The organism is Frankia torreyi (genome assembly GCF_000948395.1).
GTDB lineage: Bacteria > Actinomycetota > Actinomycetes > Frankiales > Frankiaceae > Frankia > Frankia torreyi.
On record NZ_JYFN01000007.1, the window covers coordinates 173,015 to 215,260 of the forward strand.

The 42,246-nt window shown below is 71.9% G+C and carries 36 protein-coding genes, 5 pseudogenes and 1 riboswitch (1 of these 42 running past the window's edge); of the genes and pseudogenes, 12 read left to right on the forward strand and 29 right to left on the reverse strand.

The genetic code is table 11. The features are described 5' to 3' along the window. Both dnaE and FF36_RS06855 read left to right on the forward strand, forming a co-directional pair. Window positions 1-898, forward strand: the 3' end of a protein-coding gene (gene dnaE / locus FF36_RS06850; RefSeq protein ID WP_044884111.1) for a DNA polymerase III subunit alpha. The gene continues 2,636 nt to the left of window position 1, outside the view; 898 of the gene's 3,534 nt are visible here — the last part of the coding sequence; its start codon lies off the left edge, out of view; its stop codon occupies window positions 896-898. Window positions 899-1,212: 314 nt separating this feature from the next. Further along, the gene (locus FF36_RS06855; RefSeq protein ID WP_044884112.1) at window positions 1,213-2,607 is read left to right on the forward strand and encodes an SAM-dependent methyltransferase; all 1,395 of its coding nucleotides are present in this window, start codon (window positions 1,213-1,215) and stop codon (window positions 2,605-2,607) included. A 194-nt stretch (window positions 2,608-2,801) separates the two neighbouring features. Here the strand turns inward: FF36_RS06855 and FF36_RS06860 are convergent, their stop codons facing one another. From FF36_RS06860 to lat, 7 genes and pseudogenes are all read right to left on the reverse strand, one after another. Continuing rightward, entirely contained in the window at window positions 2,802-3,143 is a 342-nt protein-coding gene (locus tag FF36_RS06860) for a type II toxin-antitoxin system PemK/MazF family toxin (protein WP_277912826.1), read from the reverse strand. Then, entirely contained in the window at window positions 3,140-3,382 is a 243-nt protein-coding gene (locus FF36_RS06865) for a ribbon-helix-helix domain-containing protein (RefSeq protein ID WP_044884114.1), read from the reverse strand. The genes FF36_RS06860 and FF36_RS06865 overlap by 4 nt, the downstream gene beginning before the upstream one ends. 4 nt (window positions 3,383-3,386) lie before the next feature. After that, window positions 3,387-4,328 carry a 1-aminocyclopropane-1-carboxylate deaminase/D-cysteine desulfhydrase gene (locus tag FF36_RS06870; RefSeq protein ID WP_044884115.1) on the reverse strand — a complete coding sequence of 314 codons (942 nt, stop codon included), beginning with the start codon at window positions 4,326-4,328 and terminating at the stop codon, window positions 3,387-3,389. Between the two features lie 37 nt (window positions 4,329-4,365). Further along, window positions 4,366-5,145, reverse strand: coding sequence for a polyphosphate kinase 2 (gene ppk2, locus FF36_RS06875; protein ID WP_277912828.1), 780 nt, complete (start codon window positions 5,143-5,145; stop codon window positions 4,366-4,368). Window positions 5,146-5,739: 594 nt separating this feature from the next. After that, window positions 5,740-6,401 (reverse strand): aldehyde dehydrogenase family protein (locus FF36_RS37310; RefSeq protein WP_242422347.1); only part of this gene is annotated, 662 nt, incomplete at its 5' end. Between the two features lie 6 nt (window positions 6,402-6,407). Continuing rightward, window positions 6,408-7,482 (reverse strand): annotated as a pseudogene (locus tag FF36_RS37315) (aldehyde dehydrogenase family protein); the annotation flags it as partial. Further along, on the reverse strand, window positions 7,479-8,894 hold the full coding sequence (lat, locus tag FF36_RS06885; RefSeq protein WP_082121732.1) for an L-lysine 6-transaminase: 1,416 nt from the start codon (window positions 8,892-8,894) through the stop codon (window positions 7,479-7,481). The gene lat and the pseudogene FF36_RS37315, both read right to left, overlap by 4 nt. Window positions 8,895-9,288: 394 nt before the next feature. On the opposite strand from lat, the gene FF36_RS06890 reads away from it, so the two are divergent. Further along, on the forward strand, window positions 9,289-11,190 hold the full coding sequence (locus FF36_RS06890) for a protein kinase domain-containing protein (RefSeq protein ID WP_044884117.1): 1,902 nt from the start codon (window positions 9,289-9,291) through the stop codon (window positions 11,188-11,190). A 305-nt stretch (window positions 11,191-11,495) separates the two neighbouring features. Then, window positions 11,496-13,361, forward strand: coding sequence for a serine/threonine-protein kinase (locus tag FF36_RS06895; protein ID WP_044884178.1), 1,866 nt, complete (start codon window positions 11,496-11,498; stop codon window positions 13,359-13,361). A gap of 247 nt (window positions 13,362-13,608) precedes the next feature. On the opposite strand, the pseudogene FF36_RS36325 reads toward FF36_RS06895, so the two are convergent. The 4 genes and pseudogenes from FF36_RS36325 to FF36_RS06910 form a co-directional block, all read right to left on the reverse strand. Further along, window positions 13,609-14,334, reverse strand: a pseudogene (locus FF36_RS36325) (hypothetical protein); the annotation flags it as partial. 1 nt (window position 14,335) lies between these two features. After that, window positions 14,336-15,861 (reverse strand): annotated as a pseudogene (locus FF36_RS32015) (serine/threonine-protein kinase); the annotation flags it as partial. A 909-nt stretch (window positions 15,862-16,770) separates the two neighbouring features. Further along, entirely contained in the window at window positions 16,771-17,676 is a 906-nt protein-coding gene (locus FF36_RS06905) for an LLM class F420-dependent oxidoreductase (protein ID WP_044884180.1), read from the reverse strand. Between the two features lie 145 nt (window positions 17,677-17,821). Next, a complete protein-coding gene (locus FF36_RS06910; protein WP_044884118.1) occupies window positions 17,822-18,109 on the reverse strand; it encodes an LLM class oxidoreductase in 288 nt (95 codons plus the stop codon). A gap of 260 nt (window positions 18,110-18,369) precedes the next feature. Between FF36_RS06910 and FF36_RS06915 the strand changes: the two genes are divergently transcribed. Next, on the forward strand, window positions 18,370-18,897 hold the full coding sequence (locus tag FF36_RS06915; RefSeq protein WP_044884119.1) for a TetR/AcrR family transcriptional regulator: 528 nt from the start codon (window positions 18,370-18,372) through the stop codon (window positions 18,895-18,897). Between the two features lie 25 nt (window positions 18,898-18,922). On the opposite strand, the gene bluB is transcribed toward FF36_RS06915, so the two are convergent. Further along, on the reverse strand, window positions 18,923-19,573 hold the full coding sequence (bluB, locus tag FF36_RS06920; RefSeq protein ID WP_236706586.1) for a 5,6-dimethylbenzimidazole synthase: 651 nt from the start codon (window positions 19,571-19,573) through the stop codon (window positions 18,923-18,925). Between bluB and FF36_RS40695 the strand changes: the two are divergent. Then, window positions 19,541-19,654, forward strand: a pseudogene (locus tag FF36_RS40695) (hypothetical protein); the annotation flags it as partial. The gene bluB and the pseudogene FF36_RS40695 overlap by 33 nt on opposite strands. 149 nt (window positions 19,655-19,803) lie before the next feature. Beyond that, window positions 19,804-20,001, reverse strand: a riboswitch (cobalamin riboswitch). Here FF36_RS40695 and FF36_RS37325 read toward each other — a convergent pair. Beyond that, window positions 19,970-20,335 carry an FCD domain-containing protein gene (locus FF36_RS37325; RefSeq protein WP_236706580.1) on the reverse strand — a complete coding sequence of 122 codons (366 nt, stop codon included), beginning with the start codon at window positions 20,333-20,335 and terminating at the stop codon, window positions 19,970-19,972. (Overlaps the previous riboswitch by 32 nt.) Next, on the reverse strand, window positions 20,277-21,056 hold the full coding sequence (locus tag FF36_RS06925; RefSeq protein WP_044884121.1) for an aminoglycoside 3'-phosphotransferase: 780 nt from the start codon (window positions 21,054-21,056) through the stop codon (window positions 20,277-20,279). Before FF36_RS06925 ends, FF36_RS37325 begins: the two co-directional genes overlap by 59 nt. A 148-nt stretch (window positions 21,057-21,204) precedes the next feature. Here FF36_RS06925 and FF36_RS06930 point away from each other — a divergent pair, with 148 nt between their 5' ends. Next, complete coding sequence (locus FF36_RS06930) at window positions 21,205-21,759, forward strand: Uma2 family endonuclease (protein WP_199865343.1); 555 nt, start codon at window positions 21,205-21,207, stop codon at window positions 21,757-21,759. 24 nt (window positions 21,760-21,783) lie between these two features. Here the strand turns inward: FF36_RS06930 and FF36_RS06935 are convergent, their stop codons facing one another. Together FF36_RS06935 and FF36_RS06945 are read right to left on the reverse strand one after the other, a co-directional pair. Beyond that, window positions 21,784-22,608 (reverse strand): LysR family transcriptional regulator, encoded by an 825-nt coding sequence (locus FF36_RS06935; protein WP_044884123.1) that lies wholly within the window; start codon window positions 22,606-22,608, stop codon window positions 21,784-21,786. A 582-nt stretch (window positions 22,609-23,190) separates the two neighbouring features. Next, a complete protein-coding gene (locus tag FF36_RS06945) occupies window positions 23,191-24,156 on the reverse strand; it encodes a LysR family transcriptional regulator (protein WP_044884125.1) in 966 nt (321 codons plus the stop codon). A gap of 86 nt (window positions 24,157-24,242) precedes the next feature. On the opposite strand from FF36_RS06945, the gene FF36_RS06950 reads away from it, so the two are divergent. Next, a complete protein-coding gene (locus FF36_RS06950; RefSeq protein WP_044884126.1) occupies window positions 24,243-25,070 on the forward strand; it encodes an oxidoreductase in 828 nt (275 codons plus the stop codon). A 14-nt stretch (window positions 25,071-25,084) separates the two neighbouring features. Here FF36_RS06950 and FF36_RS06955 read toward each other — a convergent pair whose 3' ends face one another. Beyond that, on the reverse strand, window positions 25,085-26,533 hold the full coding sequence (locus tag FF36_RS06955) for an acyltransferase family protein (RefSeq protein ID WP_082121734.1): 1,449 nt from the start codon (window positions 26,531-26,533) through the stop codon (window positions 25,085-25,087). A 238-nt stretch (window positions 26,534-26,771) separates the two neighbouring features. Between FF36_RS06955 and FF36_RS06960 the strand changes: the two genes are divergently transcribed. Continuing rightward, window positions 26,772-28,082 (forward strand): hypothetical protein, encoded by a 1,311-nt coding sequence (locus tag FF36_RS06960; RefSeq protein WP_199865338.1) that lies wholly within the window; start codon window positions 26,772-26,774, stop codon window positions 28,080-28,082. Between the two features lie 11 nt (window positions 28,083-28,093). Here the strand turns inward: FF36_RS06960 and FF36_RS06965 are convergent, their stop codons facing one another. From FF36_RS06965 to FF36_RS06985, 5 genes are all read right to left on the reverse strand, one after another. Next, on the reverse strand, window positions 28,094-28,474 hold the full coding sequence (locus FF36_RS06965; protein ID WP_044884127.1) for a type II toxin-antitoxin system death-on-curing family toxin: 381 nt from the start codon (window positions 28,472-28,474) through the stop codon (window positions 28,094-28,096). Beyond that, window positions 28,471-28,665 (reverse strand): ribbon-helix-helix domain-containing protein, encoded by a 195-nt coding sequence (locus FF36_RS06970; protein ID WP_242422349.1) that lies wholly within the window; start codon window positions 28,663-28,665, stop codon window positions 28,471-28,473. Before FF36_RS06970 ends, FF36_RS06965 begins: the two co-directional genes overlap by 4 nt. A gap of 84 nt (window positions 28,666-28,749) precedes the next feature. Beyond that, window positions 28,750-29,109 (reverse strand): hypothetical protein, encoded by a 360-nt coding sequence (locus FF36_RS06975; RefSeq protein ID WP_044884129.1) that lies wholly within the window; start codon window positions 29,107-29,109, stop codon window positions 28,750-28,752. 437 nt (window positions 29,110-29,546) lie between these two features. After that, a complete protein-coding gene (locus tag FF36_RS06980; protein WP_082121735.1) occupies window positions 29,547-30,248 on the reverse strand; it encodes a Clp protease N-terminal domain-containing protein in 702 nt (233 codons plus the stop codon). A gap of 136 nt (window positions 30,249-30,384) precedes the next feature. Next, the gene (locus FF36_RS06985; RefSeq protein ID WP_236706581.1) at window positions 30,385-31,149 is read right to left on the reverse strand and encodes an NAD(P)-dependent oxidoreductase; all 765 of its coding nucleotides are present in this window, start codon (window positions 31,147-31,149) and stop codon (window positions 30,385-30,387) included. A 61-nt stretch (window positions 31,150-31,210) separates the two neighbouring features. On the opposite strand from FF36_RS06985, the gene FF36_RS06990 reads away from it, so the two are divergent. Together FF36_RS06990 and FF36_RS32470 are read left to right on the forward strand one after the other, a co-directional pair. After that, window positions 31,211-31,594 carry a winged helix-turn-helix transcriptional regulator gene (locus FF36_RS06990; RefSeq protein WP_082121737.1) on the forward strand — a complete coding sequence of 128 codons (384 nt, stop codon included), beginning with the start codon at window positions 31,211-31,213 and terminating at the stop codon, window positions 31,592-31,594. A gap of 308 nt (window positions 31,595-31,902) precedes the next feature. Then, window positions 31,903-32,106 carry an ice-binding family protein gene (locus FF36_RS32470; RefSeq protein WP_082121746.1) on the forward strand — a complete coding sequence of 68 codons (204 nt, stop codon included), beginning with the start codon at window positions 31,903-31,905 and terminating at the stop codon, window positions 32,104-32,106. 162 nt (window positions 32,107-32,268) lie between these two features. Here FF36_RS32470 and FF36_RS31430 read toward each other — a convergent pair whose 3' ends face one another. The 6 genes from FF36_RS31430 to FF36_RS07025 form a co-directional block, all read right to left on the reverse strand. Next, a complete protein-coding gene (locus tag FF36_RS31430; protein WP_157871705.1) occupies window positions 32,269-33,690 on the reverse strand; it encodes a serine/threonine-protein kinase in 1,422 nt (473 codons plus the stop codon). Beyond that, window positions 33,687-36,443 (reverse strand): FxSxx-COOH system tetratricopeptide repeat protein, encoded by a 2,757-nt coding sequence (fxsT, locus tag FF36_RS07005; RefSeq protein WP_161849185.1) that lies wholly within the window; start codon window positions 36,441-36,443, stop codon window positions 33,687-33,689. The genes FF36_RS31430 and fxsT overlap by 4 nt, the downstream gene beginning before the upstream one ends. Window positions 36,444-37,077: 634 nt before the next feature. After that, complete coding sequence (locus FF36_RS07010) at window positions 37,078-38,151, reverse strand: LLM class flavin-dependent oxidoreductase (RefSeq protein ID WP_044884131.1); 1,074 nt, start codon at window positions 38,149-38,151, stop codon at window positions 37,078-37,080. Then, window positions 38,148-38,921, reverse strand: coding sequence for an OsmC family protein (locus tag FF36_RS07015; protein ID WP_242422350.1), 774 nt, complete (start codon window positions 38,919-38,921; stop codon window positions 38,148-38,150). Before FF36_RS07015 ends, FF36_RS07010 begins: the two co-directional genes overlap by 4 nt. Window positions 38,922-39,300: 379 nt before the next feature. Next, window positions 39,301-40,245, reverse strand: a complete 945-nt coding sequence (locus FF36_RS07020; RefSeq protein ID WP_082121739.1) for an ABC transporter transmembrane domain-containing protein — start codon at window positions 40,243-40,245, stop codon at window positions 39,301-39,303. Between the two features lie 9 nt (window positions 40,246-40,254). Then, on the reverse strand, window positions 40,255-40,869 hold the full coding sequence (locus tag FF36_RS07025) for a TMEM175 family protein (RefSeq protein WP_044884132.1): 615 nt from the start codon (window positions 40,867-40,869) through the stop codon (window positions 40,255-40,257). Window positions 40,870-41,166: 297 nt separating this feature from the next. Between FF36_RS07025 and FF36_RS07030 the strand changes: the two genes are divergently transcribed. Next, a complete protein-coding gene (locus tag FF36_RS07030; RefSeq protein WP_082121740.1) occupies window positions 41,167-41,616 on the forward strand; it encodes a peroxiredoxin in 450 nt (149 codons plus the stop codon). Window positions 41,617-41,900: 284 nt separating this feature from the next. On the opposite strand, the pseudogene FF36_RS07035 reads toward FF36_RS07030, so the two are convergent. Further along, window positions 41,901-42,152, reverse strand: a pseudogene (locus FF36_RS07035) (metal-dependent hydrolase); the annotation flags it as partial. Between the last annotated feature and the right edge of the window lie 94 nt (window positions 42,153-42,246).

Sequence of the window (42,246 nt, forward strand, 5' to 3'; positions counted from 1 at the left end):
CTCCTTCCCGGACTTCCTCGACAAGGTCGACGCGGTGGTCTGCAACAAGCGCACCATCGAGTCGCTGATCAAGGCCGGCGCGTTCGACGCGCTCGGGCACACCCGCCGCGGCCTGGTGGAACGGCACGAGCAGGCCGTCGACGCGGTGATGGGCGTGAAGAAGAAGAACGCCGAGGGCCAGTTCGACCTGTTCGCCCTCGACGCCGACGACGACCCGGGCGCCGCGCCCGTCTTCGGCGTGCAGGAGTTCTCCGACCAGGAGTGGGACAAGACGGTCAAGCTGTCCCACGAGCGGGAGATGCTCGGGCTCTACGTCTCCGACCATCCCCTGCGCGAGGTCGAGCACATCCTCACCGCGAAGGCGGACTGCAGTATCGCCGCGCTGACGGGCGGGGAGTACGCGGACGGGTCCACCGTGACCATCGCCGGGATCATCTCCAGCCTGCAGCGCAAGGTGACCAAGCAGGGCAAGCTCTGGGCGCTGACCACCGTCGAGGACCTCGCCGGCGGACTGGAGGTGATGTTCTTCCCGCAGACGTACGAGGTGTGCTCCACCCAGCTCGCCGAGGACGCCGTCGTCATCGTCCGAGGCCGCCTGGACAAGCGGGAGGACACCCCGCGCCTGATCGCCGCCGAGCTGACCGTGCCGGATCTCAGCGACGCGGCGCTCAGCCCCCCGGTGGTGATCACCATGTCCGCGGCCCGGGTGAACCCGCCGACGGTGGAACGGCTGCGCGAGGTGCTGGGCACCCACCCGGGGACGACCGAGGTGCACCTGCGGCTGCAGACCCCCGGCCAGATCACTCTGCTGCGCCTCGACGACGCCTACAAGGTCCAGCGCACCCCCGCGCTGATGGGCGATCTCAAGGCCCTGCTCGGCGCCGCCGCGGTCGCCTGAGCCCGCCGCTCCCCGACCCTCCCCGACCACCGCCACCTGCAGTTTTCCCTACGTCAACCGGCCGAAATATTCCCGCCGACGGGGATACCACCATGCGACACCGGACACCGTTCGGACACGGCGTTTCTGGGGGACGATGAGAGCCAGGTAACCAGGTGCGACCGCGCCCCGCGGGGCTGGGCCGACCACGGGCCTTCCGCTGATCGACCGGGCCACCGGCGTGGGCGAAGGTCCTGGTCGGGCGGGTGCCGACCGGGCAGTCTCCGGCGACGTCCCAGCCGAAGGGACCGCGCACACGACCCGGAGGATGCGCCTTGACGATCAGTCGAGAACTGGAGGAGCACGAGCCCGCCGCCCAGCCAACCCCTGTTCCGGACCCACGGTGGTCGCCGGAGCTCGTACGGGCGACCCGCACCCTGCTCGAGACCTTCATCGGGACCGCGCCACCGGTGCGGATCGTCCTGTGGGACGGCTCCGCGCTCGGCCCGGACACCCCCACGCAGGTCGTGGTGCGCTCGCCGGAGGCGATGCACCGCGCCCTGTTCCGCCCCGGCGAGCTGGGTTTCGCCCGCGCCTTCGTCGCCGGTGATCTCGACGTCGAGGGCGACATCTTCGCCGCCCTGGAGCTGCGCGACCACCTGTCCGCCCTCCCGCACCGCCCCACCGCCGCCACGGCACCCGCCCTGCTGACCCTGCTGCGCGAGCTCGGCGCCCGACCACCCGCCCCGCCGCCGGAGGAGGCCCGTCTACACGGGCGCCGCCACAGCCGCCACCGCGACGCCGCGGCGATCTCCCACCACTACGACGTGTCCAACGCGTTCTACCGGTTGATCCTCGGCCCGACGATGACCTACTCGTGCGGGGTGTGGGAGTCGCCGGCCAGCGGGCTCGACGCCGCCCAGACCGCCAAGCACGAGCTGGTCTGCCGCAAGCTCGGGCTGCGCCCCGGCGAGCGACTGCTCGACGTCGGCTGCGGGTGGGGCAGCATGCTCATCCACGCCGCCCGCCACCACGGCGTCCACGGCGTCGGGGTGACGATCTCGGTGGAGCAGGCCGCCGAGGCCCGCCGCCGGATCGCCGAGGCCGGGCTCACCGACGCCATCGAGATCCGTCTGCAGGACTACCGGGAGATTCCCGACGGCCCGTTCGACGCGATCAGCTCGGTCGGCATGGTCGAGCACGTCGGGCGGGCGATGCTGCCGACGTACTTCGCCAGCCTCTACGGGCTGCTGCGCCCCGGCGGCCGGCTGCTCAACCACGGGATCTCCTCCCCCGGCGACCCGGCCGGGGCCTACCGCTACCAGCCCCACCTCGGCCCGATCCCGCTGCCGAAGGGCCGCGACTTCCTGCGCCGCTACGTCTTCCCGGACGGGGAGCTGCACGAGATCGGCCTGATGACGTCGCTGACGCAGGCCGCCGGCTTCGAGGTCCGTCACGTCGAGAACCTGCGTGAGCACTACGGCCTGACCCTGCGGGCCTGGGTTCGGGCGCTGGAGGAGAACTGGGACACCGCCGTCGCCCAGGTCGGCGCCGGGCGCGCCCGGGTGTGGCGGCTGTACATGGCCGGCTCGGCGCTCAGCTTCGAGGGCGGCCAGACCCAGATCCACCAGACCCTCGCCGTGCGCCCCGACGCCGGCCGCTCCGGCCAGCCCCTGCGCCCCCGCTACGACTCCCCCGCCCCCCTACCCACCCAGCCCACCACCGGCTGACCTACGACGCCCCGGCCCCCGACCCGGCCCGACACCGCCGGCCGGGCCGGCGTCCGGGGCGATCCCCGTCGCGGTAACCGATCTTGACGATCATTCCTGCGCCAGCGGGCAGTCCTGGCGGTCCCCTCCCGCTTCGACAGCCACGGATGCCGGCGGCTCCACGGTCAGCACGACCCGGCCCGCCACTGTCGCGGTCAGAGCCCGAGTACGTGACGCAGTCCGCGGTCCAGGTCTCGCATGAGGCCCCCCGGGACAGCGCCCACAGCGTGCCCGAGTTCGTCCTTGTTGACGGTGACGATGGCCGCCACGTTGGCGACGGAGTCCCGTGGAAGGCCGGTCACCGCGGCGGGGAGGAAGATGTTGCCGGGCATGGTGGCAAGCACGGTGTTCGAGGTGATGACGACCGCGACGGCTGTGGCCAACCGGCTCGCGTTGTAGGGCGCGGACTGGACGACCACCACCGGGCGGCGCTTCGCGGGGCGACTGCCCTCCGCCTCACCGAGGTCGACCCAGCGAATGTCGCCCCGGCTGATCACCAGTCCTCGCTGTCGCCCAGTGCTCGCCGGCCGGCGCGCGCCGCGGCCTCGAACGAGTCGTCGGGACCCGCGAGCTCCAGTGCGGCGTCGATGCGCTCGGTGAGGGACTGCGCGTCGAGCTCCTCGATGTAGCGGCGCGCGGCTGTCGTGAAGAACTCGGAGCGACTCACACCAAGTGCGGCCGCGCGACGCTCAGCCTCGTTGAACGTCTCGTCCGGGATCGAGATCGCAGTCTTCACACGCTCAGTATAACCGGGTATGACGATCATCCGATGGTCCCGTCCGGGGGTCGGGTCCGAGGCCGTCCGCCACGGCGTTGAGGACGGCGACGACCGTCGTGCCGGGTGCGAAGGCGTCGGCCTCGGCGAGGGCGAACAGGGCGTAGAGCAGCTTCGCCTCGTACACCGGTTCCAGGCCCAGGCCGTGGCGGTCGTGGAAGTCGACGATGAAGCGGCCCAGTTCCGGGGTCGACCTCGCGTAGCCGCCGAAGTGGAAGTCGTAGGCCATGGTCCAGTTGCCGGAGTTCGCGCCGAACGCCGCACGCTGGAGGGCGTCGACGTCGTCGGCGAGGAATCCGGCGCCCCGCAGCACCGGGACGCCGAGGGCGCGCTGGCCCGGCGCGAGGCCCGCGGCGAGGCCGGCGAGGGTGCCGCCGGTGCCGCACGAGCAGCAGAGCACGTCGAAGGGACGGTCGATCTCGGCGGGCAGCGCGGCGCAGCCGCGCACCCCGAGCGCGTTGCTGCCGCCCTCGGGCAGCAGGTAGAACGCCCCGAACTCGGCGCTCAGCCGCTCGACGACCGCGGCCGACGTCTTCGCCCGGTACGAGGTCCGGTCGAGGTAGGCCAGCCGCATCCCGGCGTCGACGGCGAAGCGCAGCGTCGGGTTGAGCGGCAGGTGTTCCTCGCCCCGGATGACCCCGACCGTCCGGAGGCCGAACAACCGGCCGGCCGCCGCCACCGCCCGGATGTGGTTCGAGTAGGCGCCGCCGAAGGTCAGCAGCGTGTCGTGCCCGAGCCGGCGCGCCTCGTCGAGGTTGCCCCGCAGCTTGCGCCACTTGTTGCCGGGGATGTCCCGGTGGATGAGGTCGTCCCGCTTGAGCAGCAGGCGGACGCCCCGCGCACCCAGCCGCGCATCCGCGATCTCCTCCAGCGGCGACGGCAACGCCGGCAGCGGGAAGCCCCCCACAACAGCAAGGTAGCCGAACCCGCGGCGCCGGAAGGGATCAGTGCAGCGTGGGGAAGGTGCGGTCGGCCTTCTCGCCGGTCTCCAGCAGGTTCATCGCGGGGCCGACGATCAGCGGGTCGGGGGTGCCGACGACGTCGGGCTCCTTGCCGGTGTAGGGCAGCGTGTGCAGGACGTGACGCATGGTCTCCAGCCGGGCCCGCTTCTTGTCGTTGCTCTTCACCACCGTCCACGGCGCCTCGACCGTGTCGGTGTAGAAGAACATCGCTTCCTTGGCGTCGGTGTAGTCGTCCCAGCGATCCAGCGCGGCGAGGTCGATCGGGCTGAGCTTCCACTGCCGGACCGGGTCGATCTGCCGGACGATGAACCGGGTCTGCTGCTCGCGGCGCGACACCGAGAACCACAGCTTGATCACTCTGATCCCGCTGCGGGTCCACATCCGTTCCAGCTCCGGGGCCTGGCGCAGGAACTCGCGGTACTGGTCCGGGGAGCAGAAGCCCATGACCCGCTCGACGCCGGCCCGGTTGTACCAGGACCGGTCGAACATGACGATCTCGCCGGCCGTGGGCAGGTGCTCGATGTAGCGCTGGAAGTACCAGGACTGCTGCTCGCGCGGCGACGGCTTCTCCAGGGCGACGACCCGGGCGCCCCGGGGGTTCAGGTGCTCGGTGAACCGCTTGATCGTGCCGCCCTTGCCGGCGGCGTCGCGGCCCTCGAAGACGAGCACGATGCGCTGCCCGGTCTCCTTGGCCCAGTACTGCATCTTCAGCAGCTCGATCTGCAGCAGCCGCTTGTCGCGCTCGTAGTCGGCGCGGGCCAGGCGGGTGTCGTACGGGTAGTTCTCGCGCCAGGTGTCGACGGGGGNTCCGTCGGGCCGCAGCAGCGTCGCCTCGTCGTCGTCCTCGTCGAGGACCCGCAGGCCGGCCAGGCTCTCCGCGTGGACCCCGACCCGCTCGGCGAGGCCGGCCGCGCCGAGCCACCCACCGATACCGTCGGCGATGCCGTGCACCAGCGGCTCCGCCCGGCCGTCGGCCCCCTTGGGGATCACCCGTTCGACGTGGGTCACGCTGATTCCCTCCCGTACGGACAACGAGGCTGCACCGGGGGGCTGTTCCCACCCGACGGCGCCGTACACGGGGCGAATCCGCAGGGCCGGGGGCAGCCGGCCGGCCAACCGTACGGAAGCCGGCCAGCCCATGGTTGACGCGCGCCCGAACACCAGGTGACAGAACAGTCCGCATCCGACAGAACCGGCACATCGGACGCCCACTGAGCGCCCTCTCGGAGCGAGCGGATGCAGGGGAGCGCGCCTACCTGTCTCTTCCACGGGGTTCGGCGCCCGATTTGTCCCTGTGGAAGAGATAGCGGACGCCGTTCCCAGGCACGCAGCAGGTCGGGCCCGGCGGGTGGGAGGTCAGCCGGGCAGGCGGAAGGACAGGTCGGCGGCGGGGACCGCGGTGTCGAGCTGGGCGCGCTGCAGCCGGCCGGAATAGTCCCAGCTCAGCGACTGCCAGCGGGTGACCTGGTCGAGCATCCAGATCCCGGACTGGCGGCTGCCGTTGCCGGACCGGCCGTTACCACCGAAGGGCAGGTGCGCCTCGGCGCCGGTCGTCGACCCGTTGACGCTGACCATCCCGGCGCGCACCCCGCGGCGGAACCGCAGCGCGCTCGCCGCGTCCGCGGTGTAGATCGACGACGACAGGCCGTAGCCGGGCAGGTTCGCCAGCTCGATCGCCTCGTCGAGGTCGCGGTAGGTGGTGACGCCGACGATCGGCCCGAACGTCTCCTCGCGGAACAGCTCGTCGTCGGGGCGCACCCCGTCGACGATCAACGGATGGTAGTAGAGCCCGCGGTCCGGGTCGCCGACGAAGCCGCGTCGCGGCCCGTTGCGGGGCAGGCCGCCGGCTCCGAGCGGTTCCGCGGAACCGGCACCGCCGACAGTTCCCCCGGCCCAGCCGGCCCTGCCGGTTCCCCCGGCCCTGCCGGTTCCCCCAGTTGCGCCGGTTCCCCCGATTGCGCCGGTGATGCGGCCGAGCGCGGTGGAGCCGGACAGGCGGTGATGGTCGCGCAGGAGGGNGAGGNGACGCTCGAAACCGGCGGCGAAGCGGGCGTCGAGCAGCGGTCCGTAGAGCACGTCGCCGGTGGGGTCGCCGATGACCGCGGCGGACACGGCGGCGTCGAGGCGGCGGACGAACGCGGCGTGCACCGACTCGTGCACGATCGCCGTGCCGAGCGAGGTGCAACGCTGCCCGGCGGTACCGAATCCGCCGAACACGGCGGCCTCGACGGCGGCGTCGAGGTCGGCGTCGGGCGCGACCACCATGGGGTTCTTGCCGCCGAGCTCCAGGCACGGCGACTGCAGGTGCCGCCCGCACAGGGCGCCGATGAACCGTCCGACCTCGGTGGACCCGGTGAAGCCGACCTTGTCCACGGCCCCGGCGGCCAACGCCCGTTCCAGCCCCAGCGACGTCGCCCGGCCGTCGGCGGGGACGAGGTTCACCGCGCCCCCGGGCACCCCTGCGGCGGTCAGCAGGTCCAGCATCGCCTGCGCGCAGGCGGCGGCGTACTCGGCCGGCTTCCACACCACCGTGTTCCCGGCGAGCAGCGCCGGCACGAGGTACCAGGACGGGACCGCCACCGGGAAGTTCCCGGCGGTGATCACCATCATCACCCCGAGGGGCTCCCGGAAGGTGAACAGCTGGCGGTCCGGCATCTCGGACGGCACGGTCTGCCCGTAGAGCCGCCGGCCCTCCCCGCGGAAGAACTCGCAGGTGTCGATGATCTCCTGGACCTCGCCGCGGGCCTCGGCGGCGGGCTTGCCGACCTCGCGCGTCACCAGCCGGGCGAGGGCGTCGGCGTTGTCCGCGACGAGCCGGCCGAAGCTGCCGATCACCGACCCGCGCACGGGGGCCGGCACCGCAGCCCACTCGCGCGTCGCCGCCCGGGCGGCGACGGCGGCGGCGAGGATGGTCTCGGGACCGACGAGCTCGACCTCCGCGACGACCTCGTCGAGTCGGGCCGGGTCGGTGGAGGCGACGACGCGGACCGCCGCCGGCTCGACCTCGGCGCCGCCGGCCGGACCCCCGACAGTCGCGCACAGGTCGTGGGCGCGTCCGGCGATACGCGCGCCGACGCGCCGCGGGCGTACCAGGGTCATGCCAGGTTCCCCTCTTCCAGGTCGGCGAGGACTCGGGCGAGTGCGGTGACGCCGGTGCTGAGCTGGTCGGCGCTGACGGTCAGCGCCGGGCGGAACCGCAGGGTGCGGACGCCCGCGGGCAGCGCGAGGACGTGTTCGCGCACCCGCAGCCGGCGCAGCACCTCGTCGCGGATGGTCCGATCGGGCAGGTCCACCGCGCAGAGCAGGCCCCGCCCGCGCGGGTTGGCCAGCAGCCCCGGATGGGCCTCCGCGAGCGCGGACAACTCGGTCAGCAGGCCGGCACCGAGCTCACCGGCCCGCGCGATGAGCCCTCGGGCCTCGATGACCTCCAGGATCCGGGTCGCGCGGACCATGTCGACCAGCCCGCCGCCCCAGGTGGAGCTGATCCGGCCGGGGACGGCGAGGACGTTGGCGGCGACCTCGTCCACCCGCCGCCCGGCCATGATCCCGCCGAGCTGGACCTTCTTGCCGAACGCGACGATGTCGGGACGCAGGCCGAGCTGCTGGTAGGCCCAGGCCGACCCGGTCGCGCCGACCCCGGTCTGGACCTCGTCGAGGACGAACAGCGCGTCGTGGCGCCGGCACAGCGCGGCCATGGCGGCGAGGAACTCGGCGCGCAGGTGGTTGTCACCGCCCTCGCCCTGGATCGGTTCGGCGAGGAAGCAGGCGATGTCGTGCGGGTGGGCGGCGAAGGCCGCCTCGGCCTGCGCCAGCGCGGCGCGCTCGGCGGCGACGACGGCGTCGAGGGCGGCTGGAGTGCAGGGGAAGGTCATCGCCGGGCAGTCGATGCGCGGCCAGTCGAACACGGGAAACCGGTCGGTCTTGACCGGATCGGTGTTGGTGACCGACAGCGTGTAGCCGCTGCGCCCGTGGAAGGCGTGGCGCAGGTGCAGCACGCGGCGGCCGAGTCGGGCCGGGCGGCCGTGCGCGGCGTTGTGCCGGCTCTTCCAGTCGAAGGCGCACTTGAGCGCGTTCTCCACCGCCAGCGCGCCGCCCTCGACGAAGAACAGGTGCGGCAGCTCCGGGTCGCCGAGGACCCGGGCGAAGGTGCGCACGAACTCGGCGTAGGCGGCGGTGGCCACGTCCGGGTTCGCCGGCTTGTTGACCGCGACGCGGCCCAGCCGGTCGAGGAAGCCCGGGTCGCCGGCCAGCTCGGGCGGGTTCACTCCGAGTGGCGCCGAAGCGAAGAAGCTGTAGAGATCGAGGTAGCGCCGGCCGTCGCGGGCGTCGACCAGGACGCTGCCGGCGCTCTCGGCCAGGTCGCAGACCAGGTCCAGGCCGTCGACGAGCACGTGGCGGCGCAGGACGGCCAGCACGTCGCGCGCCGCGACGGGTGGCCCGACCGGCACCCCCTGCGCCACCCGGAGCGCCTCCACCGCCTGCCCCGCGGCCCGTGGAACGCGGACGACCATCCAGGCTCCCTCCGTCACCGGCCGCGGCGAGCGCAACCCGCTCGCGACCCTCACCCCTCACGAATATCTTCCCTCAAGAACTGCATTGAATCTTCAATATTCCCGTATTGCCTCAGATACTCCTCTGATCATCCCGCCAAAGATGGAACCGACCGACGATTCGCCGGATCGGCGATCACGCACCAGATCGAAACGAAGAGCGATCGAATAGCTGCACAGTGCGACGATTCGGTCAGCAGGTGAGGGCAACCACCGCACCGAGAGACAATCGGCCCATTCCCTGCGTTGCCCCGGGGGTGCGCTCCACCAAGGCGTGATCGGATAGCCTCCCCCGACCCTGTCGATCCCCGCACCACCCGCCCGCCGGCGGAGAGCTCGGAGAATAGGAAGCGGTGTGCTGACGCCCCTGACCTCGGACGACCCACGCCGCATCGGACCCTTCCGGTTGGCGAACCGCATCGGCGCCGGTGGCATGGGCGTCGTCTACCTCGGCTTCGGCGACGACGGCAAGCCGGTCGCCGTCAAGGTCCCTTCCGCCGGCCTCGCCGACAACCCCGAGTTCCGCTCCCGGTTCCGGCAGGAGGTCGACGCCGCGCGGCGCGTACGGGGCAGCTCCGTGGCGACGGTGCTCGACGCCGACCTGACCGGCGAGCGCCCCTGGATGGCCACCGAGTACGTCGAGGGCCGCAGCCTCGCCGACGCCGTCGCCACCCGCGGTGAGCTCGACGACCGCCTGGTCCACGGGCTGGCGATCGGGCTCGCCGACGCCCTCGTCGCCATCCACGCAGCGGGTGTGGTGCACCGCGACCTCAAGCCGGCGAACATCCTGCTGGCCTGGGACGGTCCGAAGGTCATCGACTTCGGCATCGCCCGCGCGGGGGACAGCACCAGCCACACCCGCACCGGGATGCTGATCGGCACGCTGGTCTGGATGGCCCCCGAGCAGTTGCGCGGCGAGCGCGCCGGGCCGCCCGCGGACATCTTCGCCTGGGGAGCCTGCGTGGCGTTCGCCGCCGCCGGGCGCCCGCCGTTCCGAGGGGAGCGCGCCGAGGCGGTCGGCATGCAGATCCTCACCGCCGAGCCCGACCTCGACGACCTGCCGCCCGACCTGCTCGGCGTCGTGCGGGCCGCGCTGGAGAAGGAGCCCGCCCGCCGGCCCACGGCGACCGAGCTGCTCGCCCGGCTGGTCGGCCGCGACGTGCGCTCCCCCGCCGACTCGGACGAGGCCAGCGAGACCGCCCTGGCCCAGGTGTGGTCGCTGCCGCCCACCCCGCCGCAGGGCGCCGGCCCGCTCGGGGGAGCGCGCAACGCCGGGTATGGCGCGGCCGGGGGGCGCCCCGAACGCGCCGCCGGCGGCTACCCGGATCCGACGCTGCGCGACCCCCGATCGGCCTACGACGCCCCGCCCGCCTACGGCAGCCGCGCCGGCTATGACAACCAGGCCGGCTATGACAACCAGGCCGGCTACGGCTACGGCGCGGCACCCCCGCGCGCCGGTGGTCCGGGCTACGACGACCGCGTCGCCGGTCCGGGCGGCCGCCGGAGCACCGCCCCCTATGCGGACCAGCACGCCGTGGGCCCCGGCGGCACCGGACGGCGGGCCGACGGCTGGGACGGCTCCGCCGGGGGTGGGCGCGGTTCGGGAGGCGGGCGGAGCGGCCCGGTCATCGCGGTCGCCGTCCTGATCGCGCTGCTGCTCGGCGGCGGGATCGCGGCGGCCGTCGCGCTCAGCGGCGGTGGTGGCGGGGACGACAACGTCGCCACCCCGCCCACCGGAACCACGCAGGATGCCGGTGGCACGGTGGGCGCGACGGCGACCAGCGGCCCGACGCCGGCCACGAGCGCCGCCTCCCCCCCGCCGAGCTCCTCGCCGTCGCCCAGCTCGACGCCGTCGGCGTCCCCGAGTCCCACGACGCTGTCCACCGACGACGCGGCCGCCCTCGTGCGAGGGAAGGGCTACGAGCCGGACATGAGCACCTACCAGGAGGACCGCCAGCTCAGCGTCGTCATCGGTACCGCGCCGGCGACCGGGGACACTCCGCGCCAGCTCGCCTACGTCTTCGCCGACGGCCAGTTCCGCGGCACCGACACCTCGGCGCCGAGCGCCCACATCACCGTCAAGAGCCAGCGCAACGACCACGAGGTGGTGCTGCGCTACGACACCTTCAACCCGCAGGACCCGATCAACTCCCCGTCCGGCCACGCCGACGTACGCTTCCGCTGGAAAGGCAATGCCTTCTCCACCCTCGATCCGATCCCGTCGAACGATCCCAACGCCACCGATAGCCGCCGGTAGCCGGACAATGGCCGGCTGCCGGGGACGACGCGCCCACCCCCGCAACCGGCGACAAACGAACGGCTGGAAGCATTACGGTTCAGGCAGCGCGATCCCGTGGCGGATGGGCGGCCTCGACGGCTGGCCCACGGCCCGGCGGGGACGACGGGCCGGCCGGGGCCCACGATGATCGAAGGAGTGACCATTTCGGCGCAGGTCGGGCAGTCCGGTTGGCGTCACCGGACTCGGCGGCGGACACGGTGCCGGTCGGGACGGCCGGTCGGGATGGCATCGGTCGGGGTGGCATCGGTCGGGATGGCGTCGCGATGTTGACACCGCTCGTCGAGGACGACCCGCGCCGGGTCGGCCCCTTCGCCATCCACAACCGGATCGGCGCGGGCGGCATGGGCACCGTCTACCTGGGGTTCAACGCGGATGGACGGGCCGCGGCGGTGAAGGTGCCCGACGCCAGGTTCGCCGACGACCCCGAGTTCCGGGAACGCTTCCGCCGCGAGGTCGCCGCCGCCCGGCGCGTGCACGGCCGCGCGGTCGCCGCAGTGCTCGACGCCGATCCGGAGGCCGTCGCCCCCTGGCTCGCGACCGAGTACGTGGAGGGAACCAGCCTCGCGGACGCGGTGCTGCGCCACGGGCGGATGGAGGAGCGGCTGCTGCACGGCTTCAGCGTCGGACTGGCCGACGCCCTGATCGCCATCCACGCCGCCGGGGTCGTCCACCGCGACCTCAAGCCGTCGAACATCCTGCTGGCCTGGGACGGCCCGAAGGTCATCGACTTCGGCATCGCCCGGGCCTCCGGGGTGCCCAGCCACACCCGGACCGGGATCCTCATCGGGACGCTGGCCTGGATGGCCCCCGAGCAGCTACGCGGCGAACGGGCCGGGCCGCCCGCGGACATCTTCGCCTGGGGTGCCTGCGTGACCTATGCGGCCACCGGCCACCCGCCGTTCGCCTCGGAGCAGGCCGACGTGCTGACCCGGATGCGCGAGGACCGCCCGCCGGACATCGCCGGGGTGCCCGACGGGCTCGCCCCCCTGGTACGAGCCGCGCTCGCCCGCCGCCCGGAGGATCGACCGAGCGCGGCCGAGCTCGTCCGCCTGCTTGTCGCCGACCCGCGGGTCGCCACGCCCGCGGACGCCGACCGGGCGGCGGCGCTCGCCCTCACCCCCTGGCAGGCCCGCCCACCGCTCGCCGCCCCCGACGACGCCCCCACCGCCCGCGCCAGCGGCCCTGCCCGGGCCGTCGGGGTGGCCGGCGCGGCCGCGGCGCCGGCGGCGCTCGATCCCGATCAGCCCGATCAGCCCACCCACCCGCTGGCGCTGCGTCCCACCCCGCCGCCGGGCGGGGACCGCTCTCTCGGCACCTTCCCCATGCCACGCTGGTCGGACGCCACCGCGGGCGGTGACGGTCTACCGGCCGCCGGCGGCCCGGACCCGGCCGGGCGCGAGCTCGTCGACGTGTCGCGCCTGACCGACCCCCGCCCGTTCTCCGGGCGCCCCACGCCTGTCGCCGCGGGAAGTCCGGGCGCCCCGCGTCCCGGCGCGCCGGGGCCGGGCGTGCTGCGCGCCGGCGCGGCGGGGTCGGGCGCCCTGCGCGTCGGCTCCGCGGGCGCGGGAGGCGCCGGGGGCGACTCTGGGGGCACAGGCCGATCGGGCGGGATGATCCGCCGTAGCAGTCCGCTGGATGTCGCCTTCGGCTGGTTGCCGCCGCCGTGGCGACGGTCGGGCCCGCTGGCCGGCGGTGCGCTGCTGGTCGCCCTGCTCGTCGGCATCCTCGCGGTCCTCGTCGCGGCCGGCGGCTCGGATTCGCAGGTGGAACCGCCGGGGGTACCGCCGCTGGACCATCCGGCGCCGGGCGCGCGCTCCGGTCCGGCGGTGCCCGGCGGCCCGCGGTGGACGTCCGGCGGTGCCCGCGACCCGCTGCCATCGCCGCGGACCGCCGCGCCCCCGTCCGGTGGTGCGCAGCCTCACCCGACGTCCGATCCGCAGGGCCGGGCGACCGCGACCGTCTCGCCGAGCGCCGAACCGACGTCGCCGACCGAGCGGCCGACACCGACCTCGGGTGCCTCCCCGAGCGGCGAGCCGTCGCCGTCGGCGACCGCGTCGGCCCCGGCGTCGCCCACGAGCTGCCCGACAGGGTCGGGCGGCACGGCCACGTCCCCGCCGCCCGCCTGCTAGCCGAGCGCGGCCGAGGTCCAGGCCGGCTGGCGGCTGGCGGCTGGCGGCACGAGTTTCCCGGCCGCCGTGTGATCATCACCGCCGTCGGTGACTGCCTGCATACCAGGAGATGCTGGAGGCTGATGGCCGTTCCGAGGCCCGGGGACCGTCACCAGCCTCCAGCACTTCGACCCCGCCCGGGCCGGAACGCGTCCGGACCGCCGAGGGATCGGGGGGATGCGCGCGAACCGCTACCCGACGTGATCGGTCACGGCGCGGCGCTGGTGTAGAGGCGCAAGCTGCTCGGCGACGGCTGCGCGGTCGGGGAGCTACCGCAGGTGCGCTTGCTGCCCGCGCGCCCACCGGAGTTCTGGCAGGTCTTGGTCGGTTTGGGCGTCGGTTTGGGCGTCGGCTTGGGGGTCGGCGCGCTCGAGGAGGGCTCCGCCGTCGGCGCCGGGGGGGTGGCGGTCGGCGAGCGCGTTGCGGGAGGAGCCGGCGGCGGCGTCGTGACGGTGCCACCCGCGCTGGGCGACGCCCCACCCGGGGATGGCGGCGGACCGGCGGCGCCCGAGGCCGGGACGGGCCCGACGACGCCGCCGGGAGCCGGCGAGCCGGGGACAGGGGCGCCGGGGGCGGCCGGATTGCCGGCGACGCCGCCCGGCGCCGGCACGGAGCCGTACCAGGCACCTGGGCCGCCACCGCGGGCTCCGCCCTGCCCCGACGAGGTGAGGCCGGCCCCCGGGGACGCACCGGCGCTGACGCTCACCCGGGAGACCGGCGCGGGGGCCGGGTCCGAGCCGTCGGAGGGGATCGCCGCGGCGGCGACCGCCGCGGTGGCAACGCCAAGCAGCAGGGCGATGCCGCCGGCCAGGACGCGGGACCGCCGCCGGCCGGCCGCATCGGCGCTCCCGTCGCCCGGCTCGCCGCCGCGCCCCCCGGTCGGGCCGGCCGCCCCCGTCCGATCGGGCCGCCCCGACGACGCCGGGCCGTTCGCNCCCGACGGGGCCGCACCCGCCGAACTGGACGGTGCTGGCTCTCCTGCGCCGGCCAGGCCCGCCCCGACCTGGGCCGGCGTCGGAGGGGGCGCGTGCGCGGACGCCCCGGGCGTCGCCGAGACCGGCTGGGCCTGGATCTGCGTCACCGCCAGGTCGGGCGCCACCGCCGGATCGGCCGCCCCTGCGAGGCTGGCCGCCATCCCCGAACCGACCGCCTTCCCGGACCCGGCCCCAGAACCGGCCGACTTCCCTGGACCAGCCGCCGTCCCCGGACCGGCCGGCTTCCCCGGGTGGGAGTGGCGTTGCACCGGCAGACCAGGCGAAGCCACGCCGGCGGCATCCGGCGACACCGCCCCGCCGGGCAGGTACACGGGAGCCGGCGTCGTCACCGGATCGTCGAACTCCTCGTCCGTCAGTCCGAACGCGCCCGCCCCTGGCGCCACCCCCTGACCGGGCAGGTACATCGGGACCGGCGTGGTCACCGGATCGTCGAACTCCTCGTCCACCGGGTCGATCGGTGCCACGTGGACAGCGGGCTCGCCCGGAGAGGGTGGCCCGGACGGGGTGAACCATCCCACCGGCCCAGGGGAACCCGCCGAGGCGGCGGGTCCCACCTCGGATGACCCGGGCGGGTCACTCGGATGCCCTGCGGACACCCCCCGCGTCGTTGCCGCAACCAGTGAGGACGGCGGGGTGCGCAGCGGCGGCAGCGCGGGCAGCCCCGCCAGGCCGGGCAACAGCTCCTGCAGCCGGTCCGCGCCGGGCCGTTCATCCGGATCCTTGGCGAGCATCGCGGCCACCACGGCCCACAGTTCGTCGGGGACGCCCGTGGGCCGGCCAGGGGCCACATCGGCGTGGGCCCGCAGGATGGACAGCATCTCCCGGCCGGCGAACGGTGCGACGCCACAGAGCATCTCGTACAGCATGGTGCCGGCGGCGTAGATGTCCGCGGCCGGCCCGACCGCGCCGCCATCGACGCTTTCGGGGGCCATGTACAGGGGGGTGCCGAGCATGCCGCCGGGAATGGTCAGCCTCGTCGCCGCGGACGCCATCAGGCCGGCGACACCGAAGTCCGAGATCTTCGGCCGGAACCGTTCCCCGCCGCGGTCGAGCAGCACGTTCTCCGGTTTGAGGTCGCGGTGGACGATCCCGAGCCGATGGGCCGTCCCGAGCCCGGCGAGAATGTCGACGATCAGGCCGACCGCCTCCGCGGGCGGCATCGTGCGGCGCCGCTGCAGCTCCCGACGCAGATCCGAACCCTCGACGAATTCCATGACGATGGCCAGATCGCCGCGTTCGGCCACCAGGTCGTGAACCGCCACCACGAAAGGCGACTGGACCCGGATGAGAATGGCACGCTCACGCATGAACCGGGCGACCACTCCCGGATCCGAGGTGAAGTGGGGCAGCAGGAGTTTGAAGGCGAGAACATTGCCCGCCTCGTCATGGCCGCGCCACACCTCGCCCATGCCACCGCGACCGATGCGGTCTTCCAGGGTGTAGGAACTTCCCAGCTTTCTAACCACTCCGCGCCATCACCACTTCACTGTGGGTTCGAGGTGGACCCGCGGACCCGTGCCTTCCGCGGATCCCGGGGTTGCCACGGCCGACGGACGGGCAGCGGAACGCAGCGCGTCCGTCATCACGGCGCGGCATTCATGCCGCGGGCCACTGCCCGACGGTGTTACCCCGCGTTGCGCGCACAGGTCGTCCTCTCCGCGCCGGCGTCGGCGGGCCGCCCTCATTCCCGGTAAAGGCGTGCCCGCGGGCCGAAGCTGGTACCCGCGGTCTCAGGGTGCGATGTCCCTGGTCAGGATGCAGGACGCCGGAGTGCATGAGGAACATGGCAGATATGGCTTTCATCACCGGGGGAATCAGGGGACTCGGGTTTGTGCCGTCGGGCAGACGGCGCCCCGGCTCGGCCACCGAAGCGCAACGGTCCCGCCCGGTTCCTGCGACGCCCGGCGGGGCGCCGAGGCCATCGGGCGGAGCCCGGCGACGCCCGGCGGCCGTCTGGCGAGCTGACCGGCGGACGCCTGGCCGCTGGCCGGCTCCGGCCGGTGCGCACGACCCGGACGTTCCTGCTGCTGCGACGGCTCGCGGCGTGGCCCCGGCTGCTGGCAATCGTGTCCAGGCCGACATTGACGAGCGCGGTGGCCAGGTTGGCGGGCAACGCGCCGAGCACGACGACGCCGATCGCCCGCCAGACCTCGGCGGTAATCCCAAGCGACCCGGCGGTCGGGGCCGAGCGGGCCCCGCGGACACGTGGTGACCGCTGCCCGGCCCGGTTCCGGCACAGCCGAGAGGGCCTGATCGGGGGGCCCACCATCGAGCTCGGCGCGCCCACTGGTGGCCCGTCCGCTCGATGCTCCGGAGTACCGGGCGGGGTCCTCCAGCGGCGCGACCCGGCGCGGCCCGACGCGGCGGACGAGCGGTCAGCCGGCCGCGCGCAGCGCGGTGGCGACGTCGAGGGTGCGCGCCTGCTCCTGTGGGTCGCCGATCAGGCCCACGAGCAGCTCGGTCGCCCCGGCGTCGGCGTAGCGGCGCAGCGCCCGCTCGACGACCTCCGCCGTGCCGGCGACCACCGTCTCGTGCACCCCGCCGAGGCCCTCGCGATCGAGGATCGCCCGGTAGGAGGGCAGGTCCGAGGCAAAGCCGACCTGCGATGCCACCGCGGCACGGACCCCGTCCGGATCGGCGGTGACGCAGACCATGACCATGCACACCACCCGCGGCGCGGGCCGGCCCGCGTCCGCGGCCGCCTTGGTGATCGTCGGCGCGACGTGATCGCCGATGGTCCTCGGGCCCGTCCACACCGTCACGGTCCCGTCGGCCAGCTCGCCGGCGACCCGGAGCATGACCGGTCCCAGCGCCGAGACGAGCACCGATGGTGCGACGGCGACCGGCGCGTCGACCCGGCCGACCGCCGTCACCGTCTCCCCGTGGACGTCGACCGCCTCCCCGCGCAGCAGGGGCCCCAACGCGGTCAGGTACTCACGGATGTGGCGGGCCGGCCGGTCGTACGGGTAGCCGAACTGCCCCTCGATGATCGACCGGTGGCTGGGCCCGATCCCCAGGGTGAGGCCCGCGGGGGCCACCGCCTGGACGGTGAGTGCCTGCCCGGCCAGCGCGAGCGGATGGCGCGGGTAGGTCGGCACCACCGCGGTACCCAGCTCGATGCCGGGCACCGCTGTGGCCGACAGCGCCGCCAGGGTCAGCGCGTCCCAGGACACAAGCTGGCCGAGGAACGCGCTGTCCAGGCCGGCGCGCGCCGCCGTGCGGACCTGGTCGAGGACGTCGGCCGGGCTCGGGCCCGCGTTCACGTACATTCCGATCTTCATGATCTCCAACCTGAACCGGATCTTCAGTTTCCGCGCCCCGCGCCACCCTAGGCCGAAAGGGCGGCGCCAACGCGCAGGCGCCCCGCCCGTCTGGCCCGGTTGGGCGAGAGACCACTGGTCCGGTCGTCGGGATCAGGATCGGGGCTCAGCCGGCCGAGCGCAGGGCCGTGAGGACGTCGAGGCCGCGCGCCCGCTCCCCCGGGTCGCCGATCAGACTGACGACCAGTTCGGTGGCGCCGGCGTCGGCGTAGCGGCGCAGCGCCCGCTCGACGACCTCCGCCGTGCCGGCGACGACCGTCTCGTGTACTCCGGACAGACCCTGCCGATCCAGGATGGCCCGGTAGGCGGGGAACGCGCTGTCGAGGCCCGCTCGGGCCGCGGTCCGAACCTGATCGACCAGGGCCTGCGGGCCCGGACCGCCGCCGAGATACAACCCGATCTTCGTGATCGCTCCAACCTGAACCGGACCTTCCGGTTCGGCTCAGGACGCTACATTAAGCTGAATGCCATACTCCGGTTGACCGGAGGTCGGCTCCATCCGCCCGGTCCACGGCCGGCGGGTGGGCGAGCGGAAGCCTGAAGTCGGGGGCTGGCGGGCTCCAGACGAGGGGCCCAGACCGGTAGGACCCAGACCGGTAGGACCCAGACCGGGGGCCCAAACCGGTGGGGCGCAGGAGGCGGAGGGAGCGGGCCGTGCGAGCCGACGCGCAGCGCAACCGCGAGCTCATCGCGACCACCGCCCTCGATCTGCTGGCCCGGCGCGGGCCGGCCGTGTCCATGGAGGAGATCGCCCGCGCCGCGGGCCTCGGTGTCGGCACCCTCTACCGGCACTTTCCCGACCGTCAGTCGCTGCTGGACTCGGTCGCGGCCACGACGCTGCGCACGCTGCTCGCCGCGGGCCGGGCCGAGCAGTCCTCCGCCGCGCCGCGCTGGCAGGTCCTGGTCCGGATCGTGGCGCGGTGCACCGGCCTGCCCCTCGCCCTGATCTCGTCGCTGCCCGACGCCACCCGGGTCGACCCGACCGTCGCCGACCTGGTGGCGGAGCTCGACGCACTGTTCCAGGGCCTGGTCGAGGACGCCCAGCGCGAGGGATCGCTGCGGGCCGACCTCACCGGCGCGCAGGTGGTCGGCCTGCTCAACGTGGCAGTCTGCCGCCCCGGCGCGCGCGCCGACGACCCGCTGACGACGGTCCTGCTCGACGGCCTGCGGGCCCGCCCCTGACCCGCGCCCGCCCGATGGGGCGCGTCTAGGCGGAGCGTCGCTCGGGCCGTCCACGCCAGCGTTCGGCGTGGACGGCGTCGGCCAGGGGACGCCGTCGCGCCCAGCCGTGACGTTCCAGGTCGGGGGTGTCCTCGAGGTGGGTCACGGGGCCGACGCACAGCCAGGCGACCGGGCGGATCCCGACGGGGATGCCGAGCAGCTCCCGGACGAACGGCTCCCGGTAGAACGACACCCAGCCGACCCCGAGGCCCTCGGCGGTCGCGGCGAGCCACAGGTTCTCGATGGCCAGGCACACCGAGTACAGGCCCGCGTCGGCGATGGCGTGCCGCCCGAGGACCGCCGGTTCCCCGCGCGCCGGATCGTAGGTGATGACCAGCGACATCGACGCGGCCAGGATGCCGTCGATCCGGATCCCGGCGAAACGCTCGGCCCGCTCCCCGGCCAGGGTCCCGGCGAACACCGCCCGTTCGTGCTGGACGTGCGCGTGGAAGGCCCGACGCGTCCCGTCGTCGGTGACGCGGATGAAGTCCCAGGGCTGGCTGAGCCCGACACTCGGCGCGGCGTGGGCGGCGGCGAGGACACGCCCGAGGACGTCGGCGGGGATCGGCGCCCCGGTGAACTGGCCGCGCACGTCGCGCCGACGGTGGATCGCGTCGTACAGGGCGTCGGCACCCAGGCCGGTCGCGGGGCCCGATCGGGCCATCGGGTCGGCCCAGGCTGCCGGGTCGGCCCAGGCTGCCGGGTCGGGCCGGACTGCCGAGTCGGGCCGGACTGCCGAGTCGGGCCGAGCTGCCGGGTCGGGCCGAGCTGCCGGGTCAGACGAGGTGACGGCGTCCAGCCGGGGAGTGGTTCCGGCGTCACGATGGTGGTGTGGCAAGGCAGGCTCCCGCTGTCGGCCGCCCGGGTGGGCGGCGTGGCGGCGGGGCCGGTCTTCGGACTCCCGGATCGACGCCGGACCGTCCGCCTTCCCAGGCCGGTGGCCCAGTGGCTGCGTGGCACGCGTGGACGGCGACTTCCCGGTTACCGCGGCGGGCCCGTGCCGGACTCGCACCGGCTTCCCGATTCTCCCCGGTCACCCGGGGCACCCCGCAATTGTTGCCATCGCGGACGCTACCAGCCCGGCGCGGGCATCCCCCACCATCGCCGAGCACGGGCGCCACCGGGACCGCCCGCGATCCGGCTCAGACCAGCGCGGCGGGGCATCCCGGACCGAAGCCCGGTGCGGCGGATTGTGCGCCGCCGCGACGATGGCCACGTGCAGGGCGACGTCGGCGTCGACGAAGGCCACATCGTCCCCGCCGGCCGCGGCGGCGCGGCGATCCGCGAGCGCCGCGCGCAGGGCGGCCAGGTCGGCGGTAGCCTCCGCCCCGCCCGGCGGGTCAGGGACCGAGGCGCCACAGGCGGCGGTAGTAGGCGGTGCGGTCGTCGTCCGGGGCAACGCCGTACGCGTCGAGCAGGACCGTCTCCCAGCCGGGGCCGTAGTTCCACACGGTGCTCCAGGTCGCCACGGCGAGGTCGGCCCAACGGTCCGCCACGCCGAGAGCGCCGAGATCCACGTGCCCCGAGCAGGTTCCATCATCGGTGAGCAGGGTGTTGGGCACGCACGCATCGCCATGGCAGACGACGAGCAGGTCGGGCGGCGGCGGATCGCCAAGATCGTCGACGAGGCGCCGCTGCGCCGGCGTGGTCGCCACCGCGGCCGCCGCGGCCCGCCGGTCCGACACCGACCAGGAGAACGGGCAGCCCGCGACGGGCAGCGCGTCGTGCAGCGCGCGCAGCCCCACGCCGACCGCCCGCACGGCGCGCCCCGGGTCGGCCAGCCACCGTGCCTCGACGGCGTTGCGGCCCGGTAGTCCCGCCGTGAGCAGCCAGCTCCCCGCGCCGTCCCCGCCCTGGTCCAGCACCGTGGGCACGGCGGTGAACGGCGCCGCCCACGCCAGGCGGACCGCCTCGGCCGCGAGATCCCGGCCGCTGCCGGCCGGTGCCCACTTGAGGAACCGGCGTTCGGGCGCGCCGACGAGCTCGAACGTCAGCCCACCGAAGGCGTTGCGCCAGACGGGTCGCACCTCGACACCGGCGGCCACGGCCACGACCGCAGCCGGGATCGCCGTCCCCTCCTCGACCGCCCCTCCCAGCACGGGGCCGTCATCGCCGACCATGCACCGCCTCCGCCGCCGAGTAGTGGACCACGGGAACATCACCCTCCGGCCCGAGTGCGAGGAAGGCCCGGGAGGATCCCGGTACGCTGAGGCCGGCGAGACCATGCCTGCCGTGCCGGTTCAGGGGAGGTGCGTCATGTCCGCGGAGATGATTGCGCCCGCGTGGATGCACGAGCAGATCTCGGCGGAGGAGTACGACTCCTGGTCCGAGGAGCAGTGCGCGGGCGTCGAGATCGTGGACGGGATGGTCGTCGTGAGTCCCAGTGCCACGAAGCGGCACAACCGGCTGGCCCGGATCGTCGCGAACGCTCTGGACGCGGCCGCGGGGCCGGACTGGAACGCCGACACGGACTTCGACGTCCGCCTGCAGGACGTGCCGCTCACCAACCGCCGTCCGGATGTCGTGGTGTATCGCGCGGACACGATCGACGTCACGCCCACTCGTCCGGAGCACGTGCTGCTGGTGGTGGAGATCGTCTCGCCGGGTTCGGAGACCACCGACCGGATCGTGAAGGTCGAGCAGTACGCCCGGGCCGGCATCGCCTTCTACTGGCGGATCGAGCAGGCCGCCACCGGCGTTCCGCTGGTGTACACCCATGTCCTCGATCCCGCGACCAGGGCCTACCGGGATGGAGACGTGTTCACCAACGTGGTCAGGGCCTCGGCTCCCTTCGCGGTGGAGATCAACCTGGGTCAGATCTGACCCGATCGTGCTGAGCCGCGCCGCTCAGGCGGCTCCCTGCGGCCCGAAGGCGGCAACGAGGCTCTGGACGCAGGCCGGGGCCTTCGCCGTGAAGACCACGAGGCAGCCGCAGGCGTTCAGCGGCGGGTCGAGCCGGAGGACCGACGCCTTCGAGATCCCGGCGTCGAGGCCGGCGGCGACCTCGACGTCGGCGTAGATCAGCGCCCACGCGGGCGGTCCGTTTCCGATCTCGACGAGGGTGTCCGCCGCGTCGCAGCTCGGGCGACCCAGGCGCGGTTCGAAGCCCTCGGCCCGACATGCGTCGAGAGCGAAGTCGTGGAACGGCGGATCGTAGGCCCGAGCGGGGATGCGCAACGGTAGATCAGCCAGGTCCCGCAACCGTACCGTCGGTCGCCGAGCCAGCGGGTGCGTCGCCGGCAGGGCCACCGCCACCGGTTCCGGCCACAGCTCGAGAACCTGCAGGCCCTCGCCCGCGGGGACCGCACGCAGCAGCGCCAGCTCCATCTCCCCGCGGACGACGGCGGCAAGCTGCTCGACGACGGGGATCGCGACCAGCTCCAGCTCGATGTCGAGTTCGCTGTTGGTCTGTCGCAGTATTTCCAGCCCGCGCGTGAGTCGGGCGCCGAGGCCCGGGCTCATCCCGACCCGCAGGACCCGGGTCGGCGTCGCGGCCAGCTCCGCGGCCACCGCGGTGACCCGGTCCACCGCTGCGAGCGCGGCCCGAGCCTCGACCAGCAGCCGTTCGCCGGCGGGGGTGAGCCGCACCCGACGCGACGACCGGTCGGCGGCCCGGCCGAAGTGCAGCTCCTCCGCGACGGTGACGAGGTAACGCAGGTGCCGCAGTTCCACCGCATCCGCCTCCGTCGATCAGATCCCGTTATCGCTGTACGGAAGAACTGCCCCTTGGTCGCGAAGGTTCCGTCTCGTTGACTGGCAACACCGAAGCGGACACGTGAAGGGAGACGGCATGCGCGTGGGACTGTGATCCGAATAGCACCTACCGTCAGAAACGGCGCCCTGCCCGTGTCCGCACGTCCGGTCACTTCCCCAACCCGGACAGAAGGTCCTACTGGCCGAAGGAAAACCGCAGCTGCGCGTTGATGAGNTCGTTCAGGCGCTTTCGCCGCGGGACGACGACGTCGGGCGGCGCCTCCTGCGGGGCCAGCAGGGTCCACCGCAGGCCGGTCCCCTGCCCGGTGGACTCGATGTCGAAACGGATGAGGTCGTCGGGGTGGGCCGCCCAGATCGACGACCAGACGACCAACCCGGGTCGGGTCGACTCCATCACCCGCGGCGCGACTTCACCCCGACGCAGGGTCAACCATTGCCGCTGCGGGTCCCGGTTCGGCTTCATCAGCGCCTCCCAGACCACCCAGGACGGAGGCGGCTGGCTTCTTCGCCGGGTCGCGATCGCGTACATGTCGCGTCACGTTAGCGACCGAACCCGGCCCCGTCACCGCCATTGTCACCGTCCGCACTGTCACCGTCCGGACTGTCCGGGCCGCCGTCCCCGACGGCCAGGCGGACGGCACGCGCGTAGGCCTGGACGAGCGGACGACGATCATCGGTGTGCCAGGCCACCGCCAACCGGCTGGGTGAGACGCCGACGACCGGACGGGTGACGACGCCTCCGCGGGTGACCAGCGGGGCGTTCCTCACCGCCAACAGACAGACGCCGTAGCCGCCGACCAGGGCTTCGTACGTCTCGTCCGCGCCCGCGATCTCGGCGCCGATCACCGGTGGACGTCCGCCGCGGGCGTCGAGCGCGAGCCAGTAGTCCCGCAGCCGTCCCGCGCTGGGCGGCAATGCCAGGAACGGCTCGTCCAGCAGATCGGCGAAGTCGACGGTCTCCCTGGACGCCAACCGATGTGTCCGGGGCAGGGCGACGTGGCGCGGTTCCGCGGCGACGACGATCCACGTGTAGCGCTCGGCGTCGCCGAGCGGCAGCCAGACGAAGGCCACGTCGCTGGACCCGTTTGCCAGTCCGGCGGTCGAGTCGTCCCAACTGACCTGGCGCAGCATGAGCCGGACGTCGGGCACCTCGGCGGTGAGCCGGGAAGTGATCGCCGGCAGCAGACCGCCGCGACCGGGGCTGGTGTTCATCCCGACCACCAGGGTCGCGCGCTGCTCCGCCTTGGCTCGCTCGGTCGCCTCCCGGGCGGCGTCCCACTCGGCCAGCACGCGTCGGGCATGGGGCAGCAATGCCCTGCCGACCGGCGTCAGCCGGACCTCCCGGCGGTTCCGCTCGAACAGGGACGCGCCGAGATACCGCTCCAACATACGGATCTGTTTACTCAGGGCAGGCTGTGAGATGAACAGCCGCTCCGCGGCTCTCGTGAAGTGCAGTTCTTCGGCGACCGCCACGAAATATCGGAGATCCCGGCCCAGCGCATCCATAACCACTGGCTATCACAGCGGAACTTGGACCTGCGTCGGTCCCGCCGGCAGTCTGGAGAGGACGGACCGACGACGGGAGAAACACGATGAGCCGAGTATGGCTGGTAACCGGCGCAAACAGCGGCTTCGGCCGGGCGGTGACCGAGGCGGCGGTCGCCGCCGGGGACGTCGTGGTCGCGACGGCCCGCCGCGCTGCGACGTTGGACGACGTCGTCGCGAAGTATCCCGCGCAGGTCGAGGCGGTTCCGCTGGACGTCACCGAAACCGGCACGATCGACGCGGTCGTCCGGGATGTGGTAAGCCGGCATGGCCGGATAGACGTGCTGGTCAACAACGCCGGCCGCAGCCACGTCGGCGCGGTCGAGGAGACCACCGACGCCGAGCTGCGATCCCTTTTCGACGTCCACGTGTTCGGCCCGGCAGCGCTGGTCCGGGCCGTCCTGCCGCACATGCGCGCCGCGGGATCCGGCGCGATCGTGCAGATGAGCAGCATGGGCGGTCAGATGTCGTTCGCCGGATTCTCCGCCTACAGCGCCACCAAGTTCGCGCTCGAGGGCCTGTCCGAGGCGCTCGCAGCCGAAGTCGCCCCGCTGGGAATCACGGTTCTCGTGGTCGAGCCGGGCTCCTTCAGGACCGGACTGTTCGGGGGTACTTCCGCGAGCACCGAGATACCCGTCTACGCCGACACCGTCGGCCCGACCCGCCGGATGGTCGAGACCAGCGACGGCAGCCAACCCGGTGATCCGGCGAAGGCCGCGGCCGCGATCATCACCGCGCTGGACGCGCCCCGGGTTCCCCTGCGCCTTCTGCTCGGATCCGACGCGGTCGATGCGATCATCGCCCATCTCGACGCCGTCCGCGCCGACATCACCGCCTGGGAGAAGGTCGCCCGGGCCACCGCGATCGACGACTGACCCCGCGGTCTCCGTCACCGGCTCCCGCGGCTGCCCGCCAACGCAGGCTGGCGACGCGGCGGGCTCGCGCGGGGCGGCCGGGGCCCCGCGGGACGGCGCCGCTGGATGGGCAGTTCGAGCAGGTAGTACGACGTGGCCGCCAGGGCCATCGAGATGACGCCGACCACCACGACCGCCGGCCACCGGCCGAGCGCACCGGTCAGGTCGTGGCCCCAGTGCGCGACCACGGGAAAGTGCCAGAGGTAGAAGCCGTAGGAGACCCGGCCGAGCCAGGCCAGCGGACGGGCGGCGAGGGCACGGAACAGCCAGCTTGTCGTCGCGCCCTGCTCCAGGGTCAGGATGAGGGCGCCGGCAAGCAGCGCGACCACCGTGTAACCGCCGCGGGACAGCCACGCCGACCCCTGGCCCCAACCGCTCGGCGCGGTCACCGTCGCCACCGCCAGCAGCGCGAGCGCGGCCGGACCGGCCACCGGCAGGACGGCCCCGACGCGGTCGAGACGGCGCCGCCAGCACAGCGCCGCCCCACCCTCGCCAGCCGCCCCCTGCCGCGCCGCCCGCAGCCAGGCGGCGAGCGCGCAGCCGACCAGCAGCGCGTCGGCGCGGGTGTCCAGGGCGAAGTACGTCCGCGTCCCCGGCGCCCCGGACGTGACCAGCACGTTGCGCCACAGCGCGACGCCGGCCACCCCGCCCAGCAGGACCACGGGCAGCCGGCGGGCCAGCGACGGCCGGCGGCACAGGGCCACCAGCACCAGCGGCCACAGCAGGTAGAACTGCTCCTCCAGCGACAGCGACCAGGTGTGTCCCAGCCAGCCGGCCCCCGTGCTCTGCCGCACCACCTGGAAGTAGTTGTTCAGGTACAGCGTCGAGGCGGCCAGGCTGTCGAGGAACTCGGTCCGCTCGCCGGCCGTGCCGATCCCCGGCAGCACGACTGCCGTGAGGCCGACGAGGGCCAGCAGCCAGAACGCGGGCAGCAGCCGGTAGGCGCGCCGGAGGTAGAACCGCGTGAGGGATACCCCTCCGGTCCGGTCCCGTTCGGCCAGCAACTGTCCGGTGATCAGGAAACCGCTGAGCACGAAGAACACGTCGACACCGAGGTAGCCGCCGGGCAGCGAGTCCATGTGGAACACGAGCACGCAGAGCACCGCGAGCGCCCGAACGCCGTCCAGCGCGGGGTTGCGGCCGCCGCGCCCGGCGCCGCTTCGCTCGGGCGCCCCGGTCGCCCGAGCAGCCCGTTCCTGGGGGGCGGCCGACCCGGTTGGCCTGGTCGAACCGGCCGGCCGGCCATCCGTTCGTAGCTGGCCGGGCGTCCGTGGCTGGCCGGGCGTTCGTGGCTGGCCGGGCAGCCGCGACGGCGGGTCGGCCAGCAGGGTGCCCGGCGGGCGGTCCGCCGCTGGCGAGCGCCTGGGCGACACCACTGCGGCGCGGCGCGCTCCGCGTTCCGGGTCGTGTCCGTGCTCAGCCATCCACGCTCCCCTCAGAACTGCCGGTCTGCCCGTCTCCTCTCCGTTCGCACCCTTCGTATCCCGCCAACCTTGGCGTTTACTGTCAGACGGACCCGGCGACCGCGACGACGAGACCGACTTTCGGCATCCAGAGCACTACGCAGCGAAGTCATTCCCCGCAGGTGCGGGTTGAGCCGTCGCCGCCCGGCCAAGTCCTCCGGCAGCCGAGGGCGCGCCGGTCGACAGATAGGTTGTTGGCGTGCGGAACCAGGGCACGACCTCCACGGACGTCCGGGCGGCCGTCCTGTCCGCCGCCGTCATCGGGGGCATGGCCGGAGTGGCCCTCGGCGCTCACCGAGGGCGACGCGGGGTCGGCCTGGGCGGCCTCACGGGAGCGGTCACGCTGGCGGCGTCCGAGGCGGTCGCCCGTGCTCGGCAGCGGCCGGGCGAACTACCCGCCCTGTGGCAGCGGACGGCGACCAGCGCGGCGCTCGTCGCCCCCGCCGGCTGGGCGGCCGGGCGGCTGGCCGGCGCCGGCCCCGTCACGGTCGGCGCGGCGACCGGAGGCGTCGGCGGCCTGCTGGGGCTGCGGCCGCAGAAGGTGCTGCTCGGGCCGCTGGTCGGAGCGGCGGTGGGCACGGCGCTCGCGGCGCGCGCACGCCCGGTGCCGCCGGCGGCGGCGGCCAGCATCACGATGGCGGCCTACCGGTGCGTCTCGCCACTGCTCTTCCGCGATCCGCAGGTGAGCCTGCTCGCCGAACGGGTCCCCGCGCAGCGGCTGCCCTTCGTCGTGCCCCGGCAGGCGCGCTCGCGCCGGGTCGGCACCGGCTACGTTCGGGAGCTGGCCGAGGAGCTTGGCGGCCACTACGTCGCCGATGCCGCCGACGTGGGGATCGTCGCCTCCCTGGACGACCTGGCCGGCCCGGACCTCGACCCCGCCGGCGTCGACCCGCTGGTCCGCGAGTTCTACGAGCACACCACCCGGTTCACCCTCGACATCGTGCCGCGATGGCGGCTGTGGGTGCGTCCCGGCTACCTGCTGTATCGAACCGCGCTGGCCCGCCCGCTGGGGCAGGCGAACGTACCCATGAACCAGCGGGAGACCCAGCGCGGTATCCGCAGCCGCATCGACACCATCAGCCCACCGGGCACCCCGCCGGACACCGAAGCGGTGGCGGTCCGCGGCTGGATCCGCTCGTTCGCCGATACCGACGAGCCCATCTACGTCGGCATCTACACCACCTACCGGCACCGCGACCGCGGGTACGTCAGCGTCGGCTTTCCGCTGCCCCAGGCGAGTTTCACGGCGACGCTCCTGCCCCGCAGCCGGGCCGACGGCGGGCTGACCCTGACCAGCCGTAGCGATCAGGAGCACCCCGGCCATTACCTTGCCTATCGCGACCCGACGGACGGCAGCCTCACGGCCCTGGCAGTCCACGGGTTCGCCGAGGAGCTCGACGTCCACCGGGACGAGGGCGAGCTACGCGCGGAACACTCGTTCTTTCTTTTCGGCATCCCTTTCCTCGTCCTTCATTACCGCATCACCCGCAAACAGCCGACCCCGAGGTGAGGCCCGCAGCACTAGTCGCGGTCCGCCGGGACGACGCACAGCCGATCGGCAATTTTCTCGACGTCGGCGATCCCCTGCTCCGCATCCATGACGAGCTCGAACGCCTTGTCGTCGACGAGGTCGGTGGTGCAGCCGTTGATGTCGAGGAAAACCACGGCTGCGAGCCACGCCAGACGCTTGTTGCCGTCGACCAGGGGGTGACTTCGGGCAACGGAATGCAGGAGCGCGGCCGCCTTCAGCGCCGGGCTCGGATATGCGTCCTGACCGAATGCGCTGGAAGACGCGCGGGCAGCCGCCGCGTCGAGTAGACCGACATCCCGCACCGGACCAGCACCGATAACGCGTACGAGGGCGAGCAGATCCTCCAGGTCGAGATACTCGACAGCACTCACACGGTGCCCAGGCGAGCGAGCACGTCCCCCCACCGGGCGATCATTCGATCCGCACTGTCCGCCACCCGGGCCACATGGCCGGCCCGCTCGTAACGCTCCAGCACAGCACGCCGAATGATCTCCTGCCGAGAGATGCCCTCGGCCGCCGCCAGCACCGTCAGCGCGTGCTCCAGCTCCTCGTCAGTCCGCACCGTCAGCGCCATGCCGCCGACGATACCATCCTGATACCAAACCGGGGCCCGGGCCGCGAGACCCGAGCCCCGGTACCGCTCGGGCTACCCGGCCGCGATCTGCGTGACGGTCTTCAGGTCCGCGCTGACGAGGTACTTCACCGTGACGCCGGCCCTGGTACCGACCACAAGGTAGGACCCGTCAGAGTTCTTCAGCACGCTGGTGACCACGACCGACGCGTCCTTGGCTTTGACCGCCGCGGTCACCTTCGACAGCTCACCCACCGACAACGACGTGTTCACCGACGTGGCCAACCCGGGCGCGCCGTTCCCGCCCGTCCCCGCCTGGACACCGGCGGACAGTCCCGTGCTAGCGCTCGCCATCGTCGCACCGCCGAAAACAAGCCCCGCGGCGGCGGCGATGGTCGTGAAGGCGAGGCCGATCTTCTTAACAGGAATTCTCATGGCTCCCCTTCGCGCGGGGCGGGCCGACAGCCGGCCCGCCCGATACTCTCCTCATCTCGGTCGACACCCCGCCCGTTTTCCCGGGGCTGGTCCCGTGCAAGGCTCAGGAAATTCCAGCGCGCGAACACGGATTTCCGCTTTCCCCGGTGGAACGTTACGGGTGTGTCAAGAAGGACGCTACCCGTGGACCGACCGATCCCAACTCCGAAAGGTCTGTCGCCAGGCCGATAGTTTGTGGATTCCCCGGCATTGCGCCTGGCCAAGGACATTGCCGTTGCCAGGCTCACAGCACAGGCACCAGACCAGCGTGGCGACGCTCGGGTGTGACGATCGTCTCGGCAACGTGTGTTCTGGACGGAACTGCTTCCCCTGATCGGAAATCCGCCGCTACCCGGCGCTCGCCGCGACCTGCGACCCGTCCGACCTGAGTGCCGCGATCACTCGGGTGAGGTGGACGGCGATGGGGTCTCGCCGCCGGTCTGCAGGTCTGCTGCTATCTGGGCGCGTTCCGCGAGCAGGGCCTTCTCGCGTTCGCGCATCGCGGTCGCGGCGGTGAAATCGCCCGCGTCGATGGCTGCGTCCTTCGCCGCCCGCGCCTGGCTGAGCTGCCCGGCGATCTCACGGGTCCGCGCGTTGGCTCTGGTGATGGCCGCCCGTGGCGGAGAATACGTCGTCTCGGACGGAGGGGCTTCCTGCGTGGCGCCGGTGGCGGCGATGGCGGCGAGAACTCGGCGGCCGGCTTCCTCGGGGTCGACGCCGAGACGGACGAGGATGTCGACGGCGACACCCTCGTCCTCGTCCAGCAGTCCGAGCAGGAGATGCCCGGGGCCGATGAAGGTGTGGTGGAGCCGCTGAGCCGCACGCAGCGACTTCTGCAGGACCTTCTTCGCCCGCGGGGTGAACGGGATGTGCCGTGGTGTTGTGTGCTCGCTCGCGCCGACGGCCGCCACGACCGCCGACCGGCCGTCTGCCAGCGTGAGTCCGTACGAACCCAGTACGGCATCCGCCGGCCCGGTGTCGTCGTGGAGCAGGCCGAGCAGGAGGTGTTCCACGCCGATCCGGTCATGGCCGAGCGACCTGGACTCCTCCTGCGCGTGGACAACGACCAGCCGGGCGCTGTCGGTGAATCTCTCGAACATCCGCGACCCTCCTCGGGTTCCCTTCCGCTCGACACCGACGCGGTCGACCCCATCATCAACCACCTCGACGGCGGCCGCCGAGAATTCACCGCAGGGGAGCGCAGCTGGCGCGCTTCCACCCGCTGTCCGCGGGCGGTCAGGCACTCGATTCCGGCGCTCCTTCCTGCACGGTTTCCGTCGGCGGAGGCAGAACGGCAACCTGGGTCTGGTGCAAGGTCGGGGTTTCGGCCTGGTCCGCTACCGCGTGCGCGAGTTGGCCGTAGCCGAGCACGCCCTCGAAAAGGCGGCGGTCGAGCGGCGGTTCGACGAGAACGTAGCCCGCCGAATCAGCCGCGCCGTCGGCCTGCAACCCCGCCGGTGGGGTGACGACCAACCAGTCGAGTTCGGACGCGTAGCGGCGCAACGCGGGCAGTTCACGCGCGTGCGCTCGCGCGAACGGCAACAGCCACGGCGGGAAGACCGCGGAGTCGTCCATGACCATTCGCCCGTCGGCCATGGTCAGCGTGGCAAACAACCCGATCGTGATCAGCCGGGTGGCCGACGATGTCCGCGCGCCGCCGACGACAGTGGCGACGATGTGTTCGTAGAACGCTTCGTCAAAGCCGTCGAACGAGGGCGGCGGCGCCGTGAAGGGCGTCACCGCGACCACGATGACGTCGGCGTCGCGCAGAACGTCGACGAGGTCGGCGCCGCGGGTGGCATCCGCCTCGGCCACCTCGACCCCGAGATCTCCCAGCGACCGGTGCCGACCGGCGTCGCGTACCACGCCGGTCACCCGATGCCCGCGGGTGACGAACTCCTGGCTGACGGCGCGTCCCGCGCGACCACCGGCACCGAGCACGGCGACCCGTGCCGGTGCACCCGGTCGAGATACCGCCCGGACGGGTTGTGTTCCTGTCATGGCGGCCAACCTAGAACGCGGTAGGCCGGTTACCGCAACGTGACCGGTTACCGTTGGCGGTGTGGAGAAGACGGCCGACGCCCCGACCTTCGACCCGGCCTGCCCGATGAGCGCCTTCCCGGTGCAGATCGGCGACAAGTGGACCGCGATGGTCGTCCTGTGTCTCGAGGCCCGGCCCCGACGGTTCTCCGAGCTCAGGCAGCTCCTCGGCTCGGTGAGCGCGAAGGTCCTGACCGACACCCTCCGCGCGATGGAACGTGACGGCCTGGTGAGCAGAAGCGTCTTCGACGAGAACCCACCCCGGGTGGAGTACCGGCTGACCGCGCTCGGCCGGACGCTGCTCCAACTGGTCGACGCGGCCCGGAGCTGGGCTCGGGACAATCTCGACGACCTGCTGTCGGCCCGCCGGCAGCACGACGACATGCCACTCCCGTCGCCGAGGTAGGTAGGTCGTCCGGTCACGCGAAGACGCGCGGGCGCCGCCGCCCTGATCACGGGAGCCCTGATCACGGGAGCCCTGGTTCGGTCGTCGGGGCCGGGCGCGTCTCGTGGTCGGCGTCGATTGCCTCGGTGATGGACGTAGCGGGCGTACGGCTGGCCCACGGCGGCGTCGAGCACGGGCAGTAAGCGGTGTCGCAGAACTGAGCCGAACCCTGGTCTCGAGCCTGCCGCTCGCGGCGAAATTCCAGCCAGATCCGGATCGGGTGCCCGCCGGTCGGCGGTGCGACGACCGTCCCGATCGGGGTGATCGCGATGGTCGGAGCCACGACCGCCAGCGCGGCCACCCCGACGGTTCTCACAGCGTCCGCAAGCAATGTGAAGCTGGTCAACGGCGCGCAGGCAGCCAACGTCTTCTGGATTGTCGGTAGCTCCGCCACCCTCGGCACCTACTCCGTTCTCAGTGGCAACATCCTGGCAAGCGTCTCACCCGTCACCTACGAACTCATTGGCTACTGAACCCCGCGCCGCCCGCGCCGGCGAATACCGGCGCGGGCGGTGACATACACTTCAGGCCGCGCCCGGCACACGACGCGTTGATCGCCGCCACAGCTCAGGTGCACAGCCTCGTCCTCGCCACCCGCAACGAGTCCGGCTTCGCTCCCCTGGGTGTTCCACTCGTCAATCCCTGACTGGCGGGATGACCTTCACCGGCTGCTCATCGGCCAGGAAATCCAGGATGCGACGCCGCGAGGAACGAGCCGGTGGGCGCGCATCGTAGAACATTCGCGACGGAGGCGAGTTGTCCAGACGACGGTGCAGGGATGCTGCGCGGGAAGGCGGTCGCACGTCGTAGGGCATGCGGACCTCGGCGGATTCTGGTGAGATCCGATCCAGACTGTCTGTCGGCGGCGCCAGTTCCAGCCGCCGAGCGCCGACGGCCGCTTCGGTGAGATCGCGAGCGTCAGGTTCGTCGGCGTCAGGTTCGTCGGCGTCGGGCTCGTCGGGCTCGTCGGGGTCGGGTAGGGCGCTCTCCCAAAATCTGACGACATCGACCGCCATCGCCCCGGCGATCATCGTCGGCGCATTGTGTATATCCGGCAGGTCACCGTCGGAGCTCTGACCGCTCCGCAGGGATTCCGGTGACTTTATGACCCCGGGGGCACCTCCGGAGAGAATGACCGTCGTCCATGCCGCGCGACCGTTCTCCGGGCTTTCGGGCGGGGATCCGGGGGGCAGGACCTGATCCACCGACTGAACGGTCGCGACGTTCGCCCGCGATTTCCAGTCGTCCCCATAGACCTCACTGGCCGCCCGCGCAAGGTCAAGCGCGAACTCCTGCCCCGACGAGGGCCGGGCCGCCGGCTCTCGTTCGAGCGCCTTCATGATGACATCCGCGATCGGGCGGCGGACGCCGGGTGGCAGCGGCGGTCGGTCCTCGGCCAGCAGGCGGCGGACATAGCCGGCAATAGAACTGCCCCCGTCATGCACCTGTCCGCCGAGCATTTCATAGAGAAGCGTCGCAAGACCGTAGAGATCGGTCGCGGGTGTCAGCCTCGATCCTGTCAGCTGTTCGGGCGCCATGTACCTCGGCGTGCCGATCGGCCGCCCGGTGAAGGTGGCATCATCCAGTATCTTCGCGATCCCGAAGTCCACCAGCTTGGGAACGCCCGCGGCCGAGAAGAGGACGTTGCTGGGCTTCACATCGCGATGCAGGACCCCCATCCTGTGCGCATGGTGCAGCGCCTCCGCCAGTGCGATTCCCACAACATAGACGTCTATCTCCGAGAGCGGTCCGGCCTTCTGGCGCCTGGTCAGCGTCCCGCCAGGAAGAAGCTCCATGACGATTATCTGGAGATGATCTATCTCAATATAGTCGTAGACCCGGACGATGTTGGGATGATCGAGCCTGGCCAGAACCCGCGCCTCATCCGCGAAGCTGAAATCGAGTCCACCGAGGTGACCGAGGATTTTGATCGCCACTTCCCGGTCCAGAAAGCGGTGCCTAGCCCCGAGCACAAAACCGAAACCACCCTGCCCAAGGGGTGCGCCGATGTCATAGGAGGACAACCCCTCGGCAATAAGCCGCTTGTCGAAGATCACGATTCGACGTCCCTGGTCGGCGGCCACGCCTGGCCGAGGAGGTCGACATCCATCGCGAGATGCCGGTTCGACAGAATCGTCTCTGGATGTTCGTCACCAAGGATCTTGCGGCGGCCGAGCAGTGTCTGTTCGTCCAGCTTCCGCGCTGCTTCGTACTCACCCGCTCGCCGTAGGTCTCCTGCCAGGTTGTCGGCCGATCTCAGGGTCTCCGGATGATCATCGCCCAGCGCCACGCGTCGGCCCTCGAAGGTTTCCTCGTCCAGAGCTCGAGCCCGGTCGTGCTCACCGAGTCTGTTGAGCTGGTAGGCAAGATTCTCGACCACCCCGAGGGTGGTCGGGTGGCAGTCCCCGAGAACTCGGCGGGAGCGGATGACGGTCTCCTCGTAGAGATCCCGCGCGTCATTGTGCCGACCGAGGTTCGTCAGGTCGGAGGCGAGGTTGCTGGCGGACATGAGCGTGCCAGGATGATCCGGTCCCAGAGCTTCAAGCCGGCGAGTGCGAACCTCGTCGTCCAGCCCCAGAGCATCCTCGTACTGTCCGAGGCGACGCAGGTCGGCGGCGAGGTTGCTCGCCGAGGTAAGCGTGTCGGGATGGTCCGCGCCGAGCGCCTCGCGCCGCTGGTCCAGCGTCTTCTGATCGAGCGCGCGGGCTTCTTCGTGGTGGCCCAGCCACCACAGGTCGGCGGCGAGGTTGTTCGCTGACGTCAATGTGTCCGGGTGATCTTCGCCCAGTATGGCCCGACGCGTGGTGAAGGTCTCCTCGTCGAGTCTCCGGGCCTCCTCGACCCTGCCCAGGCGGTTCAGACCGGCCGCCATGTCGCTGGCCGCCGCCAGAGTCGCAGGGTGATCGTTCCCGAGTCGGGCCAGAAGACGGCGGTGAACATCCTGGTCCAGGTCGAAGGCCTCCTGGTAGCGCCCCAGGTCGGTATAGGTGCGGGCCAACGTGGTCTGCACCGCAAGTCGATGCGAGTCATCAGGTTCCGTGGTGTGCTTCCACCGCCTGAAGGCGTCGCCGACGAGCCGGTGCGCGATGTCGGTCTCTCCCCGCTCGATCAGGTACGAAATCGTGTCCAGAAGGAGGTCGCGGCAACCAGCGTCCTCGCTTGATCCCAGGTCGGCGGCCAGCAGGTGCGGCAACAGCCGCCGATAGTCGTCCCAGGAGGCCGGGTCGGTTGGATCGCCCGGCCGAGCGGCCACCAGGATCGCCTGCACCGTCCACCGCATCCTGCTCGCCTTGCCGGGATCCTCACCGAGCCGATCACGGATCAGGGCCTGAACGATCCGGTGCAGCTGGAGTGTGCCGCGTTCGATGCGGGCAAGGCTGTAACGACCGATCAGGCCTCTGGTGACCGGGAAATCAAGATCGTCGGCGACGAGTTCCGCCAGGAGGGCCGGCAATGCGACACGACCCGCCTTGAAGAGCTCGAATGGTATTGGCTCCGGGGCGAGGAAGGCCGCGATGTAGAGCAGTTCCACCGCTGCCGGATCCTGTCCCTCGAGCCGTTCCATGGAGATCTTCCAGCTTGCCGCCAGCGTCTTTCCGTACTCCCGCTGACGACCCTGCGACATGATTTTTATGGCCCGGGACCTGAGAAGTGTGAGGTACCTTTCGGTCGTCTCGCCTGTTTCATGGAGGAAGGCTGCGGCCTGGGCCAGCGCGAGCGGCAGGTCACCCAGCGCGTGGGCGAGTCGTTCGGCTTCGTCATCCTTCACGTCCCCAGCCCTCGACTGCACCAGTGCAATCGCTTCGGAACGACTCAGCTCCTTGACTTCGAGTCGGCCACCGACACCACCGTGCCCATGCGGATTGCGGGACGTTATGATGGTGTGCCCGCTTCCCCCGGTCAGGGGCCACCGGGTGATGGCGTCGCTGTCCTCGGCGTTGTCAAGAATCAACAGCCAGCGCACTCCGTCCAGAAGCCTGCCGTCGGCATCCACGAGCCGCTGGGCCGAACGATCGGATTCCTTGAGGCGTTCGGTCAGCCCAGCCAGCTTTTCGATGAAAAGTTCGGGCTGTTCGGCATCGACCCACCAGGCGAGATCATAGTCGCCGGCATGCCGGTGCGCGTACTCGACCGATAGCTGGGTCTTACCGACTCCACCCATTCCGTGAATGACCTGAGCAGTGGAGGTCCCAGTCGACAACAGCCTCGCCCGAAGTTCGACGAGGAGGTTGTCCCGGCCGACGAAGTCGGGGTTCCGGTCGGGAAGATTCCAGATCTCGGGCAGAGAGCCCGGAAGGCGAGGCTCCGTTCCGGCCGGTTCAGGTGGAGGAACCTGCTGCGGCGGGAAGACGGGCTCGCCGTCCGGACGACTTGGACCCCGAGCGGCCTCGAGGAGCCGACGTTTCGTGGTGGCATGGTCCAGTCCGAACAGGTCGACGTGGATTCTGCTCCGAAGAACGGGCGGCACCTCCACGGCTTCGATGCGGACGGGCAGCAACCGGTCGCGGCCCTCCTCGTCGCGGCACAGGGCCTCGGACCACTCGACCACGCTGTTGCGTGCGGGATCGAAGTAGGCCGGCGAATAGATGGCGAGCACCCGGTCCGCACGGGCCAGCGCCGTGGACAGGGCATCGATCCAGTTACGACCTGCCGGCCAGTCCCATACGTCGAGCTCCACCCTGTAATGAAAATCTTCCGCGTACGTCAGCTGCCAGGCGATCCATTCCGCCCACGGCCTGTCGTGCGGCGCATAGCTGATAAAGAAATCCAGATGTTCCGGCGCCCCCCGCCGCGCTTCCTCCACGCTCACCGCCAAGACTCAGAGATCCGCGGCATCGAGTCTATCCTGGCACGCCGGGCCATGAGAAGGCCGCCCATGAACGCCAAGGCGCGGTGGTGCCCCTGTCGGCAGGCATCGATGTAGCGGGGTGCCACTGTGTCGCGGTGCGACCGCTGGCTCCTTCGCAAGTCGTGACCGAATTTCATGCTCGGCTCGCCGGGCCGATTCGTCACCACTACGCGCCCGTGCCCTCGTAACGCCCCAGCTCAGAGTCCAACGAGTCCGGATCGCCGGGTGGAGATAGCCGCACCCGGAGCACCGTTCGGTGCGTGTGCGGGTCGGAACCGGATGGGGACGGCATCCCAGGTGGGCTGGGACGGCGCTGGCCGGCAGATATCCCTTGCCCTTCGACCTGGAAGGCCAGGCGGTGCCCGTCAGCCGACCAGGCCATGGTGGCCCTCCCGACTGCTCGACGTGGTACCGGTCGGCCCGTCCCGGGAGGCCGTTGCACGAGCCGGGATTCCGGCTGAACTACGACCCCTCGCGGCGCAGCACGCAGAGGTCGTCGGTGATGGCGCGGAGCAGGCGCAGCCCGCTGAAGGGGGCGATGTCGACGACGAGGGTCTGCCGCGAGATCATCATTTGTGTCCGGTCGGCGAGCTGGTCACCCGGGCGTCCTGAGCAGCGGCAACAGCTGGTTCCCCTGACGCTCGATCTCCTGCAGATAGGGCGTGTCCGACAGGACGAAGTGGGTGATCCCCAGTTCGGCGTACCGGCGCAGGGATTTCGCGACGTCCGCCGCCGAGCCGACCAGCCAGGTCGTGCCGGCGCCCTCGCCGCCGATCCGACCCGGCGCGGTGTAGAGGTTGTCGTCCAGGACCTCACCGCGCGTCTGCAGGTCGAGCAGGCGCCGCTGGCCGACGGCGTCGAAGCGGCCGCGGCCTTCGGGAAGGTCATCCTGACGGGCAGCCAGGTCGGCGACCTTGGCCTCGGCGTCGGCCCAGGCCTGCGTGGTGGTGTCCCGGACGACGGTGGTGACACGCAGCCCGAACTCCAGCGGCGGGTGCTCGCGGCCCAGCTTCTCGCTCAGCTCCCGCAGGCGCGCGATGCGTTCGGCGATGCCGTCGAGCGGCTCACCCCAGAAGAGCTGGACGTCCGCCTCCGCGGCCGCGACCTGCTCTGCCGCGGCGGAGGCCCCGCCGAAGTAGAGCTTCGGGTGGAGCCGGCCCGGGCGCGCCTGGACCCGGGAACCGAGGGTCGAGCCGGTCACCTGGAAGTGCTCGCCGCGGTGGGTGACGTCCTGTTCGGTCCACAGCCGGCGGACCAGTCGCATGAACTCGCCGGTGCGGGCGTAGCGCTGCGCCTGGCCCGCCTCGCTGTCGCCGTACGCCGCGAGCTCGTCCCGGCCCGAGACGATGTTGACCCGCACCCGCCCGCCCGACAGGTGGTCGAGGGTCGCCGCAGCGGCGGCGAAGTGCGCCGGGCCCCAGTAGCCGGGACGCACGGCGATGAGCGGCTCGAAGCTGGCCGTACGCGCCACCAGGGCCGTGGCGACGGTGAAGGTGTCCGGCCGGCTCCATCCGGCGCCGAGCAGCGCTCCCCGCCAGCCGTGCCGCTCGATCGCGACGGCCTGCCGGGTCAGCGTGTCGAGACTGTTGTGGCCCGCCACCGTGTCGTCGCCGCGGTGCCCGGGCCGTCCTTCGTTGGGGATGTACCAGAGGAACTCCGCCTCGGTCATCCGTGGTCTCCCGCCTGCACCTCGACCGACAGCTCGGGTGCCGGTCCCCCGCTCGGAGCGTGGACCAGCGAACCGGTAATCGTCTGGGGGTTCGTGAACAGGGCAAGGAGCGGGCACTCCGCCTCGACGGTCTGGTAGAGAATCTCGATCTCCTCGGCCGTGGCCGGGGAGATGACGGAGGCCTGGTAGGTGATGTTGTGCGGTTCCCGGGGCACATCCTCGAAGCCGGGCCGGCCGGCCCGGGGTTCCATCTGGCCCTCGACCTCCACCCTGATCTCGTCGAGCGGTATGTCCAGGCGGGCGGCGACGATCTCGAAGACGTGGGTCAGGCAGCTGGCGAACACGCCGAGGACGAGCTCGGGTGAGCTGGGCCCGAGGTCGTCACCGGCGTAGTCAGGGGGCGAGTCGCTGAGGATCTGATGCTCACGGATCCGGATCCGCCGGACACCGCTGCGTCCGTCGGCGACCGACTGCGCCCGCAGCACCGCCGGACCCGACAAGGTGCCCGCGGCGATCGCGCCCTCGCGGGCCAGCACGGCCGCGCGCTTGTGGACGAGAAACTCCCGCAGGCCAGGGCGCGCGGCAGCTGAGGTGGACCCGTCCCGCGCGGTGCCGTGACTGCCGACGGTGACATGGCTGCCGACGGTGACATGGCTGCCGACGGTGACATGGCTGGCACGGTTGCCGTCACCCGGCGCCGCGCTGACCGTGGCGGGCTGCCGGGCGGCAAGACCGGGCTCGCCGGCCGTCGAGGTATCGGTCGTCGGCATGACGTTTCCCTCCAGGAACAGTGGTGCCCACATGCCACACCACACGGCCGGGCGCACGCAACATCACGCCATGCTTCCGTAACACCCGAACAACAACCTGGCAGCGCCCCTGCCCGCCGTGGACCGGGGCAGAACCGTCCTCCTGACACTCCTGCACACCTGACCCCACCGACGCCGCCCGTCTCGCCAGCCTGACGGAAGAACTCCTGGCCGATCTCGACCACAGCTCAGGCACTCCGCGTTGACCGGAACGGCTGGCTGTGCAGACGGACGCCGGAACTGCCCAGCGAAGGAGGAAGCTGGTCGGGAACCTGGCGATGATCATGACTGTCCGTACCCGCGAAGGCCCCTTCAGCCACGCTGTCCAGGCCACGGAGATCTAGCCAGGGTTCTCGAAGTCCGTGACAAGAGCGGCGTAGCGTCCACCCCGCACCAGCAGCTCGTCATGGGTACCGATTTCGGTCACGCCGCCGGTGTCGACGACGACGATCCGGTCCGCGCCGCGTGCCGTCGACATCCGGTGGGCCACGACGAGCACGGCCCGGTCGGCCGTCGCCGCGATCACCGCGGCCTCCACGAGCTTCTCCGTTCCGGGGTCGAGCCCGGACGTGGCCTCGTCGAGCACGACGACGTCCGCACCGAGCAGGCACACGCGGGCGAGCGCGACGAGCTGCCGCTCGCCCGCCGACAGCAGCGACCCGCCCTCGCCGACCTGGGTGGCGAGACCGTCGGGCAGGCTGTCGAGCCAGCTGCCGGCGCCGACCGACGCCAGTGCCCCAGCCAGCTCGTCGTGGGTGGCGCCGGGTCGCACCGCCCGCAGGTTGTGCGCGAGCGTGCCGGTGGTCAGCTGGCCCTCCTGGACGACCATCACGATCCGCGACCGCAGTGCGCGCCGGGTCACGTCTCGCAGGTCCACGCCGGCGTAATCGAAGGCGAGGAGCAGGTAGAGCACGAAGGCGCTGAGGGTGCCCACGCTCACCGCGTCCCGCGCGGCGAGGGCGCCGCCGACGCCCAGCACCGCCTGCGTGAACGGCACGACTCCGAGTTGGACGGCGTCCTGTAGCGCGTCGACGTCGGCGGTCATCCGGGACACCAGTACCCCTGCCGGGGTGCGGTCGAAGTAGCGAACCGACATCGACATCACGTGGTCGACGGTGCGGCTTCGCAGCTCGCGCACGAACCACTCACCGATCCGTCCCACCAGCTCGACCTGCAGCCGGGAGAGCACCAGACCAGCCAGCGCCAAGCCCAGATAGAGCAGGCCGGCGCGGGTGACCACACCGGTGTCGGGCCGGCCTTCCACCGGTCCTTCGTCGACGGCCACGTTTCCGGGTCAGTCCGGGGCTCCGAACTCGCGCACGGCACGGCCGATGCGGCGGTCAGGGACGATCCAGATCAGCGCGACGACGGTGTAGCAGCCGGTTGCGATAATGACGCCGACCTTGCCGTGGGTGTCCACGAACTGCGCGGACAGTATTCCGGCGAGATAGAACAGCGGCGAGATCCTGCCCTTGAGATCCCATCCGACGGCCCGCCTGAGCTCGGAGTCAGGGCCGTGCGCCCGGATGACCACCCCTTGGAGCACGGAGTAGGCACAGGCCGCGGCCAGCAGGTTCACACCGAAGAGGACGACCGGGAAGCGCGCGTAGTCCGTCTCATCCATCCAGGCGGTCGTGAACGGGAACAGCGACAGGCAGAACAGCAGGCCGAGGTTCGCCCAGAGAACGCCACCGGTCACCCGGCGGGCCAACTGGAACATGTGGTGATGGTTGTTCCAGTAGATCCCGACATAGACGAAGCTGAGGAGATAGCTGAGCAGGCCCTTCCCCGTGCTGTGCCGCAGATCCGCGAACGTGTGCCCCTCGGGGACCTTCAGCTCGAGCACCATGATCGTGATGATGATGGCCAACACACCATCACTGAACGCCTCCAGACGACTGGTCCTCACCGGACCGCCCCGTCGACGCCGTGACCGACCACCGTCATGCGCGCAGCCGCACGCCTCACCCCTGTCCCCATGCCGTCATCAGACCATCCCCCGGCCAGGAGCCGCGGCGGTGGTGCATCGCGTTCTGCCGCCAGGTGGCCGACAGTCCGACCGGGCCGCGCCGATCGGGCGTCGTCGGCTGCTCCTCTCGTGCGGGGCGTCACCGGGTCGGGATAGCGTACGGAATCAGCCGTCGCTCCGACGGCCCTGGGCGCCGGGCCGATGCCTGTCGCCCAGCCCGAGGTGAGGAGCGCACAGATGCTGCGTGTCGGCGACACCGCGCCGGACTTCGAGCTGCCAGACGAGACCAACACCCCTCGCAGGCTTTCCACCCTCCTGACCGACGGTCCGGTCGTCCTGTTCTTCTACCCGGCGGCGATGACCAGGGGCTGCACCGCGGAGAGCTGTCATTTCCGGGACCTCGCGGCGGAGTTCGCCGAGGTCGGCGCCCAGCGGGTCGGTATCAGCACGGACACCGTGGCCAAGCAGAAGAAGTTCGCCGACAAACACTCCTTCGACTATCCGCTGCTTTCGGACGCCGACGGCAGCGTGTCGCGCGCGTTTGGCGTGAAGCGGCCGATCGACCTGCTGCGGGTCAGGCGCGCCACCTTCGTGATCGGCACGGACCAGGTCGTCATCGAGGTCATCAGCAGTGAGCTGAACATGAACACGCACGCCGACAGGGCGCTGGCCGCGTTGGGCAGATAGGACGGCCGGCACGGTCCGTCGCCTGACGCACGGGCCCGACCGCCAGATGTGCCGCGTCCACCCGGGGTACTGATTCCAGGTTGCCCGGCGGCAACAGGCAGCCCGTCTGACCGCGGCGGCGGACAGATCGCCGACGACGGTGAGCGGGTCATGCAGACGCTTTCACGTGAGACCTGTCGTGATCGTCTCGACGCCCCGCACCGCGCCGGAGGAGACAGCGCCACCCGCTCACCTGGCCAGCCCGATAGCCGAGGGCTGGCCGGATGAACGCGGTCAGCCAGGCGTCAGCGCAACCCGTGGGAGAGCAGGGCGCCGTCCAGCACGTGGACCGTCAGGATGACGATGACGCCGGCCAGCACGGGCACCACCACGAGGCGTTCGACCCGCCCGTCGGTGCGGGGGACCAGGACGACCTCCATCCGCCAGTTCACCGGCCAGAGCAGGAGGCAGCCTCGGGGGGTCAGGCAGTCACCGATCAGGTGCGCAAGGCACCCCAGGACAACCGGGTAGGCGACGAAGCTCATGTCCAGGCCGTGTGAGGTGCTGCCCGTTTCACGGACACGCGATAGTTGGACTATATCAGCTTTACGCCGCCTCCGGTATTGATGTCTGACTCGTCAGGTAGAGATG

Excerpts from the sequence above, each read along its gene's own strand:
- FF36_RS07030 (WP_082121740.1), top strand. The coding sequence starts at position 41,167 with ATGCTGCGTGTCGGCGACACCGCGCCGGACTTCGAGCTGCCAGACGAG.
- FF36_RS06930 (WP_199865343.1), top strand. The coding sequence starts at position 21,205 with ATGATTGCGCCCGCGTGGATGCACGAGCAGATCTCGGCGGAGGAGTAC.
- lat (WP_082121732.1), bottom strand. The coding sequence starts at position 8,894 with ATGGTCGTCCGCGTTCCACGGGCCGCGGGGCAGGCGGTGGAGGCGCTC.
- FF36_RS06980 (WP_082121735.1), bottom strand. The coding sequence starts at position 30,248 with ATGTTCGAGAGATTCACCGACAGCGCCCGGCTGGTCGTTGTCCACGCG.
- FF36_RS06985 (WP_236706581.1), bottom strand. The coding sequence starts at position 31,149 with ATGACAGGAACACAACCCGTCCGGGCGGTATCTCGACCGGGTGCACCG.
- FF36_RS06895 (WP_044884178.1), top strand. The coding sequence starts at position 11,496 with ATGTTGACACCGCTCGTCGAGGACGACCCGCGCCGGGTCGGCCCCTTC.
- FF36_RS32470 (WP_082121746.1), top strand. The coding sequence starts at position 31,903 with ATGGTCGGAGCCACGACCGCCAGCGCGGCCACCCCGACGGTTCTCACA.
- FF36_RS06925 (WP_044884121.1), bottom strand. The coding sequence starts at position 21,056 with ATGGTCGGCGATGACGGCCCCGTGCTGGGAGGGGCGGTCGAGGAGGGG.
- FF36_RS06950 (WP_044884126.1), top strand. The coding sequence starts at position 24,243 with ATGAGCCGAGTATGGCTGGTAACCGGCGCAAACAGCGGCTTCGGCCGG.
- FF36_RS06905 (WP_044884180.1), bottom strand. The coding sequence starts at position 17,676 with ATGAAGATCGGAATGTACGTGAACGCGGGCCCGAGCCCGGCCGACGTC.
- FF36_RS07015 (WP_242422350.1), bottom strand. The coding sequence starts at position 38,921 with ATGCCGACGACCGATACCTCGACGGCCGGCGAGCCCGGTCTTGCCGCC.
- FF36_RS07010 (WP_044884131.1), bottom strand. The coding sequence starts at position 38,151 with ATGACCGAGGCGGAGTTCCTCTGGTACATCCCCAACGAAGGACGGCCC.
- FF36_RS06945 (WP_044884125.1), bottom strand. The coding sequence starts at position 24,156 with ATGGATGCGCTGGGCCGGGATCTCCGATATTTCGTGGCGGTCGCCGAA.
- FF36_RS06955 (WP_082121734.1), bottom strand. The coding sequence starts at position 26,533 with ATGGCTGAGCACGGACACGACCCGGAACGCGGAGCGCGCCGCGCCGCA.
- FF36_RS06975 (WP_044884129.1), bottom strand. The coding sequence starts at position 29,109 with ATGAGAATTCCTGTTAAGAAGATCGGCCTCGCCTTCACGACCATCGCC.